This window comes from Mycolicibacterium sp. HS_4_1 (genome assembly GCF_054515875.1).
The window spans coordinates 2,742,598-2,799,555 of the sequence record NZ_CM137261.1 but is presented as its reverse complement, the minus strand read 5'-3'; the positions used below and the strand labels follow the sequence as shown (position 1 = coordinate 2,799,555).

The window sequence follows — 56,958 nt, the reverse complement described above, 5'->3', positions numbered from 1 at the left end:
TCGAGGACTGACATCCCCGACGACACTCAGGATCAGAAGCTCCGGCCTGACAGCGGACCGAGGCCGAGCCGCTCCAGAGCCGACTCGACACCCAGCGCGAATTTCCGTTGCGCCAGAGCACGTGCCGGCGCGGCCAGCTGCCGCCAACCCAGTGACGGTTCGACCAATTCCAATTCCAGCAGACGCGGGTCGCGGCGGTCACCGATGACGTCGACGCGCGCGTACAGGAACTCCGTCGCCTCGATGCCGAGGTGGGCGGCCGCCGCGGCCAGGGTCGCGTAGCCGACGTCCCACAATTCGAAGTCCGGGTCGGCCGGCTGCAGCTGTTCCTCGGCGTAGGTGCCGGACTCGTGCAACGCCACGCTGCCGCCCGGCGGCGGCAACATCGGCCCTTTGAGGAAGGCGTGCGACTGCTTGCCGGCCAGGAACACCAGCGCCGTCTCCCCCGCCTCGATGCGCTCGTCGTACGGCTGAATCAGCACCGTGCGGCCGTTGGCCTGTAGCGCGGCAGCATGCTCGGCGGCCGCTGCGGCATCGGTGAATCGTTGCGCACCAACCGAACCCGCACCGATCGCCGGCTTGACCACCACCTCGCCGCCGGGCACCGATACCGGCTCGCCGGGGGCGAAGAATGCACTGGACACCGTCGGCACCCCTGCCGCCGCCAAATCCGCCAGGTAGTGCTTGTCGCTGTTCCACGCGACCACCTCGGGAGCGTTCAGCAGATTGCGCACCTTCTTGGTCCATGCCAGGAACTCGTCGTGCCGCTCGGTGTAGTCCCACGTAGCCCGCAGGATCACGAGATCGGCCTGCAGCGTGGCCGGGTCATCCCAAGCCAGCCAGTGGGCATGCAAACCGCGGTCACGCAGCGCGCCGACCAATCCGTCGTCATCGCCGTCGCCTTCGACGAGAGCCTGACAACCTGCCAAAACGACACGGGGATGCCGGATATCGGGCCGAGCGAGTTTCACGTTGGAATGATAGGTGCCATGCATGCCATCGAAGTCGCCGAACTCGGCGGTCCGGAAGTCCTGTCATTGGTCGAACGTCCCGAGCCCACCCCAGGTCCGGGCGAGGTCCTCATCAAGGCTGAGGCCATCGGCGTCAATTTCATCGACACGTACTTCCGCTCCGGGCTGTATCCACGTCCGGTCCCGTACATCCCGGGGCAGGAAGTCTGCGGCACCATCACCGCGGTGGGCGACGACGTGGCTGCGCTGGCGGTCGGCGATCGGGTGGTCACCGCCGCGGCGGACGCCACCTACTCCGAATACTCTGTCGCGCCGGCCGATTACGTGGCCTACGTACCAGAGGGCGTCGACCCCGAGGTTGCCGCGGCGGCACTGCTCAAGGGCATGACGGCGCACTACCTGATCAAGTCCACCTATCCGGTGCAGCAGGGCGACACCGTGCTGCTGCACGCCGGCGCCGGCGGCGTCGGGCTGATCCTGACGCAGTGGGCCACCAGCATGGCCGTCCGCGTCATCACCACGGTCTCCAACCAGGACAAGGCCGAGTTGTCGCGGCAGGCCGGCGCTGTCGAGGTGCTGGACTACCCGGACGATCCCGCAGAGTTCGGCGCCAAGATCCGCGAGCTCACGGGCGGCAACGGCGTCGCCGCGGTGTACGACGGGGTTGGCGCATCCACGTTCGAAGCCAGCCTGGCCAGCCTCGCGGTGCGCGGCACCCTCGCATTGTTCGGCGCCTCCAGCGGGCCCGTGCCGCCGTTCGACCTGCAACGACTGAACAGCGCCGGTTCGCTCTTCGTCACTCGGCCGACCCTGGCGCACTACACCCGCACCGCCGACGAATTCTCTTGGCGCGCAGGCGAACTGTTGCAGGCCGTGGCCGACGGCACCATCAACGTCACGGTGAGCCAGCGTTATCCGCTGGCCGACGCCGCCCGCGCGCACGCCGACCTGCAGGCCCGCCTGACCGTCGGCTCGGTGGTACTGGTGCCCTAAACGGGCTGGGCAGTCGGGAACGTCCAGCTGCCGTCGAGGATTTCGGGCCGGGGGCGATAGAGCCGCACGGTGTAGTTCCAGCCCGGCGTGATCGGCAGCAGGTTGACTGCACCCGTGCCACCGAACTGGATGGTCGTCGAACCGTCAGCGTCCTTGACCGCGGTGATGTTGTTCAGCGAGTACGCGTTCTGTTCGTTGGCCGTGAAGAAGCCGTCCTTGTTGTAGACCGTCACCGACCAGAACCCGTCCACCGGAACGTCATTGATGGTGAGGCGGTGCACCGTGGTGTCGTCGTTCTGCGGCGGCATCACGGTCAGATACAAGGCGTCGCGCTGCGGGTTACCGCCCCACGCGTTGGCCGACCCGACCAGGTGCCGCACCGGATCCGTGTCCGCCGCAGTGCCGAACATCCGCTTGGTGTCCGACAGCGTGGTGGCAAGGGTGACGAGCGCGTCGCGCACGGTCTTCTGGCTGACAGGGTCCCAATCCGGGACGGAGAAGGTGCCCGGCGCGTCCTGCGCGACGGTGATGGCGTCCTGCAGGGCATGTACGGCGGCCAGATCGGCAGCGTCGTTGGGATCGACCAACGTCCGGACCGCCGCCGCGACGTACCGGGTGCCCACCTCGTCGTGCGTGAGTGTCACTGTGGCGGGCGCGTAGGCCACCTGGGTCGTGTAGTGATCCTCGCTGATGACTTGCAGCGACATGAACCGGCCGGCGCTGTCAGGCAGGGTGACGGTGACGGGTCCGGCGTCGAGGTCGAACACCGCGGCCGAGTAGAGGGTGTCGCGGTTCTGCCGGATGACGACCTGGTGGTCGATCGGGGTGAGCTCACGGATGTGATGGAACTTGCCGAAGCCGTTGTCGGTGACGATGCCGGAGAAATAGAGATCCGACTCGGCGCGGGCGAAATTGTCAGGGCTCACCAGTTGGGGCATGCCCCTAAGTTAGCGCCCGTATGGAGTAGGTCTGCTCAGTGGACCAGCATCGGCAGCGCGAGCGCCGAGTCGACCGCCAGCGCGCAGAACACGACTGCCAGGTAGTTGTTCGACTGCAGGAACAGGCGCAGCGGCTTGACCGGCTCACCGCGCTTCACACCCGAGTACAACTGGTGCGCCATGACCAGGAACCACACACCGGCCACGAGAGCGACGGCGGCGTACAGCCAGCCGGTCGCGAACGCCAGCGCCAGCGTCGTCACGACGGTCGCCCAGGTGTAGATGAGGATCTGCTTGGTGACCGCGCGCTCGGTAGCGACGACCGGCAGCATCGGCACCCCGGCTGCCTCGTAGTCCTCCTTGTAGCGCATGGCCAGAGCCCAGGTGTGCGGCGGCGTCCAGAAGAAGATGACCAGGAACATCACCAATGCCGGCCACGCAATGGTGCCCGTCACCGCGGACCAGCCGATCATCACCGGCATGCAGCCGGCAGCGCCGCCCCAGACCACATTCTGCGAGGTGCGGCGCTTCAGCAGCAGCGTGTAGACGAAGACATAGAAGGCGATGGTCGCCAGGGCCAGCAGACCCGACAGCAGATTCGAGGTGCGCCACAGCCACAGGAACGACGTGACCGTCAGCACCAGACCGAAGATCAGCGCGTGCCGGGTGGGCACCGTCGCGCGGGCCAATGGCCGGCGCGCCGTGCGCTTCATGACCTTGTCGATGTCGGCGTCGGCGACACAGTTCAGCGTGTTGGCACCGGCAGCCGCGAGCAGGCCGCCGAACAGGGTGTTCGCGATCAACAGCGGTTTGATCGGGCCTTGGCTGGCCACCACGTCAAAGCGGTGGGCAAGCAGCATCGCCGGAATCGTGGTCACCAACAGCAGTTCGATGACCCGCGGCTTGGTGAGGGCAATGTAGGCCAGCAACGTGTCCCGAACGCGGTGCGGCGACTTGGTCCCCGACACAGAGCCGGACTCGTCAGATGCCGCAGCTCCGGGGCCGAAACCGTGTGCCCCGTGGACGGAACGGCGCTCGCGAATGCTCACGCAGATATCTCCTCGGAAGTCACGGCCGCGCAGCCTCTACTACAGACGATGGTAGACCGCGCACCTGAGTGCTCCACACCGCAGGGTGCATTCAGATGAACGGAAACCCAATCACGGACAGGCCAAAGGTGAAGCGGTCTGCACCGCGCCCGCGGCGCGCACTAGGGTAGTCATGCAGCTCGCTTGCAATTTGCCGAGCCCGAGACGTCCCTCAGTAGGAGTGCGCCCGTGACCACAGTCGAAGAGATTTCCGAACTCACCCGCCCGCACCACCCGGACGACTGGACCGAGCTGGACTCGGCCGCCGTCGACACCGTACGAGTGCTGGCCGCGGATGCGGTTCAGAAGGTCGGAAACGGCCACCCCGGAACCGCGATGAGCCTGGCTCCGCTGGCCTACACCCTGTTCCAGCGCCAGATGCGCCATGACCCGTCCGACACCCACTGGATCGGCCGCGACCGCTTCGTCCTGTCCTGTGGGCACTCCAGCCTGACGCTGTACCTGCAGCTGTACATGGGCGGCTTCGGCCTCGAGCTGGCCGACATCGAGGCGCTGCGTACCTGGGGCTCGCTGACCCCGGGCCACCCCGAGTACGGCCACACCAAGGGTGTGGAGATCACCACCGGTCCCCTGGGCCAGGGCCTGGCCTCCTCGGTCGGCATGGCGATGGCAGCGCGCTACGAACGCGGCCTCTTCGATCCCGACGCCGCTCCGGGTGAGAGCCCGTTCGACCACTTCATCTACGTGATCGCCTCCGACGGCGACATCGAAGAAGGCGTGACCAGCGAGGCGTCGTCGCTCGCCGGCACCCAGCAGCTCGGCAATCTGATCGTGCTGTGGGACAACAACAAGATCTCCATCGAGCACGACACCAACATCGCGCTCTCCGAGGACACCTGCGCCCGCTACCGCGCCTACGGCTGGCATGTCCAGGAGGTCGAGGGCGGCGAGAACGTGGTGGCCATCGAAGAGGCGCTGGCGGCCGCACGCGCGGTGACCGACCGCCCGTCGTTCATCTCGGTGCGCACCATCATCGGCTACCCGGCGCCCACCAAGATGAACACCGGCGGGGTGCACGGCTCGGCGCTCGGCGCCGACGAGGTCGCCGCCACCAAGAAGGTGCTGGGCTTCGACCCGGACAAGAGCTTCGAGGTGAAGCCCGAGGTCATCGCCCACACCCGTGAGCTGGTCGCCCGCGGCAAGAAGGCGCACGACGAGTGGCAGGTCGCATTCGACGCCTGGGCCGCCAAGGAGCCCGAGCGCAAGAAGCTGCTGGACCGCCTGTACGCCGGTGAACTGCCCGAGGGCTGGGACGCCGACCTGACGTATTGGGAGCCCGGCAGCAAAGCCGTCGCCACCCGCGCCGCGTTCGGCAAGGTCCTCAACGACGTGGCCGGCAAGCTGCCCGAATTGTGGGGCGGTTCAGCCGATCTCGCGGGCAGCAACAACACCACCATCAACGGCGTGAAGTCGTTCGGTCCGCCGTCGATCTCGACCGAGGACTACACCGCCGACTGGTACGGCCGCGTGCTGCACTTCGGCATCCGCGAGCACGCCATGGGCTCGATCCTGAACGGCATCGTGCTGCACGGCCCGACGCGCCCGTTCGCGGGTACCTTCCTGCAGTTCGCCGACTACATGCGGCCGGCGGTGCGGTTGGCCGCGCTGATGAACATCGACCCGATCTACATCTGGACCCACGACTCCATCGGTCTGGGTGAGGACGGCCCGACGCACCAGCCCATCGAGCACCTCGCCGCGCTGCGCGCGATCCCGAACCTGTCGGTGGTCCGTCCCGCCGACCCGAACGAGACCGCCTACACCTGGCGCACCATCCTGCAGCGCACCCACGGCAACAACCCGACCGGTTTCATCCTGACCCGTCAAGGGGTACCCGTCCTGGAGGGCACCGACGCCGCGGGCGCGGCCCGGGGAGGTTACGTGCTCGGTGGCGGTAACCCGGCCGACGACGCCGACGTGATCATCATCGCGACCGGCTCCGAGGTGCAGCTGGCCGTGGATGCGCAGAAGTTGTTGGCGGACAAGGACATCGTCGCCTACGTGGTGTCGATGCCGTGTCTGGAGTGGTTCGAGGCGCAGCCCAAGGAGTACCGGGATGCGGTGCTGCCGCCGGATGTCTCGGCCCGAGTTGCGGTCGAGGCCGGCATCGCCCAGCCTTGGCACAAGCTCGTCGGTGACACCGGCGAGATCATCTCGATCGAGCACTACGGCGCATCGGCCGACGACAAGACCCTGTTCCGGGAGTTCGGATTCACCGCTGAAGCGGTGGTTGCCGCAGCGGAGCGCTCGCTTGACAACTGACGGCTCGGCCGTCGTGGACAACTGACGGCCCGCCGTCGCTGATAACTGATCCGCCGATCTAGGAGAGCATTCAGATGACTCAGAACCCGAACCTCGCGGCGCTGAGCGCCGCCGGTGTCTCCGTGTGGCTCGATGACCTGTCGCGTGAGCGGCTGCAATCGGGGAACCTCACCGAGCTGATCAATACCCGCAGCGTTGTGGGTGTCACCACCAACCCCTCGATCTTCCAGGCCGCTTTGTCGAAGGGCACGGCCTACGACGAGCAGGTGCACGAGCTGGCGTCCCGTGGCGCCGACGTGGACGCCACCATCCGGACCGTCACCACCGACGACGTCCGTAACGCCTGCGACGTGCTGGCCAAGGTGTACGAAGCCTCCGGCGGCGTCGACGGCCGGGTGTCCATCGAGGTCGACCCGCGGCTCGCGCACGACACCGACAAGACCATCCTGCAGGCCATCGAACTGTGGAAGATCGTCGATCGGCCGAACCTGCTGATCAAGATTCCGGCAACGCTGGCCGGCCTGCCGGCGATCACCGCGGTGATCGCCGAGGGCATCTCGGTCAACGTCACGCTGATCTTCTCGGTGGAGCGGCACCGCGCCGTGATGGACGCCTACCTGACCGGGCTCGAGAAGGCCCGCGAAGCGGGCCACGACCTGTCCCGAATCCATTCTGTCGCTTCGTTCTTCGTGTCCCGCGTGGACACCGAGATCGACGCGCGGCTGGAGAAGATCGGCGGCTCGGCGCTGGGCCTGCGTGGCAAGGCCGGCGTCGCCAACGCCCGGCTGGCGTACGCGGCCTACGAGCACGTCTTCGGCGGTCCGCAGTTCGAGAATCTCAAGACCGCGGGAGCCCGCGTGCAGCGTCCGCTGTGGGCTTCGACCGGTGTGAAGAACCCGGACTACCCCGACACGCTGTACGTCACCGAACTGGTCGCCGCCAACACCGTCAACACCATGCCCGAGAAGACCCTGGAAGCGGTCGCCGACCACGGTCAGGTCACCGGAGACACCATCTCCGGCACCGCCTCCGCGGCGCAGGCCGTCTTCGAGGAGCTGTCGGCGGTCGGCATCGACCTGGCCGACGTATTCAACGTCCTCGAGGTCGAAGGCGTGGAGAAGTTCGAGAAATCCTGGGGCGAACTGCTCGAGGCCACGCAGGGTCAACTCGACGCTTTGCGATGAGCGCTTGCGCGAAGAGCCGAGGACACAGGCAATGAGCGATAGCAGCGAGCGGCCGGCGGATTGGGTGAACCCCCTGCGGGACAAGCGCGACAAGCGCATGCCCCGCATCGCCGGCCCGTGCGCGGTGGTGATCTTCGGCGTCACGGGTGACCTGGCCCGCAAGAAGCTGATGCCGGCGATCTACGACCTCGCAAACCGCGGGCTGCTGCCGCCCTCGTTCGCCTTGGTCGGTTTCGCTCGGCGGGACTGGGCCGACGAAGACTTCGGTCAGGTCGTCCACGACGCCGTCAAACAGCATGCCCGGACACCGTTCCGGCAGGAGGTCTGGGACCGGCTCGCCGAGGGATTCCGGTTCGTGCAGGGCACGTTCGACGACGACTCGGCCTTCCAACGGCTCCGCGACACCTTGCACAAGCTCGACGAGGAACGCGGCACCGGCGGCAATCATGCGTTCTACCTGTCGATTCCGCCGAACGCGTTCCCGCAGGTGTGCGAGCAGCTGTCCACTTCTGGCCTGGCCAACAAGACCGACGGGTCGTGGAGCCGCGTGGTCATCGAGAAGCCGTTCGGGCACGACCTGGCCAGCGCCGAAGCGCTCAACGGGGTGGTCAACAGCGTGTTCCCGGAGTCGTCGGTGTTCCGCATCGACCACTACCTGGGCAAGGAAACCGTCCAGAACATCCTGGCGCTCCGGTTCGCCAACGAATTGTTCGAGCCGGTGTGGAACGCCCACTACGTCGACAGTGTGCAGATCACCATGGCCGAGGACATCGGCCTCGGCGGGCGCGGCGGCTACTACGACGGCGTCGGGGCGGCGCGAGACGTCATCCAGAATCACCTCCTGCAGCTGCTCGCGCTGACTGCACTGGAGGAGCCGGTCAACTTCTCGCCCCACGAACTGCAGGCCGAGAAGATCAAGGTGCTGTCGGCGACCCACCTGGCCGAGCCGCTGGAGGAGACCACGGCACGCGGTCAGTACGCCGGCGGTTGGCAGGGCGGGCAGAAGGTGGTCGGACTGCTCGATGAGGAAGGCTTCTCTAAGACGTCGACCACCGAGACCTTCGCGGCGATCACCGTCGAGGTGGACACCCGGCGCTGGGCCGGCGTGCCGTTCTACCTGCGGACCGGAAAGCGCTTGGGACGCAGGGTCACCGAGATTGCGTTGGTGTTCAAGCGGGCCCCGCACCTGCCATTCGATGCCACCATGACCGACGAACTCGGACAGAACGCTCTGGTGATCCGGGTGCAGCCCGACGAGGGGATCACGCTGCGGTTCGGTTCGAAGGTGCCGGGCCACCTCATGGAGGTCCGCGATGTCAGCATGGACTTCTCGTACGGTTCGGCGTTCGCCGAGGACTCCCCCGAAGCCTACGAACGGCTGATCCTCGACGTCCTGCTCGGCGAACCGTCACTGTTCCCGGTCAACGCCGAGGTCGAATTGTCCTGGAAGATACTCGATCCCGCGCTCGAACATTGGGCGGCGCAGGACCGCGCGGGCGGCCGGCCCGAGGCGTACGAGTCCGGTACCTGGGGCCCGGAGTCGGCGTTCGAGATGCTGCGGCGCAGCGGCCGCGAATGGAGGCGACCGTGATTCTCGATCTGCCCGACACCAACACCGGTGCGATCAACAAGAAGATCGTCTCCCTCCGCGAAGAGGGCGGCGCCATCACCCTCGGGCGAGTGTTGACCCTGGTGGTGGCACCGGACACCGAGGCCATCCTGGAAGAGGCCATCGACGCCGCGAACACCGCTAGTCGCGAACATCCGTGCCGCGTCATCGTGGTGATCCCGGGAGACCGTCTGGCCACCGAGGCCCGACTCGATGCCCAGCTCCGGGTGGGTCGCGACGCGGGCGCCAATGAGGTTGTGGTGCTGCGCCTCTCGGGGCCGCTGGCCAGCCACGCCAGCAGTGTCGTGACACCGTTCCTGCTCCCGGACACCCCGGTGGTCACCTGGTGGCCCGATGTGGCGCCGGCAGTGCCTGCGGCTGATCCGCTGGGCAAGCTGGCGATCCGCCGGATCACCGATGCCACCAATGGTGAAGACCCGCAGGTTTGCATCAAGAGCCGGCTGGCCGGATATACGTCGGGCGACACCGACCTGGCCTGGAGCCGCGTGACCTACTGGCGGGCGCTGCTCGCCGCCGCCCTGGACCAGGCACCGTATGAACCGATCACCGAAGCGCTGGTGTCGGGCCTGAAAGACGAACCGGCACTGGACATTTTGGCCGGTTGGTTGGCGGCCTGCATCGACGGGCCGGTGAAGCGGGCGGTCGGCGAGCTCAAAGTCGTCCTGACCAGGCCGACCGAGACCATCACGCTGAGCCGTCCGCAAACCGGTGTCACCGCTTCGCTCACGCGTACCGGCCGACCGGAGGCTCGTGTTCCGTTGGCACGCAGGGAAGCACGCGATTGTCTCGCCGAAGAGATGCGCCGGCTCGATGCCGACGAGATCTATCACCGCGCCCTGGTGGGCCTGGACAAGGTCGTATATGTCTGAGCAGATCATCGAAAGGTATTCCGACGCTGACGCTCTGGTGACCGCTGCGGGCGACCGACTCGTGGCGGCCATCAACGGCGCGATCGCAGCCCGCGGCGTGGCGTACGTCGTGCTGACCGGTGGCGGCACCGGCATCAAGCTGCTCAAGCATGTCGGCGGTCATCCCATCGACTGGACCAAGGTGCACCTGTTCTGGGGCGACGACCGGTTCGTCCCGGCCGACGACGCCGACCGGAACATCAAGCAGGCGCGGGAAGCACTGCTGAATTCCGTTGCCATTCCGGCGCAGAACGTGCACGCAATGGCCGCGAGCGACGGCGAGTTCGGCGACGATATCGACGCAGCGGCCGCCGCCTATGCACACGAGCTGGCCCGCGTGGCCGGGAACGGTTCGCCGACACCGGAATTCGACGTACACCTGCTGGGCATGGGCGGCGAGGGCCACATCAACTCGTTGTTCCCGCATACCGACGCGGTGCGCGAGACCGCGCGGTACGTCGTCGCGGTCACCGACTCCCCCAAACCGCCACCGCGGCGGATCACGCTGACACTCCCCGCAGTTCGACGTTCCCGGCAGGTGTGGCTGGTCGTCGCAGGCGCAGAGAAGGCCGACGCCGTGGCAGCCGCTGTCGGCGGCGCGCCAGCCGTTGATTTTCCGGCGGCGGGTGCGATCGGTTCCGAGGCGACCGTGTGGTTGCTCGATGCGGCCGCGGCGGCAAAACTGTAGGCATGGTCGACAAAGGCGATGGGCGGACCCGTCCGGTCGGCGGCCGCATCCGGACGCTCACCCAGGCGGCCCTCAACGCCGACGTGACCGTTTCCCAGGTCGATGCACTGTTGGTCGACATGGAAGGCACCCTCGCCACTCTCAGCACGCTGACGGGCGATCTCGACACCACGATGTCGCGGTTCAACGAGACCATCACCCAGATCGACGAGCTGGCGCCCCGCATTTTCGGCGTCGTCGATCGGATGGAGGCCATCGTGACGCGCGTCGAGGCCATCGTCGGAGTCGCCGAGACCGTCCTGTCGCCCATCACGGTCACCGAGAGCGCGGTACGTAGCGTGCTGAAGTCGGTTCGCGGCTTGATTCCGTAGCGCCGCCGCAGCGCGTCCAAAAAACTTTGGTCACTTTGTTTGCGCTGGTCACAGTAGGTAACTAGGACCACATCCGCCCCAGAGGATTGTCGGTGCATCGAACTAGTGTTCGAAGTATGGATATTGCCAGCAGCCTTGTCGAGGAGGCCTATGCCGACCTCGACGCGGTCCTGGCACGGGTCGCGTCCCTGGACTACGCCGGTCTGCCCATCGAAGTCTTGTTGGAGTTGCAGTCCCGCCGCGAAACCCTCAAATGCGCCGCCGAAGCGGTCGACCACCAGATCCTCGCCGCCGCCCAAACCCAGGCCACGGCCAAAGACATCGGCGCCAAAGACTGGCCCGAAGTCCTGCACATCCGGCACCGCATCAGCCGCGAGGAGGCCCGCCGGAGGGTCCGCGACGCCGACCATCTCGGGCCCCGGTCGGCGATCACCGGCGAACCCCTGGGCCCGGTGTGGGACCTGGTCGCCGCGGCCCAAGCCGACGGTGTCATCAACACCGAGCACATCGCGGTGATCACCGGATTCTTTGCGAAAGTTCCGTTGTGGGTGGACCCGGTCACGTTGGCGCAGTGCGAACGCGACCTGGTCGCCGCAGCCCGCTACAAAACCCCCGAGGAACTGCGCAAAGCCGCCGCCGACCTGCTGTACCGGCTCGACCAGGACGGCCCCGAACCTGACGACCACGAACCCGACCCCAAACGCTCCTTCGTCATGGGCAAACAGCAGCCCGATGGGCGCTCGGAAGTCAAGGCCAGCCTCGATCCGGAAGCCCGGGCCTACTGGGAGGCGTTGTTCGAAAAGTTGGCCGCGCCGGGGATGTGCAATCCCGACGATCCCGAACCGTGCATCTCGGGCACACCCACCCAAGCCCAAATCGACAACGACACCCGCACCGTGGCTCAGCGTCAGTACGACGCGTTCAAAGCGGTGGGCCGGATGATGCTGGCCTCCGGGCAGTTGGGCGAGCACAGCGGGCTCCCGGTGTCGGTGGTGGCGACCACGACGGTGCAGGAACTCGAACGCGGCGCCGGGGTCGCGGTCACCCACACGGGATCGAAACTGCCGGTGCGGGATTTGATCCGGATGGCCGGGCAAGGTGCCTACCATTATCTGGCGGTGTTCGATCAGCACACCAACATTGCGCTGTATTTGGGCCGGGCGCGTCGTACGGCATCCACCGGGCAGCGGATCATGTTGTTCGCGCGTGACCGTGGCTGCACCAAACCCAATTGCACCGCCCCGGCCTCGCGCTGCCAGGCCCACCACGTCAACACCGACTGGGGCGACGACGGCCCCACCGATATCACCAACCTCGCCCTGGCCTGCGGCTGCGACAACCGAGCCGCCCACGCTGGCGGCTGGAGCACCACCATGGGCCCCGACGGAAGAGCCCACTGGACCCCACCACCACTACTCGACATCGGCCAACCCCGCACCAACCAATACCACCACCCCACCCTCTACCCGCCCGAGAGCGAGGATGACGAGAGCGAGGACGCTGATGGTGAAAGCGACAGTCCCGCAAGCTAACCCGGCACCCCGCCACAGCACCTCGCGCCGCGACGGCAGTACCGCACGCGCCGCCGTTACCCGCTGTTGCGCAGTGCGGTGGCCAAGCCACTCATGGTCAGGAGGATGCCGCGTTGCACGAGTTCGTCGTCGTCGCCGGAGCGATAGCGGCGCAGCAGCTCGACCTGGAGATGGTTGAGCGGCTCCAGGTACGGGAACCGGTTGAACACCGACCGGGCGAGTGCGGGGTTGTCGGCGAGCAAATCCTCTTGTCCGGTGATCAAGGCGTGCATGCGGATGGTCCGCTCGTGTTCGGCGGCGATCTTGTCGAACACGCGGTGGCGCAACGCCTCGTCGTCCACGAGCTCCGAATAGCGCGCCGCCAAGCCGAGATCCGACTTGGCCAGGACCTGCGCCATGTTGGACAGCACAGTCCGGAAGAACGGCCATTTGGCGTACAGGTCCCGCAGTACCTCGAGGCCACCCTCGGTGTGCTCGATGAACTCCTCGAACGCCGTGCCGGTGCCGTACCAGCCGGGCAGCATCACCCGGGACTGGCTCCACGCCAGCACCCACGGGATGGCCCGCAGATCGGCGATCGAGGTGGTCGGCTTGCGTGACGTCGGGCGGCTGCCGATATTGAGCGCGCCGATTTCGCTGACGGGCGTCGACGCCTTGAAGTACTCGACGAATCCCGGTGTGTCGTGCACCAATTCGCTATAGGCCCGCTGGGCGCGGGCGGCGAGGTCGTCGAGCACGTCGTAGGCGGGGGCCGCCGCGTCGCCGAGCCCTTCGACGTCGAGCAGAGTCGACTCCAGGGTGGCGGCCAGCAGGGTCTCCAGATTGCGATGCGCCGCATGTGGTTCGGCGTACTTGGCGGCGATCACTTCGCCCTGCTCGGTGATACGCAGCGAGCCCCTGACCGCTCCTGGCGGCTGCGCGAGGATCGCGTCGTAGCTCGGGCCACCGCCGCGGCCGACGGTACCGCCGCGGCCATGGAACAACCGCAGCCGGATACCGGTCTTGCGGGCCGATTCCACGAGGTCGAGCTCGGCCCGGTACAGCGCCCAGTTGGCCGCCAGGTACCCGCCGTCCTTGTTGGAGTCGGAGTAACCGAGCATCACCTCCTGCTGCTCGCCCCGGGCGGTGACAATCGAGCGGTACAGCGGAATGGCAAGGGCCGCTTCCAGAATCGACGATCCGCGCTGCAGGTCGTCGATGGTCTCGAACAACGGGACGATGCCGACCGGGCTGTAGGGCTCGGGCCCCGCCGCGTCGAGCAGGCCCGCCTCCTTGAGCAACACCGCGGCCTCGAGCAGGTCGGACACCGACTGGCACATCGAAATGATGTAGTTCGGAATGGCCTGCGCCCCGAAGACCTCGACCGCCCGAGCGGCTGCCGCAACGATGTCGAGTTCCTTGCGGGCCAGTTCTGACAGCTGGGCATCGCGGCTCACCAGCGGCCGGCGGGTGGACAGCTCGGCGACCAGCACGGAAACGCGTTCGTCCTCCGGCAGCGATGCGTAATCGGGGTGCACACCCGCCCAGGCCAGCAGTTCGGCGACCACCTGCTCGTGCACTTCGGAGTTCTGCCGCATGTCGAGGCCGCACAGGTGAAAGCCGAAGACCCGCACAGACTCTCGGAGCCGGGCCAACCGGTCGTCGGCGACCACGCTGGAACCGCCGGCGCGGAGCGAGGCATCGATGACGTCCAGGTCAGCCAGCAGCTCGCCCGGTGTGGTGTAGCGCGGCAACCCAAGGTCCAGCTCGTGCTCGGGCTGCCGGTCGAGAATCTCGGCGGCGGTCGCGGTCAGGCGTCCGCGGAGCACGTGCAGCGCCTGGCGGTACGGTTCGTCGGCATGGGCCGGTTCAGGATGCTGGTCGGCCAGCACCTGCAACTCGTCACTGACGCGCACCAGCCGCGCCGACATCGACAGTTCGTGTTCCAGCGCAAGCAGTTCACCGAAGTAGCGGTCCAGCGCGGTGTAGGCCGCGCTGCCGCTCGCCAGCCGCACCACGTCACCGGTGACGTTGGGATTGCCGTCGCGGTCGCCGCCGATCCAGGATCCGGGCCGCAGGATCGGCGTCTCCAGCAGCGCGACACCTGGCCAGCGCGCCTGGAGCGCGGCGCGCACGTCGGCGTTGACCTGCGGGATGACGTCGAAGAACGCGGCCGGATAGTAGCGCAGACCGGTGGCGATCTCGTCTTGAATCTTCAACCGCGACAAGCGGATCAGCGCCGTCTGCCACAGGGTGAGAATGTGCCGCCGCAGCTCGGTCTCGATGTCGCGGTCGTCGCGCGTCAGCGAATGTCCGTGCAGTCGCAACCGCATCAGGTCGGTGATCCGGTTCTGGGTGTCGAAGATGGTGCGTCGCCGGGTTTCGGTGGGATGTGCGGTGATCACCGGTGAGACGAGCGCGCCGCGGAGCGCATCGGCGACCGCCGCCGCGTCCAATCCCCCAGCGCCATCGAGCTTGCGGTAGGTCGCGGCCAGGCTGCTGTTCTGCGGAGGCTCCCCGGCTGCCACGTGCACGGCACGCCGCCGTTCGCGGTGGATGTCTTCGGCAACGTTGGCCAGCAGCGCGAAGTGCGTGAACGCTCGGATCACCGGGATGGCCTGATGAATGTCGATGCCGGCGAAGAGCGCTGCCAGGTCGGCCCGGTCGATCTCCGACCGCCGCACCCGGAACGATTCCACTCGCGCTCGCTCGACGAGATCGAAGACCGCGTCGCCGTTCTGTTCGCGCACCGTGTCGCCGAGGATGGCACCGAGCAGTCGGATGTCTTCGCGCATCGGCTCGGTGGCCTCACGGCCCAGTTCGGTGCGCTGCACCGATCCGATCGGCAGCAGCGTGGTGTCGGGGGCGTTCGGAACCTCGGCCATCACATCAGTATCGATGGAGGACGCCCTTGCCGCAGGGCACGGCGGCCGAGCGGATCACGGTACCGGCAGCCCGACGGGCCCGGCCGGTGACGAAACCCTCGCGGATGAACGCGGTCGCGGCCATGTTGGGCACCGAGTCGACCGTCATCTGGATGAGCGAAACACCAAGGCGCCAGCCATCTTCGGTGTTGACGGCATGCCGGACGCCGGCGACCGGGAGTGGGTCGGCTCGAGCGGCACCGCCCGCGATGCCGAGCAGCGCCGGCACAGTACCCGCTGGACGCCTCCTGTAATGCTGCGAGAAGGCAAAAACAAACCGGCCACGCCTGGCAGGGCGTGGCCGGTTCGGAAAGCTGAGGCTGGGCGGCCGAATCTAGGCGCCGTACTTGATCTGCAGCGCGATGCCGATGATCGACACCAGCCAGATGCCGGTGATGAAGTACGTCAGGCGGTCCAGGTTCTTCTCCACCACGGTGGAGCCGGACAGGCTGGACTGCACACCGCCGCCGAACAGCGTCGACAGACCGCCACCCTTGGCCCGGTGGAGCAACACCAGCAACACAACCAACACGCTGGTGACGATCAACGTGATCTGCAGGGCCAAAATCATGACACACAGCTTACCGGGTGCCTGCGTGGTCTCACGGCAGCGGCCCACCTGCGGCGATCGCCGACAACATCGCGAACTGCTCGCCGTCGAGCGAGGCACCGCCGACGAGCGCACCGTCGACGTCGGGTTTCGCCACGAGTTCGCCGACGTTCTTGGCGTTGACCGAGCCGCCGTAGAGCACGCGCACGGTCGCGGCGATCTCCGGCGTGGCCATCTCGGCCAGGGTCGAGCGGATCGCGGCGCACACTTCCTGCGCGTCGGCGGCGCTGGCGACCCGGCCCGTGCCGATGGCCCAGACGGGTTCGTAGGCGATGACGACGTCGCCGATCTGTTCGGCAGAGAGCCCGGCCAGTGAGGCGGTGAGCTGACTGGTGCAGTGCTCGACGTGGTTCCCGGCCTCGCGGATGTCGAGCCCCTCGCCGATACACACGATCGGGGTCAGGCCGTGCTTGAGCGCGGCCTTGGCCTTGGCGGCGACCAGGGCGTCGTCCTCGTGGTGGTAGGTCCGGCGCTCGGAGTGCCCGACGACCACGAACGAGCAGCCCAGCTTGGCCAGGAACGCCCCGCTCACCTCACCGGTGTAGGCGCCGGAGTCGTGCTGGGACACGTCCTGTGCGCCGTAGGTGAGCAGGAGCTTGTCGCCATCGACCAGGGTCTGCACGCTGCGCAGGTCGGTGAACGGCGGCAGGACTGTGACGTCGACCTTCGCGAAGTACTTGTCCGGCAAGGCGAAGGCGATCTTCTGGACCAGGGCGATGGCCTCGAAATGATTGAGGTTCATCTTCCAGTTGCCGGCGATGAGCGGCTTGCGTGCCATGTTCTACGACTCCAACACGTCGATGCCGGGGAGGGGCTTGCCCTCGAGGTACTCCAGCGACGCCCCGCCACCGGTCGAGATGTGAGAGAAGCCATCCTCCGCGAGTTCGAGCTGGCGCACCGCGGCCGCCGAGTCGCCGCCGCCCACGACGCTGAACGCGCCCTTGGACGTCGCGGTGATGATGGCCTCGGCCACGCCCTTGGTCCCGTCGGCGAAGGCCGGGAACTCGAAGACGCCCATCGGGCCGTTCCAGAACACCGTCTTGGCGTTGGACAGCAGCGCGGTGAACCGTTTGACGGACTCGGGACCGATGTCCAGGCCCATCTTGCCTTCGGGGATGCGGTCGGAGGCCACGGTCTCCGGTTCGGCGTCCGCGGCGAACTTGTCGGCCACGACGATGTCGACGGGGAGGTGGATGACGTCGGCGTAGGTGTCCAGCAGGCGCTTGCAGGTGTCGATCATCTCCTCCTGCAGCAGCGAGGTGCCGACCGAAAGCCCTTGGGCCGCAAGGAAAGTGAAGCACATGCCGCCGCCGATGATGAGGCTGTCGGCCTTGGTGGCGAGGTTCTCGATGACCGCGAGCTTGTCGGAGACCTTGGACCCGCCGAGCACGACGGCATACGGCCGCTCGGTCGAGCTGGTCAGCTGCTCGAGCACCTTGACCTCGGCGTCCACCAGCGTGCCGGCGTAGTGCGGCAGGATGTTCGCGACGTCGTACACCGAAGCCTGCTTGCGGTGCACCACCCCGAAGCCGTCGGAGACGAACGCACCGGGCGAGCCGTCGGCGCCCTCGACCAGCGCCGCCAGCTCGCGGGCCAGGGCCGCACGCTCGGCGTCGTCCTTGCTGGTTTCGCGCGGGTCGAAGCGGATGTTCTCCAGCAACAGCACGTCACCATCGGTCAGGCCCTCGGCGCGGGCAAGCGCGTCGGTGCCGACGACGTCGCCGGCCAGCTGGACGTGCCGGCCCAGCTTCTCTCCGAGCGCTGCGGCGACCGGTGCGAGCGAGAACTTGGGGTCCGGGCCGCCCTTGGGCCGGCCCAGGTGGGCGGTGACGACGACCTTGGCTCCGGCGTCGGCCAGCGCGGCCAGCGTGGGGACGGAGGCGATGATCCGGCCCGGATCGGTGATGTTGCCGTTCTCGTCGAGTGGGACGTTCAGGTCGGAGCGGACCAAGACGCCCCGCCCCTCTACGCCTTCGCCCAACAGCTCATCGAGGGTCTTGATGCTCATACCTGTCTTTCTCTTACGTGCGATCTACAGCGATTTGCCGACCAGTGCGGCCAGGTCGGCGATGCGGTTGGAGTAGCCCCATTCGTTGTCGTACCACGAGACGACCTTGGCCTGGTGGTCGATGACCTTGGTCAACCCCGAATCGAACAGCGAACTGTGCGGGTCGGTGACGATATCGGACGACACGATGGGCGCGTCGTAGTACTTCAAAATCCCCTTCAGCGGCCCCTCAGCCGCCGCCTGCATCGCCGCGTTGATCTCCGCAGCCGTCGCCGACTTACCCAACTCCGCGGTCAGATCGGTCACCGAACCGGTGGGCACCGGCACCCGCAGCGCATACCCGTCGAGCTTGCCTTTGAGCTCAGGCAACACCAGACCGATGGCCTTGGCCGCACCGGTGGAGGTCGGCACGATATTGATCGCCGCCGCCCGCGCCCGCCGCAAATCCTTGTGCGGCCCGTCCTGCAGATTCTGATCCTGGGTGTAGGCGTGGATGGTCGTCATCAACCCGCGCACGATCCCGAACTCGTCATTGAGCACCTTCGCCAGCGGGCCCAGGCAGTTCGTGGTGCACGAGGCATTCGAGATGATGTTCTGGCTGCCGTCATACTTGTCGTCGTTGACACCCATCACGATCGTGATGTCCTCACCGGTGGCCGGCGCGGAGATGAGCACCTTCTTGGCCCCCGCATCCAAATGCCCCTTGGCCTTGGCCGCATCGGTGAAAATCCCCGTCGACTCCACCACGATATCCACACCGAGATCACCCCACGGCAACGCCGCCGGACCCTCCTTGACCGCCAACGCGCGAATTCGCGAGTTACCCACCACGATGTCGTCACCATCGAGGCTGACGTCATAGGGCAGCCGGCCGAGGATCGAGTCGAACTTGAGCAGATGTGCCAGTGACGCGTGGTCTGTCAGGTCGTTGACCGCCACGATTTCCAGATCGGTGTTGATGCCCGCCGCTTTTTGCGCGTCCAAGGCCCGGAAAAAGTTACGCCCGATGCGCCCGAAACCGTTGACGCCGATCCGAATAGTCACTGCTGTGCTCCTTCGCCGGTACTCCTGGACAGGTCATGCGGTGAATCCTCAGCCAGCCTAGTGCGGTGAGGAACCCCGCGTGCAGTACTCGACTCGCGCTCCGCGCGTCGGGTACGCCCCTGTCCGGTGACCACCGGCCGACGTGCGCTACGCGTCGTCGAGCAGGTCCGGGGTGACGGCCGACTCTGTGTCCGGAATCCCTTCCAGCTTGGCCTTGCGGTCGGCCATCGACAGCAGGCGCCGAATCCGTCCTGCCACAGCATCTTTCGTCATGGGCGGATCGGCGAGCCGGCCCAGTTCCTCGAGCGAGGCCTGCCGGTGCTCGACGCGCAACCGGCCGGCGGCCGACAGGTGATCAGGCACCGTGTCGCCGAGGATGTCGAGCGCCCGCTCGACCCGGGCCGCGGCCGCGACCGCCGCTCGGGCGGACCGGCGCAGGTTCGCGTCGTCGAAGTTGGCCAGCCGGTTGGCGGTGGCACGCACCTCGCGGCGCATCCGCCGCTCTTCCCAGTTGAGGCGAGTGTCCTGGGCGCCCATCCGGGTCAGCAGCGCGCCGATGGCCTCGCCGTCGCGCACCACCACCCGGTCGCTACCGCGGACCTCGCGGGCCTTGGCGCTCACCCCGAGCCGACGGGCCGCGCCCACCAACGCCAGTGCCGCCTCCGGTCCCGGGCAGCTGACCTCCAGCGCCGAAGACCGGCCGGGCTCGGTCAGCGAACCGTGCGCGAGGAACGCCCCGCGCCAGGCCGCCTCCGCGTCGCCGACGCTGCCGCCGACCACCTGGGCCGGCAAGCCGCGCACGGGCCGGCCGCGCAGATCGAGCAGCCCCGTCTGCCGTGCCAGTGCCTCGCCGTCCTGCGCAACGCGAACCACGTACCGCGTGCTCTTGCGGATGCCACTGGCCGACAGCACGTGCACGACAGCGTTGTACCCGTACAGGTCGTAGATGTCCTTGCGCAGCCGCCGGGCGATGCTGCCCAGGTCCACCTCGGCCTCGACGACGACGCGACCGGCCACGATGTGCAGGCCGCCGGCGAAGCGCAGCAGCGACGCCACCTCCGCCCGGCGTGCCGTCACCGAGTTGACGACAAGCCGGCTCAGCTCGTCCTTCACTTCCGACGTCATCGCCACGAATCGTCACCTCTTGGTCCTTCAGGGGTCGGCTGCTGACGGAATCCGTCGGCCGACCGTGCGGCGGGAGTGGATGGCTCGTATGCGGGCCGGGCCGGTGCGCTGCCATTGAGACGCACCCGCTCCAGCGCAGCCGCAAGTCGTGCCGGGTCATGTAAAGGTGTACCAGGTCGGGATACGTCAGCAAACTCGACCTGAGCCTCGAGAAACGCGGCCGCCCGGCGCAGTTGGTCGCGTTCGCGCTCACTGGGGACACTCGCCGCGTCGACGATGATGTCGTGCACCGTCAGGCCGGGGGCGTGCTGAGACAGCACGTGCACATGCCGTTCGGCCGAGAACCCGGCCGTCTCCCCCGGCTCGGCGGCGAGGTTGAGCACCAGTGCCCGCCGCGCCTCGGTCGCCTGCAACGCGGCCAGCAGTTGGGGTACCAGCACATGCGGGATCACGCTGCTGAACCACGAGCCCGGACCGAGCACCACGAGGTCTGCCGACATGATGGCGTCGACAGCCTGCCGGGTGGCGGGCGGATCGCCCGGCAGCAGCCGGACCCGGCGCACCTTGCCCGGTGTGGTGGCGACCGCGACCTGACCGCGGATCACGCGACTCATCCGCGGATCGGCCTCGAGCCCGGACACGTCGGCCTCGATCTGCAGCGCGATGGGACACATCGGCAGCACCCGGCCCTTGACCCCGAGGATCCGGCCGAGCTCGTCGAGCGCGGCGACCGGGTCGGCCAGCACCTCGTTGAGGCCGGCGAGCAGGAGGTTGCCGATCGGGTGACCGGCCAGCGCGCCGCTGCCGTTGAAACGGTGCTGGATGATGGTGGCCCACAACTGCCCGTGCGGACTGTCAGATGCCAAGGCCGCCAATGCCATTCGCAGGTCACCCGGCGGCACGATGTCCAGTTCGGAACGCAGCCGACCCGACGAACCGCCGTCATCGGCGACGGTCACGACGGCCGTCACGTGTGGCGTCAGCCGGCGCGCCGCCGACAGCGTCGCGTACAAACCATGTCCGCCGCCGAGCGCGACGATGCGCGCAGGTGCGCCGACCTCTTCACGAGCGGCCGTCATTCGCGCCCCAGATCCCGGTGCAACACCCGCACGGTCAGGTTGTCACCGCCACGCAGCCGGCCCGCCAGCGCTTCGGCGATCGCGACGCTGCGATGCTTGCCGCCGGTGCAGCCGATGGCCACGGTCATGTAGCGCTTCCCCTCCCTGCGATAGCCGTCGATCACAACCCCTAGCAGCCGATGGTAGGTGTCCACGAACTCGGCGGCGCCTTCTTGTCCCAGCACGTAGTCCCGAACCGCCGGATGCTGCCCGGTATGGGGCCGCAACTCGTCGACCCAATGCGGATTCGGCAGAAACCGGACATCCATGACGGTGTCGGCGTCCATCGGCAGACCATATTTATAGCCGAACGATTCGACCGTCACGCTCGTGCCGGTTGCCGCCTCCTCGCCGAAAGCCCGCTCGATGCTGGCGCGCAACGCCGGTACCGGCAGCGTAGAGGTGTCGATGACCAGATCGGCCGTCGCGCGAACCGACTCCAGCAATCTCCGTTCGGCAGCAATGCCTTCCGCGAGAGTCTGGTTGCCCTGGAGCGGGTGGCTGCGCCGGTTCTGCTCGTACCGGCGCACCAGGATGTCGTCGGACGCCTCCAGGAACAGCACCCGCGGGAAGACGCTGCGGGTCGCCAATTCGCGGCGAACGAAGTCCAGGTCTCCCGTGAAGCCACGGGACCGGACGTCCATGACCACGGCCAGCTTGGTGATGCGCGAACCGGCGGCCAGGCCCAACTCGACCATGCGGGTGATCAGCTCCGGTGGCAGGTTGTCGGCGACGTACCAGCCGAGGTCCTCGAGTACTTTGGCGGCGGTGCCGCGACCGGCACCGGACAGACCCGTGACCAGAACCACATCGATTTCACCGGCGGCGGCACCGGCCGCACCGTCCATCTGTTCGTCTGTCACGACCTCGTCCATCCCCCGCTGCTCATCTGCTGCGCGCTCACTCTGGTGTCCGATCATTGCCGATATCTGTCGGCGCCGCCCCCGAATCCGGCTGGGAATCAGCGATGCCGCCGGGGTCCGCCGACCGCAGAGCGTCGACCACCGCCTGAGCCGTGGCCGCACCGATGCCGGGGACCGCGGTCAATTCGTCGACGCCGGCCTCCTTGAGCCGCGCCACCGAACCGAAGTGGGTCACCAACGCTTTGCGCCGGTGCTCACCGAGGCCCGGGATCGCGTCGAGCACAGACGCCGTCATCCGCTTGGACCGCTTGCTGCGGTGATAGGTGATGGCGAACCGGTGGGCTTCATCACGGACCCGCTGCAGCAGATAGAGGCCTTCGCTGTTGCGCGGCATGATCAGCGGGTCCGGCTGTTCGGGAACCCACACCTCTTCCAGACGTTTCGCCAAACCGATGACCGCCACATCCGTAACGCCCAACTCGTCGAGCACAGTAGCCGCCGCATTCACCTGGGGCCCGCCGCCGTCGACCACGAACAGGTTGGGCGGGTACGCGAATCGCTTTGGCCGCGCCGGGGTTTCGGTGGTGTCGGCACCGTCGGTCTCGGCGCGGACCTGGGTGTCGGCCACGTGGCGTGCGAAGCGCCGGCGGGTCACCTCGGCAATGGACGCGACGTCGTCGGACCGGCCGTCGCCCGCGGCCTCACGAATGGCGTAGTGCCGGTAGTCGGATTTGCGGGGCAGTCCGTCCTCGAACACCACCAGCGAGGCCACCACATCGGTGCCCTGCACGTGGCTGATGTCGACGCACTCGATGCGCAGCGGCGCGTCATCGAGCTCCAGCGAATCCTGAATACTTTGCAGTGCTTCGGATCTGGCGTTGAAGTCGCCGGCCCGCTTGAGCTTGTGCTGCGCCAGCGCATCCTGCGCGTTGCGCTGCACGGTGTCGGCCAGGGCCCGCTTGTCGCCACGCTGCGCCACCCGCAGCTGCACCCGGGAGCCACGCAGACCGGACAACCAGTCGGCGAGTTCGTCCGCATTGTCCGGAAGTACCGGAACCAGAACCTCTTTGGGCACCGGGTTGGTGATCTCGTCGGTCGGCGCCGCGCCGCGCAGTTCGGCCTGATCGCCGTAGAACTGCGTGAGGAACTGACTCACCAGGTAGTCCTCACCCGATTCACCCGGCTCACCGGATTTCTCGATGACCCAGCCGCGCTGGCCACGGACCCGGCCGCCACGGACGTGGAACACCTGGACGGCGGCTTCGAGGTCGTCGTCAGCGAACGCCACCACGTCGGCGTCGGTGCCATCGCCGAGCACGACCGCCTGCTTCTCCAGCGCCCGTTTGAGCGCCGAGATGTTGTCCCGCAGCCGCGCCGCCCGCTCGAACTCCAATTCCTCGGCCGCCTCGGCCATCTGCTGTTCCATGTCCCGGGCCAGTCGGTCGGTCTTGCCGGCCAGGAAGTCGCAGAAATCCTCGACGATCTTACGGTGCTCAGCTGCGGTCACCCGGCCGACGCAGGGTGCCGAGCACTTGTCGATGTAGCCCAGCAAGCAGGGCCTGCCGATCTGGTTGTGCCGCTTGAACACTCCGTTCGAGCAGGTGCGCGCCGGGAAGACGCGGGTGAGCAGATCGAGCGTCTCGCGGATGGCCCAGGCGTGCGAGTATGGGCCGAAGTACCGGATGCCCTTACGTCGCGGCCCGCGGTACACGAACAACCGCGGGTACTCCTCATTGAGGGTCACCGCCAGGACCGGATACGACTTGTCGTCGCGGTACCGGATGTTGAACCGGGGATCGAATTCCTTGATCCAGTTGTATTCCAGTTGCAGCGCTTCGACTTCGGTCGTGACGACCGTCCATTCCACACTGCCGGCCGTGGTCACCATCTGGCGGGTGCGGGGCGCGAGCGCCGACAGGTCGGCGAAGTACGAGTTCAGCCGGTTGCGCAGGCTCTTGGCCTTGCCGACGTAAATGACCCGACCATGAGGATCCCGGAACCGGTATACCCCCGGTTCGAGCGGGATGGTTCCCGGCGCAGGCCGGTACGTCGATGGATCAGGCACTGTTACAGGTTAGTTCGGCTGGCTGACAGCATCGGAGACGCCGGTCTCGGCATCGATGAACTCGCAGAACGCCGCGGCCTTTGCCACGTAGTTGGCGAACAGGTCATAGCTGGCCGCGCCCGGCGACAGCAGCACGGCCGTCACGCCTGGTACCGCGGCCGCTGCCCGTACCGCCGCCCCCAGGCTGTCGACGGGGTGCACGGACTCCGGGCGTGCGGCGGCGAAGCGGCGCCCGATCGAGGTCCCGTTGGTCGGCCCCTGGATGAGGTGAACGTCACGCGCGCCGGAGAGCAGATAGTCGTCGATCTGGTCGTAGTCGAGCTGACGGTCCATGCCGCCGACGATGAGCGCCACCCGGTCGTCGGGGCGCATCGAGCGCAATGCGGCCACCACGCTCTCGCCCGTGGTGGCCAGGGTGTCGTCGATCCAGCGCACTCCCGGAGTGCGCCGCACCACCTGGAGCCGGTGCGGCAAGGCCTCGAATGTCGTTACCGCGCCGAGAAATTCGTCGTCGGTCACCGGCCGGCCCATCACCTCGGCGGCAGCAACAGCAGCCAGGGCGCCGTTGACGACGTTGTGCTCGTAGGCCATCACGTAATCGCCCGCCCCGAGACCAGCCTGGCTGCGCGCCGCCTCTTCCGCGTCGACGGTGCGCACCACCGGCGGCAGGGCGATGCCCAGACGATCGAGGACGCCGAGCACCTGCGGTGTGGTGACCAGAATCTCACCGCCGCAGGCGAAGATGTTGGCTTTCGCGCAGTGGTAGGCATCGATGTCGCCGTGCCAGTCCAGGTGATCCTCGAAGAGATTGGTGATCACCGAGATTCGCGGCGACGCGGTCACCAGGGCGCACTGTTGGCTGGACAGCTCGGCGACCACGACGGCGCCCGGCCCCGGTTCCAGGTCCGACAACGGCGTGCCGATGTTTCCCGCGACGACGGCGTCCGCGCCGAGCCGCCGCAGCAGGTGCGTCAGGAACGACGCTGTCGTGCTCTTGCCCTTGGTCCCGGTGACGCCGACGGTCTGGGTGGCGTACCGGCGCAGGTACCAGTCGGCGGCGCTGGACAACGTGCTGCCGGCAGCGCGGAGCTGGGTGAAAAACGGCTGATGCCACGGTATCCCAGGGCTGAGGAACACCACGTCGCACTCCGCGAGGCGGGCCAGGTGCTCGGCACCGCGCCACAGATTCAGATTGGCGATATCACCGGGCACGTCCAGGGTCCCCCGGCCCGCGTCGTCGACGGCGTCGATGCGCGCGGCACCCGCGGCGGCCGCGGTGCGGGCCAGCGACTGGCCCTCCTTGCCGAAACCCCAGATCCCGACCGCGGCACCGGCGAGGTCTGGACGCTGGGACGTCATCGACGGTCGTCCAGGGCGGCACGATAGCGCTCGGGCACGTACTGCACGGCGGGGCTGTCGTCGTGGTCGCCGGCGACGCGCTCCAAATCGGCTCGCGCGCTGCGGAACTCCTCGACCAGCGGCAGACCGGCCCACGATGCGTCGTCGAGAATGGTCAGCATCGACTCGGCGGCCTCGTAGTACTCCCCGACGCATTCGAACGGCTTGTGCGCACCGATGCCGAGGATGTCCTCGAATTCGGCGCGACTGTCGTTGTCCTCGAACAGGTTCCGCCCGAAGATCGCCTCCACCTCGGCGCGGCCCAGGCGCGGCGCCATCAGCACGAACACGAACTGGCACTTCGGGCAGTGGCCGCACCAGGTGGCACCACGCCGGCCGGCATCGAGCGCGAACGGCCGGTTACAGCTGATGAAAGCGCGGAAATACTGGGGGCTGGCGGCGAACCGATCAGCGATCTGCGACTCCGACAGACCGCGCAGCAGCGAGAAGTAGCGGTCCGGGTTCAGCCCGTACGCGGCGAGGGTGTCGCGCAGCAACGTCTCGTAGGTGACGCTCTTGGACCACTGATGGTTGATGTCCTGGCCCATCCATTCGACGTTGCCGACGTTGGACGAACGCTCGTTGGATAGCACCACGGGTCCCAGGCCGTTGGCGTCCGACACGATCAAACCGATGATGCTGTTGATCGCGGTGACCGGGATGTGTCCGTTGTAGGCGCCGGCCGCGTTGACGTCGATGAGGGTCCGGTCGATGGTCCGCATGACGCGCACGTGCGGCAACCCGCTGATCTCGATGCACCGGTCGATGGGGTCGAATTTGTTCACGTTGAACAGCACCGGCTGCAGCGGGGTGAGGGCTTCGATGGTCACCACCGAGTCCTTGCCGCCGCCGACCGGCACCAGCGGCGCCGCGTCGGGATTCCAGGTGTCGGGCTGCGGTTCGGGGATTTCCGGGGCGAGCGAAGCGACGGGAGAAGCATCGGCGCGGTCGCCGGTGATCTCCGGGCTCAGCGCGCCGGGCAGGTTGTTGCGGTAGGCGTATTCACCGAGGCCGCCGGCCAGCACCTGGCGCAGATAATCCCGTTCGAAATCATAAGTCGCGAAGGCGATTTCGATCTGTGGCGGCGCGGCGGCCTTGTAGTAGCTCAGCGAGCAGGTCAGCGTCAGCAGGCGCAGCAGCCGGTCGTCGGGCCGGCCACCGCCCAGGCTGTCCCGGAAATCGACGGTCTCGGCGAAGCTGACGTCGTCCGCGGAATCGGCCCCGCACATGGTGTAACGCCCGTGGAACACGCCGCCCTCGACGTCGAAGCCGTCGATGCGAAACGACTTGTAGGACTGGGGGACAAAAGGTTTGGTCACAGCTGCTCCAGGAACGGCGGGTAGGCGGAATCAACGGGGACGGTGCGGTCGCCGAGCCCGGCAACGGGCTGGATGCGGTACTGCGGCGAGATCCACCAGGCGTGACGCACCGCGTCGACGGGGACCTCATCTCGGCGCGCGACAGGACGCAGAACACCGCAGGTCTGCAGTTGATCGAGGATCGAGACGGGCTCGGGATTCTCGACACCGACCGGTTCGCCACCGACGTCGAGCACCAGAGCGCCGGCCACGGGCGGGGTGACGTCAGGACCGGATGCCATCGCGTCCGCGCAATCTTGTTCGGCCAGCCGGCGCTGCAGCAGGTCCACGGCGCCCAGGCTGGTCGTCCGGGCCGCCATCCGCAGCCACCGCTCGTCCGTCTCCGCCGGTGCGGTCCAGTCACTGACGCGCCGGCCGATGCGCACCGGACCGGGTGCGTAGACCTGGGAAGGCGTGCCCGTCACCGCGCACCGACCGCCGTCCATGATCGTGACCGTCGCGGCCACCAACTGCCCCGAGAAGTGAGCCACCGCGGCGCCGAGGTCAGCCTCGGACGGCATGGCCAGCCCGAAGTAGTCCGCGGGTTCGGCGAGGTACTGCCACAACCACGCCATGTCGACGGTCCGGCCCTGGTAGATCGGCACGGTCACCGTCGGGTAGGCACCAAGGCGGCCGACCAGTTCGGCGGGTGCGATCGCCACGACGTCCTGCGGCGGCGAAGGCATGCGAAAATCGGTCACTATCAGCAAATTCTATCCCATGAGAGGGCGCGGACAGGTGGGCCTGGTGATGGGACGGATATGACCGGAACAGGGGTGATCCGGCTCACCGAGGCCGACTGGCGGATGTTCGCCGCGCTACGGCTGCGCGCGCTGGCCGATTCCGCGGGGACCGACGACGCCGAATACCGCACCGAGCTGAGCTTCACCGGGACGCAATGGCGCCGGCGGCTGCGGGCCCACGCCCAGTTCGCCCTCGCCCAGGACAACCGCCTCGTGGGCCTGATCGCCGCACATCGGGCCAGCCCTGGGTCGGTGTACCTCTACTCGCTGTGGACCGATCCGGTCGCGCGCGGGCGTGGCGTGGCGCGCACCCTGCTGACCGCGGCGATCGACTGGGGACGTGAGCTGGGAGCGCACACCGTGACCCTGCGGGTGCACCGCGACAATGCGGCAGCGCTCGGGGTCTACCAGGACTTCGGGTTCGTCGCCACGGCCGAACCGGCCGAGGGCTCCCAAAATCCCGGTCCGGCAGACGAACTCACGATGTCTTTGACTCTGAACTGAGATCCGGGCGGTATTTCGCGACCAGTTCCCGTAGCTGGTCCATCGCGTCGACGGCCCGCACCTTGTCGACGGTCTGGATGGCCATGATCGGGACGTACTCGTCGTCGGGCAGGTCCACCCGGGCCCACCGCGCCCCCAGCGGGAACGAGACGCCGACGACGTCGGGCCAGGCAATGAGCTTGTCGCTCAGGACGTTACGGACGACGATGCCGGCCGGACCCACCCGTAGCCGGGACCGCGTCGGCAGCAGCACCGCACCGGCCAGGATGAGCCCGAGCAGTGCCATGGACACCTGGTCGGAGGTCTGGAAGATCACCCCGGTGGCGCCGAGTTTCAGCAGCGCACCCACAGTGATGTGCACGACGATGATGACGGCGGCCGCCGCGTACGCGACGTACTTCACCCGCTGCGGCCGGACCTCCAGGTCCCAGCTGCCGGCATCCTTGGTCATCGGCGCAGATCGCGCAGGGTGAGCGCGGTGGCCAGCGCCGCCGATGCGGCCTGCTCGCCCTTGTCTTCCGCCGAACCGGGCAAGCCGGCGCGGTCGATGGCCTGCTCTTCGGTGTTGACCGTCAGCACGCCGTTGGCGACCGGGGTCGACTCGTCGAGCGACACCCGGGTCAGGCCCTGCGTGACGGCGTCACACACGTAGTCGAAATGTGGTGTGCCACCCCGGATCACCACGCCGAGCGCGATCACCGCGTCGTGTGTCCTGGCCAATTCCTGTGCCACCACCGGGATTTCGATGGCACCGAGCACCCGGACCACGGTCGGTTCGGCAATGCCCGAGGCCGTGGCCACCCGGCGCGCGCCGTCCAGCAGTGCGTCACAGATGACGGTGTGCCAGGTGCTGGCCACGATGGCCAGCTTGACTCCGGACGCGTCGAGCGCCGGCATCTCCGGAACACCGGCACCACTCATTTACCTTCTCCGTCTGTTGCGTCACCGGCGAAATCGTCGAGTCCGATGAGGTCGTGTCCCATCCGGTCCCGCTTGGTCATGAGATACCGGATGTTGTCGGCGTTGGGGCCGATGGGCAGCGGCACCCGCTCGATGATGTGCAGGCCGTAGCCGTCCAGACCGACGCGCTTGGCCGGGTTGTTGGTCAGCAGCCGCATGGACCGGATACCGAGGTCGACCAGGATCTGGGCACCGATGCCGTAGTCCCGGGCATCGGCGGGCAGGCCGAGTTCCAGATTGGCGTCGACGGTGTCGGCGCCGGCATCCTGCAGCTGATAAGCCTGCAGCTTGTGCAGCAGGCCGATGCCGCGGCCTTCATGCCCACGCATGTACAGCACCACACCACGGCCCTCATTGGCCACCATCTCCATGGCGGCATCCAGCTGGGGGCCGCAGTCGCAGCGCCGCGAACCGAACACGTCACCGGTCAGGCACTCGGAGTGCACGCGCACCAGGACGTCGTCACCGTTCTCCGGGGAGACTTCGCCGCGCACCAGGGCCACGTGCTCGACGTCCTCGTACATGCTCGTGTAGCCGACGGCCCGGAACTCGCCGTGCCGGGTCGGAATCCGGGCCTCGGCCACCCGCTCGATGTGCTTCTCGTGCTTGCGGCGCCACTCGATGAGGTCGGCAATGGAGATCAGCGCCAGGTCGTGATCGTCGGCGAAGACGCGCAGCTCGTCGGTCTGGGCCATGGCGCCCTCGTCCTTCTGGCTGACGATCTCGCAGATCGCGCCGGCGGGCTGCAATCCGGCCAGGCGGGCCAGATCGACCGCGGCTTCGGTGTGACCGGGACGACGCAGCACGCCACCGTCCTTGGCGCGCAACGGAACTACGTGTCCAGGCTTGGTGAAGTCGTCCGCGACGGCGTCCGGATCGGACAGCGCCTGCATGGTCTTGGCCCGGTCCGAAGCCGAAATGCCGGTTCCCACACCCTTTTTCACGTCAACGGTGACGGTATAGGCGGTGCCGTGCTTGTCCTGGTTCACCGCGTACATCGGCAGCAGACCGAGGCGGTCGCAGATGGCGCCGTCGAGCGGCACACACAGGTAGCCCGAGGTGTAGCGGACCATGAAGGCCACCAGCTCCGGCGTCGCCTTCTCCGCGGCGAAGATCAGATCGCCTTCGTTCTCGCGATCTTCGTCGTCAATGACGACGACAGCCTTGCCCGCCGCGATATCGGCAATCGCCCGCTCGACGGAATCAAGCCTCGTCATCTCCACCACCCTTGCCGTGGCCACATCAGGGCCATGTTGATCACCTACCAGTATGAACCACTGGTACAGGCCGCTTGACTCCCGCCGGTCCGCTCAGCGGACACGGCATGACCGGGCGCTACTGCGCCGGGGTGAGCAGCCGCTCGACGTATTTCGCGATGACGTCGACTTCCAGGTTCACCGTGGTGCCCACCGGCGCACGGCCCAAAGTCGTCAGCTGCAACGTCGTTGGGATGAGAGAGATCTCGAACCAGTCGCCCTGCTCATCGCGGCCCAGGCCGGATACCGTCAGCGATACCCCGTCGACGGTGATCGAGCCCTTCTCGACCACATACCGGGCCAGCTGCGGCGGCAGCGCGATGCGCACGACCTCCCAGTGCTCCGAGGGTGTGCGCGCGAGGACCGTGCCGACCCCGTCCACATGGCCCTGCACGATGTGCCCGCCCAGGCGGCTGTTTATCGCCGCGGCGCGCTCGAGGTTCACCCGGCCGCCGACCTCTACGCCGGCCAGGCTGGACCGGTTGAGGGTCTCGGCCATCACGTCGGCGGAGAACGCACCGTCGGGCAGCACGTCGACGACGGTCAGGCAGACACCGTTGACCGCGATCGAATCACCGTGGCCGGCATCGGTGGTGACCAGCGGACCACGGATGACGAACCGGGCCGCGTCGGCCAGTTGATCCTTGCTGACGATCTCGCCGAGCTCTTCGACAATGCCGGTGAACATGCGCCCCAGCCTAGCTAGCCCCGCTCGCCCCGCTCGCCCCCGGAACATCCCCCGTCGCTCCGCTCGCCCCTGAAACATCCCCCGTCGCTTCGCTCGCCCTGCCAAGCTGCTTCTCGCCGAAGTAGTGCGCCACCGGGTTGCCGTTGAAATTCGGGATCGGCCGGTACCCCTCCGATTCGTACAACCGCTGGGCATATGGCTGCCGAGACCCCGTATCGAGCCGGGCAACCGTGTAACCGAGCCCGCGGGCGGCGTCCTCCAAGGCCCGCAACAGGAATCGGGCGAGGCCCTGCCCACGAGCCTCCGGCGCCACGTACATCCGCTTGATCTCGCACGCCCCGTCGGGCAGCCGCTTGAGCCCGCCTCCGCAGACCGGCCGCCCGTCGCGGTATCCGGCCAGGTAGACGCCATGCGGCGGGCCGAGCTCGGCCGGCCCGGCCTTGGGCATGTCCGGTGCGTTCAGATCGAGCCCGCCGCGGACGTCGGCATACAGTTCCGCCATCTCGGCCTCCATGGCCCCGACCAGCGCCGCGCCGTCACCGGCATCGATCGGAACCGCCCGGAATTCGACTTCAGCAACCATGCCTGTGGTTCTACCGGGCCATCGAGACAACTTGTTAGTCAGGCGCACCTATTACGATGCAGGACATGCAGACGCGCAAACGCTCCGCCATGCTTGTTTCCCTACTCTCCACCGTGATGGCCGGGGTGCTCCTGGTCTCCGGCTGCTCGAAGTCCGAGGCACCCTCGACCCCGCTGCCCGACGCGGCGACGCTGCTCAAGCAGTCCGCCGACACCACCCGCAGCCAGCAGAGCGTGCACCTGGTTCTGACCGTCAACGGCAAGATCGCCAAGATGACGGTGACCAAGCTCACCGGTGACATGACGCTGACCCCGGCCGTCGCCGGCCAGGGCAAGGCCAACCTGTCGGTGGGCGGCATGGGGGTCCAGGACGCCCCGTTCGTGGTCTACGACAACCACCTGTACGCCTCGTTGTCGGCCGGTGGTCCCCTGTCCGACTTCGGCCCCGCCGACGCCATCTACGACATCTCGGCGATCCTGCGCCCGGACACCGGTCTGGCCAACATCCTGGACAACTTCACCGACGCCAAAGCCGTCGGTCGCGAGGACATCAACGGCGTGAAGACCGTGAAGGTCACCGGCACCGTCAGTGCCGACGCGGTCAACAAGATCGCTCCGCAGCTGAAGGTCACCAACGCGCTGCCGGGCACCGCCTGGATCGACGAGGGCGGCAATCACCAGCTGGCACAGGCGCAGCTGGAGACCAGCCCGGGTAACAGCCTGCAGATGACGCTGACCGACTGGGGTAAGCCGGTCACCGTCAACAAGCCCGACGTTCAGTAATGGCCGGGGGCAACCAGTAATGGCCGGGGGCAACAACCGCCACGTCGCCATCGCCGCGGGCAGCCTTGCGGTCCTGCTCGGCGCGCTCGACACCTATGTCGTCGTGACGATCATGACCGACATGATGAAGGACCCGCCGGACGGGATCGGCATCCCGATCAACAAGATCCAGCAGGTCACGCCGGTGGTCACCTGGTACCTGCTGGGCTACATCGCGGCCATGCCGCTGCTGGGCCGGGCCTCGGACCGGTTCGGCCGCAAACTGGTGCTGCAAGCCAGCCTGGCGCTGTTCGCGGTGGGTTCGATCGTCACGGCAATGGCCGGCATGTTCGCCCCGGCGAACGACATGATCGAGCCGCTGATCCAGCTGATCATCGGCCGGACCATCCAGGGTGTCGCCAGCGGCGCGCTCCTGCCGGTGACGCTGGCACTGGCCGCCGATCTGTGGGCCGCGCGCAACCGCGCCGGGGTGCTCGGCGGTATCGGTGCCGCGCAGGAGCTGGGCAGCGTGCTCGGCCCGCTGTACGGCGTCGGCGTGGTGTGGCTGCTGAACGACTGGCGCGATGTCTTCTGGATCAACGTGCCGCTGACCATTGCGGCCATGGTGATGATCCACTTCAGCCTGCCCTCGCGCGCCGAGACCGAGACGCCGGAGAAGATCGACGTGCTCGGTGGCGTCCTGCTCGCCGTCGCGCTCGGTCTCGCGACCTGGGGTCTGTACAACCCCAACCCGGACGGCAAGCAGGTGTTGCCGGAAAACGGTCCGCCGTTGCTGATCGCCGCGGCAGTGGCCGCGGTCGCGTTCTTCGTCTGGGAGAAGATCGCCCGCACCAAGCTGATCGATCCGGTGGGCGTGCACTTCCGGCCGTTCCTCGCCGGTCTGGCATCGTCGCTGTGCGCGGGCGCGGCGCTGATGGTCACGCTGGTGAACGTCGAGCTGTTCAGCCGCGGCGTCCTCGGTATCGACCAGGCTCACGCGGTCTTCAAACTGGCGTGGTTCCTGGGTGCGCTGCCGGTCGGCGCCCTCGTCGGTGGGTGGATCGCCACCCGCGTGGGCGACCGCATCGTGGCGTTCGTCGGCCTTGTCATCGCGGCCGCCGCGTACCTGCTGGTGTCGCACTGGGACATGAACGTGCTGGAGGCCAGTCATGACCTCGCGATCATCACGCTGCCGAAGCTGCCGACCGACCTGATCATTGCCGGCCTGGGGCTGGGTCTGGTCATCGGTCCGCTGACCTCGGCGACACTGCGGGTGGTACCGACAGCACAGCACGGCATCGCCTCGGCCGCAGTCGTCGTGTCCCGCATGATCGGCATGCTGATCGGGATGGCGGCGCTGTCCGCGTGGGGTCTGTACAAGTTCAACCAGAACCTGGCGGCCTTGCCGCCGGCGAAGGGTGGCAGCCTTGCCGACGCGGCAGAACAGATCACGAAGAACGTCAGAATTGCCTACACCATGCAGTACAGCTCGATCTTCCTGATCACCGCCATCGTCTGCGTGGTGGGTGCGCTGGCGGGTCTGCTGATCGCCGGCCGCCACGAACTGGCCGACGAACCGGAGACCGCCCCGGAGGTGGATCCGGCGCCGGTGGCCTGATCCGTAAGAACAACGGAGCCGCAGAGTCCATCGACTCTGCGGCTCCATTGTTTCAGTCAGCAGGCCCGCGCACTCGACGCGGGCTCAGGTGTCCCGGCTCAGCACCGCTCCAGGCCCGGGCGCATCAGCACCACGTTGTCCGGGATGTACGCCGGGGTCGGCTCCTGGGCCGGCTGCGGCACGTTCGCATGCGCCGCCAGGCGTTCCAGCGCCACGTCCACTGCCTCGTCGAAGTCCTCGACGACACTCAGCACCGCCCGCAGGGGCCGTCGGAACATCATGTCTTTGATGCCGTCTTCAACCGGACGGAAGCTGAGCCAGTCCTGCAGTGCAGTCATGCTCGTATCCTTTGCTCGTGTTCACCTTCGCTCTAACGACATCGGTGAGCGCGATATTTCGGCCGGATCCAGGCGACCCGGTCTATGCCCCTAATTTTACGGCCGCGAAATCCCGGCCTCCTGCGCAGATGCCGAGGCGTTGATCTCGAACTGGTAACGATTAGCAAAACTAAAGATGGGCCGCGGTGAGGCCAATCACATTGTGCGCCACGGTGAATCGCACGTCTCATACGCTGCGGGAATCAATTCGGGTGATTCAGCATCGGCTCACCACCGTTCAGACCGCCGCGGGCGGCCTAAAAAGTTCGCTGGGATGCCCCCGAGCAATCAGTTCGGCACCAGGCTGAGGCGCACGTCGGCACCGACGGTGGCAACCCCGTCGAAACGCCAGCGGCGGGCCTGCGAGATGGTCGGCACACCGACATCGTCGATCGCCGTGATCGGTCCACCCAGCAGCGTCGGCGCCAGATAGGCCAGAATCCGGTCCACCAACCCCGCCCGGACGAACGCCCCGGCCAGCGTCGGGCCGCCCTCGAGGATCACGTCGGTCCGGTCCGACAGCGCCTGGAGCACCTCCAACGGGTCGTGCGTCCGGATCACCATGGTGCGGGAATCATCGTTGAGGACGTTCGATTCGGACGAGATTTCGCGTGCCCCGACCACCACTCGGAGCGGCTGACGCGCCGCCAGGGTGCCGTCGGGCAGGCGGGCGGTCAGCGACGGGTCGTCGGCCAGCACCGTGCCGGTCCCGACGACGATGGCGTCGGCCACCGCGCGGTGCCGGTGCACGTCGGCCCGGGCGGCCGGACCGGTGATCCACTGGCTCGTACCGTCGGCCGCGGCACTGCGGCCGTCGACGCTGGCCGCGAACTTCCACGTCACATGGGGCCGGCCGGTGCGCTGGCGGTGCAGCCACTCCCGCAACGGCCCGCCGGACACCTCGTCGGCGAGGACGCCCGAGGACACCGTCACCCCGGCATCGGTCAGTCGCTGAGCGCCGCCCGCGGCCACCGGATTCGGGTCGGCCACGGCGAACACCACGCCCGTCACCCCGGCGTCCAGCAACGCATCGACGCAGGGGCCGGTGCGGCCCTGGTGATTGCACGGCTCGAGCGTCACCACGGCAGTGCCGCCCGCAGCACGGGTCCCGGCCCGCCGCAGCGCCATCACCTCGGCGTGCGCCTCCCCCGCCGGCTGGGTCCCGCCGACGCCGGCCACGTCGCCGTCGCGGTCCAGGATCACCGCGCCGACCGGCGGGTTCGGGTAGGTGGTGCCTTTGACCGCATCGGCCTGGCCGATGGCCAGCCGCATCGCGTCGAGCACCGCGGCGTCGAGCGCCTTCGGCGTCACAGCACCAGGTGCGGTGAGGCAGCCGCGGCCTGACGCCGCAAGGCTTCCACCGCGGCACCCGGATCGGCCGTGTTGTAGACCGCAGAACCCGCGACGAAGCAGTCGACACCGGCCGCGGCGGCCGCCTCGATGGTTTCGTCGTTGATGCCGCCATCGATCTCGACGATCAGGGTCAGCTCACCGGAGTCGACCAGGCGGCGCGCCGCGGTGACCTTGGGCAGCACCTCGGCGATGAATTTCTGGCCGCCGAAGCCGGGCTCCACCGACATCACCAGCAGCGTGTCGAAGTCCCGCAGGATTTCCAGGTACGGCTCGATCGGGGTGCCGGGCTTGACGGACAGGCCCGCCTTCGCCCCGGCCGCGCGGATGTCGCGGGCGACGGCGATCGGGTCGTCGGTCGCCTCCGCGTGGAACGTCACGTTGTAGGCACCGGCCTCGGCATACGACGGAGCCCAGCGCTTCGGGTCCTCGATCATCAGATGGCAGTCCATCGGGATGTCGGTGACCTTCAGGAGGCTCTCGACCACCGGCAGACCCAGCGTCAGGTTCGGGACGAAATGGTTGTCCATGACGTCGACGTGCAGCCAGTCGGCGCCTGCCACCGCCGCGGTCTCGTCGGCGAGCCGGGCGAAGTCGGCCGAAAGGATGGACGGGGCGATCAGTGGGGCATGGGCGAGCGGAGCGACGGGAGATGGACCTGCCATGGCGGTCAGACTACTTTGAGCGCGGCCGCGAACATTGCATCGGTGCCATGCCGATGTGGCCATAACTGCACGTATGGTCCGGGCCCGAGCCGGTCCGCCGGTGCGAACAAGGGCCGGGTATCGATCGCCTCGACAGGCTGACGGCGCAGGGCGTCGGCGATCACGCCGACCGTCTCGGCCAGGTGTGGCGAGCAGGTCGCGTACAGCACAACCCCGCCGGGCCTGGTGAGTTTGATTGCCGCAGCGAGCAATTCACGCTGTAGCCGGGCCAGACCCGGCACGTCAGAGGGCTGCCGGCGCCACCGCGCCTCGGGACGACGGCGCAGTGCACCCAGACCGGTACAGGGCGCATCGACCAGAACCCGGTCGAACGAGCCGGGCTCCAGACCCGACTCGCGGCCGTCGACCCGCAGCACCTCGACACCCATACCGCTGGTGTTGCGTTCGACCAGATCCGCCCGGTGCGCTGCCGGTTCGACAGCGGTCACCTCGGCGCCGCACTGCGCGGCGATGGCGGCGAGCATCGCGGTCTTACCGCCGGGACCCGAACAAAGGTCCAGCCAGCGGGTGTCGTTGCCCTCCAGCGGCGCCTCGGTCAGCGCCCGGGCCACCAGCTGGCTGCCCTCGTCCTGCACCTGGGCGAGGCCGTCCCGGATCGGGTCCAGCTGGCCGGGGTCGCCGCCGGGCAGGTACACCGCGTACGGCGAGTACCGGCCGACGTCGCCGCCGACCGCCGCGGCCAGCTCGTCGGCGCTGATCTCGCCGGGCCGGGCCGCCAGGTGCACGACGGGGCGTTCGTCGTCGCTGGTGAGCATCGCGTCCAGCTCCCCCGCGTCGGCACCGAGTGCGTCGGCGAAGGCCTGGGCCACCCAGCGCGGATGGGCGTGGGTGAAGGCGGTGTGGCCGATCGGGTCGGCGGCGGCCGATGGCGAGAGCTCGGCCACCCAGGTGGCCTCATCCTTGCCCGCGATGGTGCGCAGCACGCCGTTGACGAAACCCGCACGCACCGAATCGAATTCGATGCCGGCCTGCTCGACGGTGGTGTCCACGGCCGCATGGGCGTCGACCCGGGTGCGGAGCAACTGGTAGGCGCCGAGCCGCAGCAGGTCCAGCAGCACCGGGTCGATCCGGTCGGTGGGCCGGCCGGCCGCACTCTCGATCACCGCGTCGAGCAGTCCTACGCAGCGGCAGGTGCCGTAGGTCAGCTCGGTGGCGAAGGCCGCGTCACGGCCCGTGATGTCACGTTCGCGCAGGATCGCCGGCAGCGCCAGGTTGGCGTAGGCGTCGCGCTCCGACACGGCACGCAGCACGTCGAAAGCGGCTTGGCGCGCCGGATCGAGCGGCTTGCGGCGCGGGCCGCGGGGGCCGCGCCGCTCGGCATCGGCCGGTCGGGACTGTGACTGGCCCGGCTGGCGGTCCTGACGATCCCGGCCACCCGAGCGGCCCTGGTTGTTCGGGCGGCCCTGCCGGCCCCGATCAGCGCCACTCTTACCGCGGTCGCGTCCGCCGCGTCCCTCGCCGCTCCGTTCGCTCACCGGGCCACCACACCTTCATCCAGCCGGGCGCCGCGCGCCCAGTCCGCCGCATTCATCAGTTTCTTCCCCGGCGGTTGCACCATGCCCAGGCGCACCGGAGAGCTCCCGGTGCCGATCAGCACGCCCGCCTTCTCCACGCGAATTGCGCCGGGCGCCAGCGGTTCTGCCTCGACCGGAACCACCGGGCCGAGTTTCACCCGCAGGTCGCCGATCTCGGTCCAGGCACCCGGGTTGGGCGTGACCGCGCGAATGCGGCGGTCGACCACGTGTGCGGGCAGGTCCCAACGCACGCGCGCGTCTTCGACAGTGACCTTGGGGGCGATCGTCACGCCGTCGGCGGGCTGCGGCACCGGGGTCAGTGCACCGTCCTCGACACCGTCGAGCGTCGTCTCGAGCAGACCGGCGCCGGCGTCGGCCAAGCGGGCCAGCAGGTCACCCGCGGTGTCGATGGGCCGTATTGCCTCGGTCAGCACGCCGTACACCGGGCCGGAGTCCAGTGCACGTTCGATCTGGAACGTCGTGGCGCCCGTCACCTCGTCGCCGGCGGCGATGGCAGCCTGCACCGGGGCGGCGCCGCGCCAGGCCGGCAGCACCGAGAAGTGCAGGTTTATCCAGCCCCGCCGCGGCACGGCCAGTAGTTCGTCACGCAGCAGAGCACCGTAGGCGACGACGGCGCAGCAGTCCGGTGCCAGCTCGGCGAGTTCGGCGACGAACTCCGGCTCGTTGGGTTTGGCCGGCCGCAGCACCGGAATGCCTTCTGCCAGAGCAAGTTCGGCCACCGGGGACGGCGCCGGCTTGCCCCGCCGACCGGAGGCCGCGTCGGGTCGGGTCAGCACCGCAACCACCTCGTGGCGGGGCGACGCGATGAGCCGGCGCAAGGACGGCAGCGCGGGTTCCGGTGTTCCGGCGAAGACGATACGCACGATCCACCAGGCTACTGCCTATTTCCCGTCGCTCCGCTCGCCCGGCTTTGTGATCTGACCGAACCCACTCATCCCTGTACTCAGCCAATGTGCAGCGGATCGATCTGCACGCGCACCGGCTCCTGATCGTGGCGGGCGCTGAGCACACCCGTCGCCCGCCGTAGGGCCGCCGCCAGCACCAGCCCCCGGTCTCGCGGGACCCGCACCAGCATCCGGTGTACCGGAGCACCCGAGTCCACACCGGGCGGACGGCGGGCGCCGAACGGCAGGTCGACCGGACCGAGCACCTCGGCATCGGGTGGCAACGCGGCGGCCTCCAGCAGCGCGTCGACCCCCTCAGCAATGCCGTCGACGGCCGCGAGGTGCACCGCAGGCGGCAGCCCGACCTCGGCGCGGCCGTCGAGCTCGGACTCGGCATGCCCGACCGGGTCCCAGCGCACCAGCGCCTGCACCGTCGGGATCGATGACTCCGCGACCACCGCCACCGTGCCGCCGGCAGCCCGATCGACCACCATGGCCGACGCTGACATCCACCGGCGCAGCGTGTCCTCGGCGGCCCGCAGATCCTGGCGGCCCAGCAGGGCCCACCCGTCCAGGAGCAGCGCCGCGCCGTAGCCACCGTCGGCGCGTGGTTCGGCGCCCGGGGTCGCCACCACGACCGCCGAGCGGGCGGGTACCTCGGTCACCACGGCGTCGCCGCCGGAGGTGACCACCGGGACACCGGGAAAGGCGCGGCCCAGCTCCTCCGCGGTGCGGCGGGCGCCGACCACCACGGCGCGCACGGCATCCGAGCCGCACCGGCCGCAGCGCAGCGCGCTGTCCTGGCGGCCGCACCAGCGGCAGACGGCGCCCACGGTGTCCCGGTCGGGCAGCGACAGCGGGCCGGTGCAGTGCCGGCACCGGGCAATGGTCCGGCATTTGCCACACGCCAGCGCGGGAACGTAGCCGCGGCGCGGCACCTGCACCAGCACCGGCCGCCCGGCGCTCAGCGCCGCCCGCGCGGCCCCCAGCGCCATCGACGGCAGCCGCGCGGTGCGGGCGGCGGCGTCGCGCTCGTGGGTGTGCGCATCGTCGTCGAGCGCGACGACCCGCGGGGCCCGCGCGCGCAGGACGGAGCGGCCGGCCACCAGGTCATGCGCCCAGTTACCGCGCACCAGCGCCTGTGCCTCCGCGGTACGGGAGAAGCCGCCGATCACTGCGCCGCAACGCAATTGGTGCGCCCGCAGCATCGCGACCTCCCGGGCGTGCGGGTACGGCGCGCGGGGTTCGGCGAGCGAGTCGTCACCGTCGTCCCACACAACGATCAGCCCGAGGTCGGAGACCGGGGCGAACACCGCACTGCGCGTGCCGATCACCAGCCGGGCGTGGCCACGCAGCACCGACAGCCACCGCCGGTACCGCTGCGACGGGCCGAGGCCCGCGGACAGCGCGACCACCCGGGACTCGTCGACGAGTGTCAGGGCCGCAGCGTGGACGGCGTCGACGTCGCGCTGGTCGGGGACGATCAGCAGCGCACCCCGCCCGGCGTTGACGACGACGGCCGCGGCCTCACACAGCCGCCTGGCCCAGTCCTCGCCCGGCAGCGCCTGCCACACGGCGCGGGCCGCCCGGCCCTCGCCGAGAGCCTCGAGGAACTGCTCACCGCGGCCGTAGTTCGCCCAGGCGCCGGCGTCGACCCGATGCGGGGTGAGCGGCGGGAGCTCCGGCGGCGCCTGCTTCTCTACGGTGGCGTGCCGGGGCGGAATGGCCAGCCGCAGCACGTCGGGACGGCTGCCCGCGTACCGGGCGGCCACCGCTTCGGCAAGGCGCTGCACCGCCGGGGTCAGCACCCGCTCGGCCGAGACCACGCGGTCCAGCCAACCGAGCTTGCCGGAATGGTCGGTGTCCGAGCGTCTTTCGAGAATGAAGGCGTCGACCAGCCGACCGTTGAACCGGACCTTGGCCCGCACGCCCGGCTGGGCGTCGTCGGACAGGTCGGCGGGCACCAGGTAGTCGAACTCGCGGTCCAGGTGCGGCACCGACAGCATCGGCAGCACCCGGGCCACGGGCTCGTGTTCGGCCTGCGCCCTGGTGACGGTCACGCAGCCGGTGTAGCAGACATGGCCGACGCGGCCGCCACCGTCCGGCCCGCGAAGAACCCGGCGGTGATCAGGAGCAACGATGCGGCGTAGGCCCACCAGATGGGTATTGCCAGCGTCTCGTCACCGAGGACGAACTTGCTGATCCCGATCATGCCGTCACTCACCGCGAAACACAGTGCACCGAGCGCGGTCCAACGGGTCGGCAGGTCGGCGAACAGCGCGGTGCACACCATGGCCACCAGGACCGCCATGTACACGGTGACGGGGATGGTCATCTTCTGCGCGACCAGGCTCGGCCAGAACCAGACGATCAGCCCGATACAGATGACCACCAAGGCCCCGGCGCCGGCGGTGGCGGCCGGGGTCCGCCGGGCGAGAGGCAGCAGGGCCGCCAGGAAACACAGATGCGCGATCAGGAACGAGCCCAGCCCGAACACGAATCCCAGCGGCCACCCGGGGATCGCCAGCAGGAAGTCGCCGCCTGCCGAGAACACCAGTGCGGCGATCAGCCAGCGACGTTCGCGGACGATGGCGTGTCCGGCCGCGGCCACCGCCAGCAGCAGCGCAGGCAGCGCCTTGATCTCGGGCTGCAGGGCGAACTGGCCGGTCAGGTCCGCACCCGACGGCAGCCGCAGCGCCGTCACGATGAGAAAGACGCCGTAGCCGGCGGCCACGACAGCGGCCGCCACCCACACCCGCCAGCGCGGTGCGTACGGTGAACTCATGTCGGACACTGTGCGTCCCCCGCTCGATCCCATTCTGGAAAAGGTACTGGAAGCGGTTCCGTTCCAATTGACCATGGACGGCGGCGTCGAGGCCGCCCGCGCGCGGTTCCGTGAGCTGCCCCGCAAGGCCGTGTTCCCCGAGGTCCGCGCCGAGGACCGCGCCATCGAAGGCGTGCCGGTCCGGATCTATTGGCCCGCGGACGTCGAACCATCGGCACCCGTGGTGCTGTTCTTCCACGGCGGCGGCTGGGTGGTCGGCGATCTCGACACCTACGACGGCACCGCCCGGCTGCACGCCGCCGGGACCGGCGCCGTCGTGATTTCGGTGGATTACCGCCTGGCCCCCGAGCACCCCTTCCCCGCCGCTGTGGACGACGTCTGGGCCGTCACCCAGTGGGTGGCCGCAAACGCCGGCGAGATCGGTGGTGACCCGAATCGTCTTGCGGTTGCCGGTGATTCGGCCGGCGGAAACCTCGCCGCCGTGGTCGCCCAACTGGCTCGTGACGCCGGTATCCCGCTGCGCGCCCAGCTGCTGTGGTACCCGGCGACGACCTGGGACACGACGCTGCCGTCGTTCACCGAGAACGCCGACGCGCCGGTGCTCGGCCGCGACGACGTCGGCGGTTTCTCGCTGCTATATGCCACGGGTGTCGACCTACGGAACCCACCGGCCGCCCTGGTGCCGGCGCGCGCCGAGTCCCTGGCCGGGCTGGCACCGGCGTACATCGCCGTCGCCGGCCACGACCCGCTGCGCGACGACGGCATCCGGTACGGCGAGATGCTCACCGCGGCAGGGGTTTCCGTCGAGGTCCACAATGCCGAGACCTTGGTGCACGGCTACCTGGGCTACCACGGTGTGGTGCCGGCGACGACGGAAGCGGCCGACCGCGCCATCGCCGCACTCCGAGTCGCGTTAGCCTGAGGCATGACTCTGGATGAGCGCGACGCTGTGACGTCCTCAGACCGCCCCGGTATCGACCCGATCCTCAAAGCTCTCCTGGACGCCGTGCCACTGGAGTTCACCATCGACGACGGCGTCGAGGTGGCCCGGGCCAAGCTCGCCGCGGTGCGGCCGCCCGCCGCGATGCTGCCGAACCTGCGGATCGAGGACCGCGTGCTCGATTGCGGTGATGCGGGCCAGATTCCGGCGCGGGTCTACTGGCCGCCCATCGACGGTGAGACGCGTCCGCTGCCGGTCGTGGTCTTCTACCACGGCGGCGGCTGGGCCATCGGTGATCTGGATTCCCACGACCATGTGGCCCGCGCCCACGCCGTCGGCGCCCGCGCGATCGTGGTGTCGGTCGAATACAGGTTGGCGCCCGAGCATCCATTCCCGGCCGGCATCGAGGATTCGTGGGCCGCACTGCAGTGGGTCGGCGCGAACGCCGCTGAACTCGGTGGTGACCCGACGCGCCTCGCGGTCGCCGGCGATTCGGCCGGCGGCAACATCTCTGCCGTGATGGCGCAGCGGGCGCGCGACGCCGCGGGCCCGGCCCTGGCGTTCCAGCTGCTCTGGTACCCGGCGACCACGGGTGACGTCACGCTGCCGTCGTTCACCGAGAACGCCGACGCCCCCATGCTGAACAGCAACGTGACCGCGGCCTTCCTGTCGTGGTACCTGCCCGGCATGGACCTCAGCGACGCGTCGACGCTGCCGACCGACCTGGCCCCGGCGAATGCCGATTCGCTGGAGGGGCTGCCGCCGGCGTACATCGGCACCGCCGAGCACGACCCGCTGCGCGACGACGGCGCGCATTACGCGAAACTGCTTGCCGCAGCCGGGGTTCCGGTCGAGTTGAGCAACGAACCGACCATGGTGCACGGCTTCGTCAGCCTCGCGCTGGCATCGCCGGTGGCGACCGAGGCCACCGACCGCGGCCTGGCTGCGCTGAAGGCTGCCCTGCACGCCTGACGGCTCCGCGAGCTGGGGGTACCTCCCGCTTGCGGTGGAACGTAAAACGGTCGTTTTTGCCGCAAAAGCGACAGTTTTACGCCCACTCGCGGAAAGATGACGACACATGACAACGCCTGATGTCCAGACCGTGATCGTCGGCGCCGGCTTCTCCGGGATCGGGGCCGGCATCCTGCTGGACCGGGCCGGGCTCGGTGACTACCAAATCCTCGAAGCCGGCTCCGGGCCCGGCGGGACCTGGTTCTGGAACACCTATCCCGGTGTCGCCGTAGATATCCCGTCGTTCTCCTACCAGTTCTCCTTCGAGCAGAGTGCGGACTGGTCCCGGACCTATGCCAAGGGCCACGAGCTCAAGGCCTACGCCGAGCATTGCGTCGACAAGTACGGGTTGCGGGACCGGATCCGCTTCGGCACCCACGTCACCGGTGCCGAGTACGACGACGCCGCCGACCTGTGGCGCGTGCAGACCGATTCCGGCACCATCACCGCACGGTTCCTGATCAACGGCAGCGGCGTGCTGACGGTGCCCAAGCCGCCGGACATCGAGGGCGTCGCCGATTTCGCGGGCATCACGATGCACACCGCGCGCTGGGACAGCAGCATCGACCTGAGTGGCAAGCGGGTCGCGATCATCGGCACCGGCGCCTCGGCGGTGCAGGTCATCCCGGAGATCGCGCCGATCGTGGACCACCTCACGGTGTTTCAGCGCACGCCCATCTGGTGCTTCCCCAAACTGGACGTGCCCCTGCCGGCCGCGGCCCGCTGGGCCATGCGCATCCCCGGCGGCAAGGCACTGCAGCGGCTGGCCAGCCAGGCCTACGTCGAGCTCACGTTCCCGCTGTCTGCGCAGTACTACAGCGTGTTCCCGTTGGCCGACGGCGCCGCCCGGATGGGCCGGTCGTTCCTGCGCCGCGAGGTGCATGATCCCGTCATCCGCAACAAGCTCACCCCGCGCTACGCGGTGGGTTGCAAGCGCCCCGGCTTCCACAACTCCTACCTCGCGACGTACAACCGCGAGAACGTCAGTCTGGTAACCGAAGCCATCGAACGGATCACACCGTCCGGGGTACGCACCGCCGACGGGCAGGAGCACGAGGTCGACGTGCTGATCCTGGCCACCGGGTTCAAGGTGATGGACGTCGACAGCGTGCCGACGTTTCCCGTCACCGGGGCCGGTGGCCACGCCCTCGGCGAGTTCTGGGAGACGCAGCGACTGCAGGCGTACGAGGGCGTCAGCATCCCCGGCTTCCCGAACTTCTTCACCGTCATGGGCCCGTACGGCTATGTGGGCTCGTCCTACTTCGCCCTGATCGAAGCCCAGGTGCACCACATCGTGCGGTGCCTGCAGCGCGCGGAAAGAGTTGGCGCCCGCCGGATCGAAGTGTCGCAGGAGGCCAACGACCGCTACTTCGCCGAGATGCTCCGCAAACGCCACCGCCAGGTGTTCTGGCAGGACAGCTGTCAGAGCGCCAACAGCTACTACTTCGACAAGAACGGCGACGTGCCCCTGCGGCCGGCCACCACTGTGGAGGCCTACGTCCGCAGCCGGCGGTTCGACCTCGACGACTACGAGTTCAGCGCTTGAGTGTTCGCGGCGGCCAGATATGAAAGTTCTTTGAACCCGGTAACTTTTCCGCACGCGTTGCCACCGCCCCGGCTATAGCCGCCGAAGCGTCGGTACAGTCGCGGACGTGACTTCCCGGCCGATCCGATGGCGGGCAGCGGCCGTGCTGCTCGTCACCGTGCTCGGTATCGGGTTGGGAATCCAGTTGAACGTCAAGCCCGTTGACGCATCGCATGCGCACGCGGCCTCCGAGATCGTCGCCCCCGGACACACGCTGCCGTCGGTGACCCCCGAACACCCGCACGTCCGGGACGGCTCGGCGCCGTCGGCCCCAGAACTGGTGACCGCCGCCGGACTCCCCCGCTCCGGCTCCACTCTCCTGGCTCTCGGTCTGGTGGTGACGCTCGGCGTCCTGGTGGTGCGCTGGCCCGCGATGGCGCTCGAGACCGGCCGGGGTCCGCCCCGGCGCGCGGCTGCGATTCACACCGGGCGGGTGGTCCTGACCCGGCTCTGCATCTCCCGACGCTGATCGGTCAGCGCAGATCGGCCACGCTCCGTGGTCGATCGGTGTTCGCTGTCCGATTCCGCTGCCGCACCGCGGCTCCAGCGAAAAGTGATGCACTCATGAACAATTCGTCCAACCTCACCCTGCCCAGAAAATCGCCTCGCCCGGCGGCCGGGCCGTGCCGGCTGGCCCGCTACGACCGGCCGGGCACCATGGTCGGCGGCACTCCGGTGCTGCGGATCTCTGCGCCGTTCACCACCGGGGACCGGGGGTTCTGGGCCAAGCTCGAAGGCGTCAACCCCGGCGGCATGAAGGATCGGCCCGCCATGTACATGGTCGAGCGCGGCCGGGCCCGCGGCGACCTGCTGCCCGGGGCACGGATCGTCGAATCCACCAGCGGCACACTGGGACTCGGACTTGCCCTGGCCGGCACCGTGTACAGCCATCCGGTCACACTGGTGACCGATCCGGGCATGGAACCGATGATGCTGCGGATGCTCGCGGCCTACGGCGCCGACATCGACCTGGTCACCGAGCCGCACCCGACGGGCGGCTGGCAGCAGGCCCGCCGGGACCGGGTGACCCAGATCCTGGCAGGTGACCCCACCGCCTGGTACCCCGACCAGTACAACAACCCCGACAACGTCGACGCTTACCGTGATCTCGCCCTCGAGTTGCAGTCACAGCTCGGCACCATCGACATCCTGGTGTGCTCGGTGGGCACCGGCGGGCATTCGGCCGGAGTGGCAAAAGTGTTGCGTGAGTTCAACCCTCACCTTGAGCTGATCGGCGTCGACACCATCGGTTCGACGATCTTCGGACAGCCCGCCCAGAGCCGGCTCATGCGCGGGCTGGGGTCGAGCATCTATCCGGAGAACGTCGATTACGGCGCGTTCGCCGAAGTGCACTGGGTGGCGCCCGCCGAAGCGGTGTGGGCATGCCGGGCGCTCGCCGCGACCAGTTACGCCAGCAGCGGTTGGAGTGGCGGTGCGGTGGCGCTGGTCGCCGGGTGGGCGGCCCGCCACCACGGGCCGGACACGACCATTGTCGCGATCTTTCCCGACGGCCCGCAACGGTATTTCGACACCGTCTACAACGACGACTACTGCCGAGAGCACAACCTGCTCGGGATCGACCCGCCGGCCGAACCCGCGGTGATCGCCGATCCCGCTGAGCACGTGGTCGATTCGTGGACCCGCTGCGCCACGGTGCGCAAGCCCGCTGCGGCGTCACGGTGAGGAAGGAACTCTGATGGCAGTGCTCACCCAGTTCCGCAGCTTCGGCTGGCCCAGCCGGATGCTGATGCTCAACCAGTTCGGCATCAACCTTGGCTTTTACATGTTGATGCCGTATCTGGCCGGGTATCTGGCCGGTCCACTCGGCCTGGCCGGCTGGGCCGTCGGGTTGGTGCTCGGGGTGCGGAACTTCTCGCAGCAGGGCATGTTCATCGTCGGTGGGACATTGGCAGACCGGCTCGGCTACAAACCGCTCATCGTGGCGGGTTGCTTGTTACGCACGGCGGCCTTCGGACTGCTGGCGGTCGCGCAGTCCTTGCCGACTCTGCTCATCGCTTCGGCGGCAACGGGTTTCGCGGGCGCGCTGTTCAACCCCGCGGTGCGGGCCTACCTGGCCGCGGACTCTGGCGAGCGCCGGGTGGCGGCGTTCACGGTGTTCAACGTGTTCTATCAGGGCGGCATCCTGGCCGGGCCGCTCGTAGGACTGGCGTTGCTGGCGCTGGACTTCCGGGTCACCGCAGGCATGGCAGCGGCGGTGTTCGCGGTGCTGACCATCGCGCAGTTGTTCGCCCTGCCGAAGGATCATGCCGGTCATGCTGTCACCGAACGTGCCCCGGTCCTGCATGACTGGCGTACGGTGCTGGCCAACCGGCCGTTCCTGCTGTTCGCCGCGGCGATGGTCGGCACCTACGTGGTGACATTCCAGGTGTACCTGGCACTGCCGCTGCACGCCGGGGTACTCGCGCCCCACCACGAATCAGCCATCGTGGCAGCGGTTTTCGCGGTGTCGGGCCTGGTCGCCATCGGCGGGCAGCTGCGCATCACGGCCTGGTTCACCGCACGCTACGGCCGCGCCCAGTCGCTGACCATCGGGGTGCTGGTGCTGGCCGCGGCGTTCGTCCCGCTGATCGTCGTGCCCGACGACCGATGGGGCGTTCCCGCCGCAGTCGCCGCGCTGCTGCTGACGGCGGCGCTGCTGGCGGTCGGGTCGGCGGCGGTCTACCCGTTCGAGATGGACACCGTGGTGTCGTTCGCCGGGGACCGGCTGGTCGCGACGTACTACGGCTTCTACAACACCATCGTCGGTATCGGCATCCTGGTGGGAAACCTGGCCACCGGTGCGCTGATGCAGACCGCACGTGAGGCCGGGCGGCCCGAACTCATCTGGGTGTCGCTGACGGCCATCAGCCTGCTGGTGGCACTGGCCCTACACCGGTTACACCGGACGAACCGGCTGGAGCCGGTACTAACAGCCCCAACGTAATGCACACCCCGAGTCTGGCATCTCCTGTCGACTGATACTGCCGACCACAAGCGAATGTCCCCGTACGCCATGGCGTACGGGGACATTCGCTTGTGCAGAAGAGGCTTAGACCGAGGCCTTCAGGTCGTCGACCTTGTCGAGCTGCTCCCACGGCAGTTCGATGTCGGTGCGGCCGAAGTGGCCGTACGCGGCGGTCGGCGCGTAGATCGGGCGCAGCAGGTCCAGGTCGCGGATGATGGCGCCGGGACGCAGGTCGAAGACCGAGGTGATGGCCTTCTCGATGCGGGCCACGTCGAAATGCTCGGTCCCGAAGGTCTCGACGAACAGACCAACCGGGGCGGCCTTGCCGATGGCGTAGGCCACCTGGACCTCCACGCGGTCCGCCAGGCCCGCAGCGACGACGTTCTTGGCCACCCAGCGCATCGCGTACGCCGCCGAGCGGTCCACCTTTGACGGGTCCTTGCCCGAGAATGCGCCGCCGCCGTGGCGGGCCCAGCCGCCGTAGGTGTCGACGATGATCTTGCGGCCGGTCAGACCGGCGTCACCCATCGGGCCACCGACGACGAAGTTTCCGGTCGGGTTGACCAGCAGCCGGAAGTCGGAGGTGTCCATGGTGTCGTGGCCCAGGTCGGCCAGCACCGTCTCGACCACGTGGCGACGGATGTCCGGGGCCAGCGTGCCGTCCAGGTCGACGCCCTCGGCGTGCTGGGTGGACAGCACCACGGTGTCCAGGCGGACCGGGACGTTGTCGCGGTACTCGATGGTGACCTGGGTCTTGCCGTCGGGACGCAGGTAGTCGACGGTGCCCGTCTTGCGGACCTCGGTGAGGCGCCGCGACAGCCGGTGCGCCAGCGCGATGGGCAGCGGCATCAGCTCGGGAGTGTCGTTGATGGCGTAGCCGAACATGAGGCCCTGGTCGCCGGCGCCCTGGGCGTCCAGCGGGTCACCGGCGCCCTCGACGCGCGCCTCGTGGGCGGTGTCGACGCCGGCGGCGATGTCCGGGGACTGCGCACCGATGCCGATGTTCACGCCGCAGGTGGCGTAATCGAAGCCCTTGTCGGAGTGGTCGTAGCCGATCTGGCGGATGCGGTCACGGACGATCAGCGGGATGTCGGCAAACGCTTCCTTGGCGCTGGTGGTCACCTCGCCGACGACGTGCACCTGACCCGTGGTCACCAGGGTCTCCACCGCGACCCGCGACTTGGGATCCTGCGCAAGCAGCGCGTCGAGCACCGAATCGCTGATGGCGTCGCAGATCTTGTCCGGATGTCCTTCGGTCACTGACTCGCTGGTAAACAGCCGACCTTCACTCACGTCGCAAATCCCTTCCAAAACTTTGGTCCGGCGCATAATATCCGCGCCCGGCTATCCACTGTCGTCTACCCCTGCGCAGCAAACCCGTTCCGCGACGCGGTCCAGGCGATGCTCATTCGTCCTTGCCGTGCAGGAAGGCCGTGATCGCATCGGCGATGCGACTCGCCATCAAGGTCTTGGACCCGTGCTCCAGCGCCGACTCGGCCCCGTCCGCAGCCAACATCCAGCCGTCGTTGACATCGACCTCGAAGGCCCTGCCATTGCCCACCGCGTTGACAACCAGCAGGTCACAGCCTTTGCGGTGCAGTTTCGCCCGTGCATGGAACAGCACGTCGCCGTTCGCGTCGCCGGTCTCGGCGGCGAATCCGACGATGGCCCGCAGGTTCGGTAGCTGACCGTCGGTGCGCGCCCGCACCGCGCCGGCCAGGATGTCGTCGGTCCGCGTCAGTTCGATGACGGGCGCGTCGTTCGTTTCCCCGGGACCGTGCGTCTTTTTGATTTTCGTGGTCGCTACCTCGGTAGGACGGAAATCGGCCACCGCGGCGGCCATCACGAGAACGTGCGCGTCGGGCGCGTACTTGAAGACCGCGTCTCGCAGCTGCGCCGCCGAGCTGATGTGCACGACGTCGACGCCGGCAGGGTCCGCCAGGCCGGCGGTATTGCCCGCGATCAGGGTGACCTCGGCGCCGCGCTGGACCATGACGCGAGCCACGGCGTAGCCCTGCTTGCCCGAACTGCGGTTGCCGATGAAGCGGACGGGGTCGATGGCCTCGCGGGTGCCTCCGGCCGTGACGACGACCTTGACCCCGGCCAGGTCTCGGGGCAGCGCGTCACCGCGCTCCAGGAGCAGCTGGGCGAACGTGGTGATCTCTTCGGCCTCGGGCAGCCGTCCGGCACCGCTGTCGGCGCCGGTGAGACGCCCGGACGCGGGTTCCAGAACCACGACGCCACGGCGCCGCAAGGTGGCGACGTTGTCGACGGTGGCCGGGTGCATCCACATCTCGGTGTGCATCGCCGGAGCGAACAGCACCGGACAGCGCGCTGTGAGCAGGGTGGCGGTCAGCAGATCATCGCCGCGGCCCGCCACCGCGCGCGCCATCAGATCGGCGGTGGCCGGTGCGACCACGACGAGGTCGGCCTGCTGACCGAACCGGACGTGGGGCACCTCGGAGACGTCCTCGAACACGCCCGTGTGCACGGGATTGCCGGACAGGGCTTCAAAGGTGGCGGCGCCGACGAACTTCAGCGCCGACTCGGTCGGCACCACGCGGACCGAATGACCGGCCTCGCTCAGCTGACGAACCAGGGTGCACGCCTTGTAGGCGGCGATACCTCCGGCGACTCCGACGACGATGCGTTTGCGGTCGGCCATGTCCGGCGCCTCGTGGCCCTACTCGGTGGCCTTACTCGCCCTCGGTGTGCTCGAGCAGGTCGCCGTGGATCTCGCGCATGGCGATCGACAGCGGCTTCTCCTGCAGACCCGGCTCGACCAGGGGGCCGACGTACTCGAGGATGCCGTCGCCGAGCTGGTTGTAGTAGTCGTTGATCTGGCGCGCACGCTTCGCGGCGTAGATCACCAGCGCGTACTTGCTCGACACCCGGTCCAGCAGCTCGTCGATGGGCGGGTTGGTGATACCCAGCGGCGTGTCGTAGGCGATGGCGGCGTCGGAGTCGATGCTCTCGACAGTGGTGCTCACGAAGGATTCTCCCGGCGTTCGGTGTAAAGATTGGCGTCGCTATCAGCGATATCTGTGCGGGTGTTGCGCAGACCGCTCAGCGGCCCACCAGCAAGGATACCAATTCTGCACAGGCGGATTCCAACTGACTGTTCACAACGGTCACATCGAAACTGTCCTGAGCGGCAAGTTCGGCCCGCGCGGTATCCAGGCGGCGGGCCTGCACCTCGGCACTCTCGGTACCGCGGCCGACGAGCCGGCTCTCCAGCGCTGCCCAGCTGGGCGGCGCGAGGAACACTGTCAACACCTCGGGCATGGATTCTTTGATGGCGCGGGCGCCGGCCAGATCGACCTCGATAAGCACCGGGTGACCAGCGGCGATGGCTTCTCGGACGGGCCGGGCCGGGGTGCCGGAGCGCTGCAGCCCGCCATGTATTTCGGCCCATTCGAGCAGCTCGCCCTCATCGATGAGGCGCTGGAACTCTTCGGCCGAGACGAACGTGTAGTCGACACCGTCGACCTCGCCCGGACGCGCTACGCGCGTCGTGGCGGAAACACTGAAATGCAGGTCGGGCACCCGCTCGCGCAGGCAACGCACGACCGTGGATTTACCCACGGCAGAGGGGCCGGACAACACAACAACACGGTTCATCGCCGTCCGGCCCCTACTGCTCGTCAGTCTTGCGTCAGATCAGGAAAAGTCGAACTTTTCCAGCAGGGCCTTGCGCTGACGGTCGCCCAGGCCGCGCAGACGGCGGGTCGGAGCGATCTCCAGCTCGGTCATGATCTCCTGCGCCTTGACCTTGCCGACCTTGGGCAGGGCTTCCAGCAGAGCGGAAACCTTCATCTTGCCGAGGACCTCATCGGTCTCGGCGTCCGTCAGGACCTGCTTGAGGTTGGTGCCGCCGCGCTTGAGCCGGTCTTTCAACTCGGCACGTGCTCGACGTGCGGCAGCAGCCTTCTCCAACGCTGCCGCGCGCTGTTCGTCGGTCAACTGGGGAAGGGCCACGGGGTTCCTCCGTATCTCCGTCAATAATTTCTTCTCACGGCTGGGTTAACCAGCCAGCGACGACGACCGTACCCACGCTTCCCGACAAGCGCTAACCCCACCCCCCGGGTAACGAAGCTAAAAGCCCAGCGTGTAGTGCGAACGGCGGCTTCGAGCGACCGCCCAGTGCAAGCTCTGCGAGCCCGGAAATTCGGCGTGTTCGCCACAAATATGCCTGCGTATCAAGGGTTTTGAGCACTCAGCAGGACGACGGCCATCCCGCCGGTACCGCGCCCGGCCGATTTTCAGGCCGTCATCCGGGGTCATTCAGGAAAATTTTCGCAGGTCACGGCGTGTCGGGCGTGTCGGTGCCGAGTGCGAGCGGGTCGGTGCACACCGGTGGCGCGCTGGCGGCCCGGCGACACCTATTTGGGCGGTTCGACCGCCCAAATCCACAGGTTGCGGTCGGTTCGACGACCTGTCGGGCATTACGCCGACGCGTCCGCCCGGCTCAGATGCGTGCCCTCGAGCGGACTCCGCAAACTCGTCCGTGCCGCGATCACCGACACCCCCGAACACGTCTGCCATCAGCCGCGATGTCTATTGTGACCAAACCGTTTCTCGCCCAACGTTTTCCCGCAAAGACACTCGTTCCACAGTCAATGGCCAGCGCACCGTGGCCAAACTGTTGCGGCACGCACAGCACACGCCTATCGACACCAAAGTGCGCACACATTAGGCAGTCCTAACTTTGGTTCCAGTGCGGCGGTATCACGCCCACGACATGAAGAGGACCCACGAAAAGTAGAGGACCGAGTGCAGCGATGAACTTCAAGCGAGCGTTGACCGCATCCACCCTGGCCGCCGGTATCGGTGTCGCCGGGCTGTTCGGCGTCGGCCTGGCCGGCGCCAACGCCGATCCGGGCCAGTGCCCGCCGAACGCGCCGTGCGGACAGCGCGATGACCACCGCGACAACCGCGGTCCCGGCAACCAGGGCCCTGGCGACAACCGCGGGCCGGCCGCTCCCGTCGGCCGCGACGACAACTGGCATGACAACCAGGGCCGCGACTGGCAGCACCGGGGCATCGACGATGCCCGCTTCGACCACCAGCCGTTCGACTACAACGGTCAGTGGGTGAACCCGGTATGGGACAACGGGCACAACGCGTGGGGCTTCTGGCTCGGCCCGATCTGGATCCCGCTGTGATCGACAACAGATAACCGCGCCAGGCAACAGAACGGCCCATCACGTCAAGTGATGGGCCGTTCTGTTGCCTTGGGCAAACCGTCCGTCAGTAGCACGCGGTGGTCGGTGAAGCGGCGGCGCCGACCTGATCAGGACCACAAAACCACCTTTCACCACACATATTCACAACCGGTGACCCTCCGAGCAGGCGATGCCGGGCATCACGGTCTGCGCGCCGTCATCGCGCACACAGCACACACCTAAGTTCAGCTAAGTGTGTGCCCATCGGACCGCCATATGGTCACCAGCGTGTGGCGACAACACCGCCCGCGACTAATGCAGAAGGCCACTTTGCTCAGAAATGGAGTCAGCTATGAAGGTGAAGAGGGCGCTAACCGCATCCACGCTCGCAGCCGGGATCGGGGCCGCCGGGCTGCTGGGCATCGGCCTGGCGACAGCCAGTGCCGATCCGTGGTGCGGGCCGGGAGCACCGTGCTGGGGTCCGCACAACGACCACCGCGGCGACGGTGACTGGGGGCGTGGCGACGGCGGCTGGCAGCGCGGCGTCGACTGGCACCAGGACCGGGACGGCTGGCGTGATGACCGCGGCCGTGACTGGTACCACCGCGGCATCGATGACGCCCGCTGGGATCACCAGCCGTTCGCCTACAACGGCCAGTGGGTGAACCCTGTGTTCGACCAGGGCTTCAACGCCTGGGGCTTCTGGTTGGGCCCGATCTGGATCCCGCTGTGACGGGTTATCCGGCCAGATAGGCCACCGCGTCGCGCAGCCGCTCCCCCGCTGCGCGCACGGCGGCGACGTCCGGTCCGGCACGGAGCACCTCGCGGGACACCGCAGGCAACAGCGTGCCGGGCCGGGCTCCTCCGAGTCCGGCGAGCGCGTCCGGGCGTCCGCCCTGGGCGCCGACGCCGGGCAGCAGCACCGGTCCGCCCAGCTGGGACAGATCGGGCACCTCCGTCAGCGTCGCACCGACGACGACGCCGACCGAACCGTCGCCGGCGGCATTGACCGCCGCAGCGTTGTTCACCGACGCGACGGAATCGACCATCGACTGCGCCACGGTGCGTCCACCGGCCACCGCGCACTGCACCGAAGCGCCCTCCGGGTTGGACGTGGCGGCCAGCACGAACACCCCGCGGCCGCCCGCGGCCGCGATGTCCAGCAGCGGCTGCAGCGAGCCGAAGCCGAGATACGGCGACGCTGTCACCGCATCGGCGGCCAGCGGTGAGTCGCCGGCCCACGCCTGGGCATAGGCGGCCATAGTGGAACCGATGTCGCCGCGTTTGGCGTCGGCCAGCACCAGCACCCCGGCCTCTCGCAATCCGGCGATGGTCCGCTCCAACACCGCGAAGCCCACCGATCCATAGGCCTCGAAGAACGCGACCTGCGGCTTGACGATCGCGAAGCCCGCGAACGCCTCGACGCAGATGTCACTGAACTTCGCCACGCCGTCCGCCGACACCGGCAGACCCCATGCCGTCAACAGCTCCGGGTGCGGGTCGATGCCAAGGCACAACGGACCCCGCTCAGCCATGGCGGCCCGAAGCCGCGAGCCGAAGCTCATCTGCGCTCCTCGCGTGCGCGGAAACTCACTTCTCGGCCAATTGGCTGTGCAGCTCCTGCAGTGACCGCACCCCGATGTCACCGCGAATGCCGGCTTCGATGCCCTGCACCGCTGCCGAGGCGCCCTGCACCGTCGTCACGCACGGAATGCTGGCCGACACGGCAGCCGAGCGAATCTCGTACCCGTCGATGCGCGGACCCGAGTTGCCGTACGGCGTGTTGATCACCATGTCGACCTCACCGGCCTTGATGGCGTCGACCGCCGACATCGCCGGGCGATCCGGGCTGGGCTCCTCGAAATTCTTTCGGACGACCTCGCACGGAATGCCGTTGCGGCGCAGCATCTCCGCGGTGCCCTCGGTGGCCAGCACCCGGAAGCCGAGGTCGGCCAGGCGCTTGACCGGGAACACCAGCGAGCGCTTGTCCCGGTTGGCCACCGACACGAACACGGTGCCGCCCGAGGGCAGCGAGCCGTAGGCCGCGGTCTGGCTCTTGGCGAAGGCGGTACCGAAATCGCTGTCGATACCCATGACCTCGCCGGTCGACTTCATCTCCGGCCCGAGCAGCGAATCCACCTGCGAGCCATCGGCTTTGCGGAACCGGTGGAACGGCAGCACGGCTTCCTTCACCGCGATGGGCGCGTTGGGCGCGACGGTGGCACCGTCGCCCTCGGCGGCCAGAATGCCTTCGGCACGCAGCTCGGCGATGGAGGCGCCCAACATGATCCGGGCGCAGGCTTTTGCAAGTGGCACTGCCGTCGCCTTGGAGACGAAGGGCACCGTGCGGCTGGCGCGGGGGTTCGCTTCGAGCACGTACAGCACGTCGTCCTTGAGCGCGTACTGCACATTGAGCAGGCCGACCACGCCGATGCCGTGGGCGATGGCCTCGGTGGCCTTGCGCACGGCGGCGATGTCGGTGCGGCCCAGCGTGACCGGCGGCAGCGCGCACGCGGAGTCTCCGGAGTGGATGCCGGCTTCCTCGATGTGCTCCATCACGCCGCCGATGTACACCTCGGTGCCGTCGCACAGGGCGTCGACGTCGATCTCGATGGCGTCTTCGAGGAACCGGTCGACCAGCACCGGGTGCTCGGGCGAGAGCTCGGTGGCGCGCTCGATGTAGCCCTGGAGGGTCTGCTCGTCGTAGACGATCTCCATGCCGCGGCCGCCCAGCACATACGACGGGCGCACCAGCACGGGGTAGCCGATGTCGGAGGCGATGCGGCGGGCCTGCTCGAAACTCGTTGCGGTGCCGAAGCGCGGCGCCGGCAGCCCGGCGGCGCGCAGCACCTCACCGAACTCACCGCGGTCCTCGGCCAGGTCGATGGCCTTGGGGCTGGTCCCGACGACGGGCACCCCGGCCTTCTCGAGCCGTTCGGCCAGGCCCAGCGGCGTCTGGCCACCGAGCTGCACGATCACGCCGACCACGCCCGGACCACCGGCCCCGGAAGCCTGCTCGGCGTGGTACACCTCGAGCACGTCCTCGAAGGTGAGCGGCTCGAAGTACAGCCGGTCAGCGGTGTCGTAGTCCGTCGAGACGGTCTCCGGGTTGCAGTTGATCATGACGGTCTCAAAGCCGGCCTGGCTCAATGTGGTTGCCGCATGCACGCAGCTGTAGTCGAACTCGATGCCCTGGCCGATGCGGTTCGGGCCCGAGCCCAGGATCAGCACCTTGGGCTTCTCGGTCTGCGGCGCCACCTCGGTCTCGGCCGCGGGGTCCAGTTCGTAGCTGCTGTAGTGGTACGGCGTCTTGGCGTCGAACTCGGCGGCGCAGGTGTCGACGGTCTTGTACACCGGCCGGATGCCGAGCCGCTCGCGCAGCGTCCGCACGCCGGCCTCGCCCGCCAATTCCGGCCGCAGCGCGGCGATCTGGCGGTCGGACAGG

The 56,958-nt window shown here is 68.3% G+C and carries 55 protein-coding genes (2 of these 55 cut by a window edge); 20 read left to right on the top strand and 35 right to left on the bottom strand.

The features are described 5' to 3' along the window. On the top strand, window positions 1-11 hold the final stretch of the coding sequence (locus ACX12F_RS13390) for an ABC transporter ATP-binding protein (RefSeq protein WP_459370005.1). It extends 1,045 nt beyond the left edge of the window; 11 of the gene's 1,056 nt are visible here — the last part of the coding sequence; its start codon lies beyond the left edge, outside the window; its stop codon occupies window positions 9-11. Between the two features lie 21 nt (window positions 12-32). On the opposite strand, the gene ACX12F_RS13385 is transcribed toward ACX12F_RS13390, so the two are convergent. Next, window positions 33-971 carry an ATP-grasp domain-containing protein gene (locus ACX12F_RS13385; protein ID WP_459370004.1) on the bottom strand — a complete coding sequence of 313 codons (939 nt, stop codon included), beginning with the start codon at window positions 969-971 and terminating at the stop codon, window positions 33-35. A gap of 18 nt (window positions 972-989) precedes the next feature. Here ACX12F_RS13385 and ACX12F_RS13380 point away from each other — a divergent pair, with 18 nt between their 5' ends. After that, window positions 990-1,964, top strand: coding sequence for a quinone oxidoreductase family protein (locus tag ACX12F_RS13380; RefSeq protein WP_459370003.1), 975 nt, complete (start codon window positions 990-992; stop codon window positions 1,962-1,964). Here ACX12F_RS13380 and ACX12F_RS13375 read toward each other — a convergent pair. Together ACX12F_RS13375 and ACX12F_RS13370 are read right to left on the bottom strand one after the other, a co-directional pair. Further along, window positions 1,961-2,890, bottom strand: coding sequence for a DUF1254 domain-containing protein (locus ACX12F_RS13375; RefSeq protein ID WP_459370340.1), 930 nt, complete (start codon window positions 2,888-2,890; stop codon window positions 1,961-1,963). The two genes, ACX12F_RS13380 and ACX12F_RS13375, sit on opposite strands and share 4 nt — an antisense overlap. Window positions 2,891-2,937: 47 nt before the next feature. Further along, window positions 2,938-3,870: a heme o synthase gene (locus ACX12F_RS13370; protein ID WP_459370339.1), complete on the bottom strand. Its 933-nt coding sequence runs from the start codon at window positions 3,868-3,870 to the stop codon at window positions 2,938-2,940. Window positions 3,871-4,179: 309 nt separating this feature from the next. Between ACX12F_RS13370 and tkt the strand changes: the two genes are divergently transcribed. The 7 genes from tkt (at window position 4,180) to ACX12F_RS13335 (ending at window position 12,586) form a co-directional block, all read left to right on the top strand. Continuing rightward, complete coding sequence (gene tkt, locus ACX12F_RS13365) at window positions 4,180-6,273, top strand: transketolase (RefSeq protein ID WP_459370002.1); 2,094 nt, start codon at window positions 4,180-4,182, stop codon at window positions 6,271-6,273. Between the two features lie 74 nt (window positions 6,274-6,347). Then, window positions 6,348-7,457, top strand: coding sequence for a transaldolase (gene tal, locus ACX12F_RS13360; RefSeq protein WP_459370001.1), 1,110 nt, complete (start codon window positions 6,348-6,350; stop codon window positions 7,455-7,457). 31 nt (window positions 7,458-7,488) lie between these two features. Next, window positions 7,489-9,048 carry a glucose-6-phosphate dehydrogenase gene (gene zwf / locus ACX12F_RS13355; protein ID WP_459370000.1) on the top strand — a complete coding sequence of 520 codons (1,560 nt, stop codon included), beginning with the start codon at window positions 7,489-7,491 and terminating at the stop codon, window positions 9,046-9,048. After that, window positions 9,045-9,956, top strand: a complete 912-nt coding sequence (opcA, locus tag ACX12F_RS13350; RefSeq protein WP_459369999.1) for a glucose-6-phosphate dehydrogenase assembly protein OpcA — start codon at window positions 9,045-9,047, stop codon at window positions 9,954-9,956. The genes zwf and opcA overlap by 4 nt, the downstream gene beginning before the upstream one ends. Further along, window positions 9,949-10,683, top strand: a complete 735-nt coding sequence (gene pgl / locus ACX12F_RS13345) for a 6-phosphogluconolactonase (RefSeq protein ID WP_459369998.1) — start codon at window positions 9,949-9,951, stop codon at window positions 10,681-10,683. Before opcA ends, pgl begins: the two co-directional genes overlap by 8 nt. A gap of 2 nt (window positions 10,684-10,685) precedes the next feature. Continuing rightward, on the top strand, window positions 10,686-11,054 hold the full coding sequence (locus ACX12F_RS13340) for an ATPase (protein WP_459369997.1): 369 nt from the start codon (window positions 10,686-10,688) through the stop codon (window positions 11,052-11,054). Window positions 11,055-11,170: 116 nt separating this feature from the next. Then, the gene (locus tag ACX12F_RS13335; RefSeq protein WP_459369996.1) at window positions 11,171-12,586 is read left to right on the top strand and encodes an HNH endonuclease signature motif containing protein; all 1,416 of its coding nucleotides are present in this window, start codon (window positions 11,171-11,173) and stop codon (window positions 12,584-12,586) included. A gap of 56 nt (window positions 12,587-12,642) precedes the next feature. Here ACX12F_RS13335 and ppc read toward each other — a convergent pair whose 3' ends face one another. The 13 genes from ppc to ACX12F_RS13270 form a co-directional block, all read right to left on the bottom strand. Further along, complete coding sequence (ppc, locus tag ACX12F_RS13330; RefSeq protein ID WP_459369995.1) at window positions 12,643-15,450, bottom strand: phosphoenolpyruvate carboxylase; 2,808 nt, start codon at window positions 15,448-15,450, stop codon at window positions 12,643-12,645. 4 nt (window positions 15,451-15,454) lie between these two features. Beyond that, window positions 15,455-15,718 carry an MspA family porin gene (locus ACX12F_RS13325; protein ID WP_459369994.1) on the bottom strand — a complete coding sequence of 88 codons (264 nt, stop codon included), beginning with the start codon at window positions 15,716-15,718 and terminating at the stop codon, window positions 15,455-15,457. Window positions 15,719-15,823: 105 nt separating this feature from the next. Next, entirely contained in the window at window positions 15,824-16,060 is a 237-nt protein-coding gene (secG, locus tag ACX12F_RS13320) for a preprotein translocase subunit SecG (RefSeq protein ID WP_267317321.1), read from the bottom strand. A gap of 31 nt (window positions 16,061-16,091) precedes the next feature. Continuing rightward, entirely contained in the window at window positions 16,092-16,877 is a 786-nt protein-coding gene (gene tpiA / locus ACX12F_RS13315) for a triose-phosphate isomerase (RefSeq protein ID WP_459369993.1), read from the bottom strand. 3 nt (window positions 16,878-16,880) lie between these two features. Further along, entirely contained in the window at window positions 16,881-18,107 is a 1,227-nt protein-coding gene (locus ACX12F_RS13310; protein ID WP_459369992.1) for a phosphoglycerate kinase, read from the bottom strand. 24 nt (window positions 18,108-18,131) lie between these two features. After that, entirely contained in the window at window positions 18,132-19,151 is a 1,020-nt protein-coding gene (gene gap, locus ACX12F_RS13305; RefSeq protein ID WP_459369991.1) for a type I glyceraldehyde-3-phosphate dehydrogenase, read from the bottom strand. A 147-nt stretch (window positions 19,152-19,298) separates the two neighbouring features. After that, complete coding sequence (gene whiA, locus ACX12F_RS13300; protein WP_029105256.1) at window positions 19,299-20,276, bottom strand: DNA-binding protein WhiA; 978 nt, start codon at window positions 20,274-20,276, stop codon at window positions 19,299-19,301. Further along, window positions 20,273-21,355, bottom strand: a complete 1,083-nt coding sequence (locus ACX12F_RS13295) for a gluconeogenesis factor YvcK family protein (protein WP_459369990.1) — start codon at window positions 21,353-21,355, stop codon at window positions 20,273-20,275. Before ACX12F_RS13295 ends, whiA begins: the two co-directional genes overlap by 4 nt. After that, window positions 21,352-22,269 carry an RNase adapter RapZ gene (rapZ, locus tag ACX12F_RS13290; protein WP_459369989.1) on the bottom strand — a complete coding sequence of 306 codons (918 nt, stop codon included), beginning with the start codon at window positions 22,267-22,269 and terminating at the stop codon, window positions 21,352-21,354. The genes ACX12F_RS13295 and rapZ overlap by 4 nt, the downstream gene beginning before the upstream one ends. A gap of 25 nt (window positions 22,270-22,294) precedes the next feature. Beyond that, complete coding sequence (gene uvrC / locus ACX12F_RS13285; protein WP_459369988.1) at window positions 22,295-24,322, bottom strand: excinuclease ABC subunit UvrC; 2,028 nt, start codon at window positions 24,320-24,322, stop codon at window positions 22,295-22,297. A gap of 9 nt (window positions 24,323-24,331) precedes the next feature. After that, complete coding sequence (murD, locus tag ACX12F_RS13280; protein ID WP_459369987.1) at window positions 24,332-25,681, bottom strand: UDP-N-acetylmuramoyl-L-alanine--D-glutamate ligase; 1,350 nt, start codon at window positions 25,679-25,681, stop codon at window positions 24,332-24,334. Next, window positions 25,678-27,039 (bottom strand): MurL-like N-terminal domain-containing, encoded by a 1,362-nt coding sequence (locus ACX12F_RS13275; protein ID WP_459369986.1) that lies wholly within the window; start codon window positions 27,037-27,039, stop codon window positions 25,678-25,680. The genes murD and ACX12F_RS13275 overlap by 4 nt, the downstream gene beginning before the upstream one ends. After that, window positions 27,036-27,779 (bottom strand): hypothetical protein, encoded by a 744-nt coding sequence (locus ACX12F_RS13270; protein WP_459369985.1) that lies wholly within the window; start codon window positions 27,777-27,779, stop codon window positions 27,036-27,038. The genes ACX12F_RS13275 and ACX12F_RS13270 overlap by 4 nt, the downstream gene beginning before the upstream one ends. Window positions 27,780-27,839: 60 nt before the next feature. On the opposite strand from ACX12F_RS13270, the gene ACX12F_RS13265 reads away from it, so the two are divergent. Further along, the gene (locus ACX12F_RS13265; protein ID WP_459369984.1) at window positions 27,840-28,325 is read left to right on the top strand and encodes a GNAT family N-acetyltransferase; all 486 of its coding nucleotides are present in this window, start codon (window positions 27,840-27,842) and stop codon (window positions 28,323-28,325) included. Here the strand turns inward: ACX12F_RS13265 and ACX12F_RS13260 are convergent. From ACX12F_RS13260 to ACX12F_RS13240, 5 genes are all read right to left on the bottom strand, one after another. After that, complete coding sequence (locus tag ACX12F_RS13260; RefSeq protein ID WP_459369983.1) at window positions 28,300-28,776, bottom strand: PH domain-containing protein; 477 nt, start codon at window positions 28,774-28,776, stop codon at window positions 28,300-28,302. The genes ACX12F_RS13265 and ACX12F_RS13260 overlap by 26 nt on opposite strands. After that, window positions 28,773-29,246, bottom strand: coding sequence for a 6,7-dimethyl-8-ribityllumazine synthase (gene ribH, locus ACX12F_RS13255; RefSeq protein WP_459369982.1), 474 nt, complete (start codon window positions 29,244-29,246; stop codon window positions 28,773-28,775). Before ribH ends, ACX12F_RS13260 begins: the two co-directional genes overlap by 4 nt. Then, entirely contained in the window at window positions 29,243-30,502 is a 1,260-nt protein-coding gene (locus tag ACX12F_RS13250; protein WP_459369981.1) for a bifunctional 3,4-dihydroxy-2-butanone-4-phosphate synthase/GTP cyclohydrolase II, read from the bottom strand. Before ACX12F_RS13250 ends, ribH begins: the two co-directional genes overlap by 4 nt. Window positions 30,503-30,620: 118 nt before the next feature. Then, complete coding sequence (locus ACX12F_RS13245; protein WP_138230544.1) at window positions 30,621-31,229, bottom strand: riboflavin synthase; 609 nt, start codon at window positions 31,227-31,229, stop codon at window positions 30,621-30,623. Window positions 31,230-31,239: 10 nt separating this feature from the next. Further along, a complete protein-coding gene (locus ACX12F_RS13240; RefSeq protein WP_459369980.1) occupies window positions 31,240-31,812 on the bottom strand; it encodes a GNAT family N-acetyltransferase in 573 nt (190 codons plus the stop codon). A 65-nt stretch (window positions 31,813-31,877) separates the two neighbouring features. Between ACX12F_RS13240 and ACX12F_RS13235 the strand changes: the two genes are divergently transcribed. Together ACX12F_RS13235 and ACX12F_RS13230 are read left to right on the top strand one after the other, a co-directional pair. Then, window positions 31,878-32,594, top strand: a complete 717-nt coding sequence (locus ACX12F_RS13235) for an LppX_LprAFG lipoprotein (RefSeq protein WP_459369979.1) — start codon at window positions 31,878-31,880, stop codon at window positions 32,592-32,594. Window positions 32,595-32,613: 19 nt separating this feature from the next. Then, window positions 32,614-34,191 carry an MFS transporter gene (locus ACX12F_RS13230; RefSeq protein WP_459369978.1) on the top strand — a complete coding sequence of 526 codons (1,578 nt, stop codon included), beginning with the start codon at window positions 32,614-32,616 and terminating at the stop codon, window positions 34,189-34,191. 98 nt (window positions 34,192-34,289) lie between these two features. On the opposite strand, the gene ACX12F_RS13225 is transcribed toward ACX12F_RS13230, so the two are convergent. The 7 genes from ACX12F_RS13225 to ACX12F_RS13195 all read right to left on the bottom strand — a co-directional run bounded on the left by ACX12F_RS13225 (window position 34,290) and on the right by ACX12F_RS13195 (window position 41,847). Further along, window positions 34,290-34,529 carry a hypothetical protein gene (locus tag ACX12F_RS13225; protein ID WP_459369977.1) on the bottom strand — a complete coding sequence of 80 codons (240 nt, stop codon included), beginning with the start codon at window positions 34,527-34,529 and terminating at the stop codon, window positions 34,290-34,292. A 327-nt stretch (window positions 34,530-34,856) separates the two neighbouring features. Beyond that, window positions 34,857-35,840, bottom strand: a complete 984-nt coding sequence (gene ribD, locus ACX12F_RS13220; protein ID WP_459370338.1) for a bifunctional diaminohydroxyphosphoribosylaminopyrimidine deaminase/5-amino-6-(5-phosphoribosylamino)uracil reductase RibD — start codon at window positions 35,838-35,840, stop codon at window positions 34,857-34,859. A gap of 35 nt (window positions 35,841-35,875) precedes the next feature. After that, window positions 35,876-36,583 carry a ribulose-phosphate 3-epimerase gene (gene rpe, locus ACX12F_RS13215; protein ID WP_459369976.1) on the bottom strand — a complete coding sequence of 236 codons (708 nt, stop codon included), beginning with the start codon at window positions 36,581-36,583 and terminating at the stop codon, window positions 35,876-35,878. 5 nt (window positions 36,584-36,588) lie between these two features. After that, a complete protein-coding gene (locus tag ACX12F_RS13210; RefSeq protein ID WP_459369975.1) occupies window positions 36,589-38,118 on the bottom strand; it encodes an RsmB/NOP family class I SAM-dependent RNA methyltransferase in 1,530 nt (509 codons plus the stop codon). Then, complete coding sequence (fmt, locus tag ACX12F_RS13205; protein ID WP_459369974.1) at window positions 38,115-39,041, bottom strand: methionyl-tRNA formyltransferase; 927 nt, start codon at window positions 39,039-39,041, stop codon at window positions 38,115-38,117. Before fmt ends, ACX12F_RS13210 begins: the two co-directional genes overlap by 4 nt. An 80-nt stretch (window positions 39,042-39,121) precedes the next feature. Then, a complete protein-coding gene (locus tag ACX12F_RS13200) occupies window positions 39,122-41,068 on the bottom strand; it encodes a primosomal protein N' (protein WP_459370337.1) in 1,947 nt (648 codons plus the stop codon). Between the two features lie 50 nt (window positions 41,069-41,118). Next, window positions 41,119-41,847 carry a lysoplasmalogenase gene (locus tag ACX12F_RS13195; protein WP_459369973.1) on the bottom strand — a complete coding sequence of 243 codons (729 nt, stop codon included), beginning with the start codon at window positions 41,845-41,847 and terminating at the stop codon, window positions 41,119-41,121. On the opposite strand from ACX12F_RS13195, the gene ACX12F_RS13190 reads away from it, so the two are divergent. From ACX12F_RS13190 to ACX12F_RS13165, 6 genes are all read left to right on the top strand, one after another. Further along, the gene (locus ACX12F_RS13190) at window positions 41,846-42,769 is read left to right on the top strand and encodes an alpha/beta hydrolase (protein ID WP_459369972.1); all 924 of its coding nucleotides are present in this window, start codon (window positions 41,846-41,848) and stop codon (window positions 42,767-42,769) included. The two genes, ACX12F_RS13195 and ACX12F_RS13190, sit on opposite strands and share 2 nt — an antisense overlap. A 3-nt stretch (window positions 42,770-42,772) precedes the next feature. Next, window positions 42,773-43,759 carry an alpha/beta hydrolase gene (locus tag ACX12F_RS13185; protein ID WP_459369971.1) on the top strand — a complete coding sequence of 329 codons (987 nt, stop codon included), beginning with the start codon at window positions 42,773-42,775 and terminating at the stop codon, window positions 43,757-43,759. Between the two features lie 106 nt (window positions 43,760-43,865). Further along, window positions 43,866-45,344, top strand: a complete 1,479-nt coding sequence (locus tag ACX12F_RS13180; protein ID WP_459369970.1) for a flavin-containing monooxygenase — start codon at window positions 43,866-43,868, stop codon at window positions 45,342-45,344. Window positions 45,345-45,450: 106 nt separating this feature from the next. Then, window positions 45,451-45,852, top strand: a complete 402-nt coding sequence (gene lpqS / locus ACX12F_RS13175) for a putative copper homeostasis (lipo)protein LpqS (RefSeq protein WP_459369969.1) — start codon at window positions 45,451-45,453, stop codon at window positions 45,850-45,852. A 95-nt stretch (window positions 45,853-45,947) separates the two neighbouring features. Next, on the top strand, window positions 45,948-47,066 hold the full coding sequence (locus ACX12F_RS13170; RefSeq protein ID WP_459369968.1) for a PLP-dependent cysteine synthase family protein: 1,119 nt from the start codon (window positions 45,948-45,950) through the stop codon (window positions 47,064-47,066). Window positions 47,067-47,079: 13 nt separating this feature from the next. Continuing rightward, a complete protein-coding gene (locus ACX12F_RS13165) occupies window positions 47,080-48,327 on the top strand; it encodes an MFS transporter (protein ID WP_459369967.1) in 1,248 nt (415 codons plus the stop codon). Window positions 48,328-48,432: 105 nt separating this feature from the next. Here ACX12F_RS13165 and metK read toward each other — a convergent pair whose 3' ends face one another. The 5 genes from metK to mihF all read right to left on the bottom strand — a co-directional run bounded on the left by metK (window position 48,433) and on the right by mihF (window position 52,326). Then, complete coding sequence (gene metK / locus ACX12F_RS13160) at window positions 48,433-49,641, bottom strand: methionine adenosyltransferase (RefSeq protein ID WP_459369966.1); 1,209 nt, start codon at window positions 49,639-49,641, stop codon at window positions 48,433-48,435. Between the two features lie 112 nt (window positions 49,642-49,753). Further along, the gene (gene coaBC / locus ACX12F_RS13155; RefSeq protein WP_459369965.1) at window positions 49,754-51,013 is read right to left on the bottom strand and encodes a bifunctional phosphopantothenoylcysteine decarboxylase/phosphopantothenate--cysteine ligase CoaBC; all 1,260 of its coding nucleotides are present in this window, start codon (window positions 51,011-51,013) and stop codon (window positions 49,754-49,756) included. Window positions 51,014-51,044: 31 nt separating this feature from the next. Next, on the bottom strand, window positions 51,045-51,338 hold the full coding sequence (rpoZ, locus tag ACX12F_RS13150; protein WP_020101623.1) for a DNA-directed RNA polymerase subunit omega: 294 nt from the start codon (window positions 51,336-51,338) through the stop codon (window positions 51,045-51,047). A 76-nt stretch (window positions 51,339-51,414) separates the two neighbouring features. Further along, entirely contained in the window at window positions 51,415-51,969 is a 555-nt protein-coding gene (gmk, locus tag ACX12F_RS13145) for a guanylate kinase (protein ID WP_459369964.1), read from the bottom strand. Window positions 51,970-52,008: 39 nt separating this feature from the next. Then, window positions 52,009-52,326, bottom strand: a complete 318-nt coding sequence (gene mihF / locus ACX12F_RS13140) for an integration host factor, actinobacterial type (RefSeq protein WP_011894593.1) — start codon at window positions 52,324-52,326, stop codon at window positions 52,009-52,011. An 803-nt stretch (window positions 52,327-53,129) separates the two neighbouring features. Between mihF and ACX12F_RS13135 the strand changes: the two genes are divergently transcribed. Both ACX12F_RS13135 and ACX12F_RS13130 read left to right on the top strand, forming a co-directional pair. After that, complete coding sequence (locus tag ACX12F_RS13135) at window positions 53,130-53,513, top strand: hypothetical protein (RefSeq protein ID WP_459369963.1); 384 nt, start codon at window positions 53,130-53,132, stop codon at window positions 53,511-53,513. A 352-nt stretch (window positions 53,514-53,865) separates the two neighbouring features. Further along, the gene (locus ACX12F_RS13130) at window positions 53,866-54,246 is read left to right on the top strand and encodes a hypothetical protein (protein WP_459369962.1); all 381 of its coding nucleotides are present in this window, start codon (window positions 53,866-53,868) and stop codon (window positions 54,244-54,246) included. A gap of 4 nt (window positions 54,247-54,250) precedes the next feature. On the opposite strand, the gene pyrF is transcribed toward ACX12F_RS13130, so the two are convergent. Both pyrF and carB read right to left on the bottom strand, forming a co-directional pair. Beyond that, window positions 54,251-55,078: an orotidine-5'-phosphate decarboxylase gene (pyrF, locus tag ACX12F_RS13125; protein ID WP_459369961.1), complete on the bottom strand. Its 828-nt coding sequence runs from the start codon at window positions 55,076-55,078 to the stop codon at window positions 54,251-54,253. Window positions 55,079-55,103: 25 nt separating this feature from the next. Continuing rightward, window positions 55,104-56,958, bottom strand: partial view of a carbamoyl-phosphate synthase large subunit gene (carB, locus tag ACX12F_RS13120; RefSeq protein WP_459369960.1) — the 3' portion only. Its footprint extends 1,487 nt past the window's final position; the window shows 1,855 of its 3,342 coding nt (coding positions 1,488-3,342); its start codon lies off the right edge, out of view; its stop codon occupies window positions 55,104-55,106.

Bases quoted from the DNA above. Each gene is read 5' to 3' on its own strand.
- ribD (WP_459370338.1), bottom strand. From the start codon at position 35,840: ATGCGGCTGGCCATCGGCCAGGCCGATGCGGTCAAAGGCACCACCTAC.
- ACX12F_RS13310 (WP_459369992.1), bottom strand. From the start codon at position 18,107: ATGAGCATCAAGACCCTCGATGAGCTGTTGGGCGAAGGCGTAGAGGGG.
- ACX12F_RS13250 (WP_459369981.1), bottom strand. From the start codon at position 30,502: ATGACGAGGCTTGATTCCGTCGAGCGGGCGATTGCCGATATCGCGGCG.
- ACX12F_RS13230 (WP_459369978.1), top strand. From the start codon at position 32,614: ATGGCCGGGGGCAACAACCGCCACGTCGCCATCGCCGCGGGCAGCCTT.
- ACX12F_RS13185 (WP_459369971.1), top strand. From the start codon at position 42,773: ATGACTCTGGATGAGCGCGACGCTGTGACGTCCTCAGACCGCCCCGGT.
- pgl (WP_459369998.1), top strand. From the start codon at position 9,949: ATGTCTGAGCAGATCATCGAAAGGTATTCCGACGCTGACGCTCTGGTG.
- ACX12F_RS13265 (WP_459369984.1), top strand. From the start codon at position 27,840: ATGACCGGAACAGGGGTGATCCGGCTCACCGAGGCCGACTGGCGGATG.
- ACX12F_RS13240 (WP_459369980.1), bottom strand. From the start codon at position 31,812: ATGGTTGCTGAAGTCGAATTCCGGGCGGTTCCGATCGATGCCGGTGAC.
- ACX12F_RS13295 (WP_459369990.1), bottom strand. From the start codon at position 21,355: ATGACGGCCGCTCGTGAAGAGGTCGGCGCACCTGCGCGCATCGTCGCG.
- whiA (WP_029105256.1), bottom strand. From the start codon at position 20,276: ATGACGTCGGAAGTGAAGGACGAGCTGAGCCGGCTTGTCGTCAACTCG.
- ACX12F_RS13195 (WP_459369973.1), bottom strand. From the start codon at position 41,847: ATGAGTTCACCGTACGCACCGCGCTGGCGGGTGTGGGTGGCGGCCGCT.
- pyrF (WP_459369961.1), bottom strand. From the start codon at position 55,078: ATGAGCTTCGGCTCGCGGCTTCGGGCCGCCATGGCTGAGCGGGGTCCG.
- ACX12F_RS13335 (WP_459369996.1), top strand. From the start codon at position 11,171: ATGGATATTGCCAGCAGCCTTGTCGAGGAGGCCTATGCCGACCTCGAC.
- rapZ (WP_459369989.1), bottom strand. From the start codon at position 22,269: ATGGACGAGGTCGTGACAGACGAACAGATGGACGGTGCGGCCGGTGCC.
- ACX12F_RS13225 (WP_459369977.1), bottom strand. From the start codon at position 34,529: ATGACTGCACTGCAGGACTGGCTCAGCTTCCGTCCGGTTGAAGACGGC.
- ACX12F_RS13165 (WP_459369967.1), top strand. From the start codon at position 47,080: ATGGCAGTGCTCACCCAGTTCCGCAGCTTCGGCTGGCCCAGCCGGATG.
- coaBC (WP_459369965.1), bottom strand. From the start codon at position 51,013: ATGGCCGACCGCAAACGCATCGTCGTCGGAGTCGCCGGAGGTATCGCC.
- tpiA (WP_459369993.1), bottom strand. From the start codon at position 16,877: ATGGCACGCAAGCCGCTCATCGCCGGCAACTGGAAGATGAACCTCAAT.
- ACX12F_RS13380 (WP_459370003.1), top strand. From the start codon at position 990: ATGCATGCCATCGAAGTCGCCGAACTCGGCGGTCCGGAAGTCCTGTCA.
- gmk (WP_459369964.1), bottom strand. From the start codon at position 51,969: ATGAACCGTGTTGTTGTGTTGTCCGGCCCCTCTGCCGTGGGTAAATCC.
- tal (WP_459370001.1), top strand. From the start codon at position 6,348: ATGACTCAGAACCCGAACCTCGCGGCGCTGAGCGCCGCCGGTGTCTCC.
- ribH (WP_459369982.1), bottom strand. From the start codon at position 29,246: ATGAGTGGTGCCGGTGTTCCGGAGATGCCGGCGCTCGACGCGTCCGGA.
- ACX12F_RS13200 (WP_459370337.1), bottom strand. From the start codon at position 41,068: ATGCTGTCGGTGCCGCACCTGGACCGCGAGTTCGACTACCTGGTGCCC.
- rpe (WP_459369976.1), bottom strand. From the start codon at position 36,583: ATGGCAGGTCCATCTCCCGTCGCTCCGCTCGCCCATGCCCCACTGATC.
- zwf (WP_459370000.1), top strand. From the start codon at position 7,489: ATGAGCGATAGCAGCGAGCGGCCGGCGGATTGGGTGAACCCCCTGCGG.
- ACX12F_RS13190 (WP_459369972.1), top strand. From the start codon at position 41,846: ATGTCGGACACTGTGCGTCCCCCGCTCGATCCCATTCTGGAAAAGGTA.
- ACX12F_RS13340 (WP_459369997.1), top strand. From the start codon at position 10,686: ATGGTCGACAAAGGCGATGGGCGGACCCGTCCGGTCGGCGGCCGCATC.
- ACX12F_RS13245 (WP_138230544.1), bottom strand. From the start codon at position 31,229: ATGTTCACCGGCATTGTCGAAGAGCTCGGCGAGATCGTCAGCAAGGAT.
- murD (WP_459369987.1), bottom strand. From the start codon at position 25,681: ATGACGTCCCAGCGTCCAGACCTCGCCGGTGCCGCGGTCGGGATCTGG.
- secG (WP_267317321.1), bottom strand. From the start codon at position 16,060: ATGATTTTGGCCCTGCAGATCACGTTGATCGTCACCAGCGTGTTGGTT.
- ACX12F_RS13130 (WP_459369962.1), top strand. From the start codon at position 53,866: ATGAAGGTGAAGAGGGCGCTAACCGCATCCACGCTCGCAGCCGGGATC.
- ACX12F_RS13180 (WP_459369970.1), top strand. From the start codon at position 43,866: ATGACAACGCCTGATGTCCAGACCGTGATCGTCGGCGCCGGCTTCTCC.
- ACX12F_RS13135 (WP_459369963.1), top strand. From the start codon at position 53,130: ATGAACTTCAAGCGAGCGTTGACCGCATCCACCCTGGCCGCCGGTATC.
- ACX12F_RS13170 (WP_459369968.1), top strand. From the start codon at position 45,948: ATGAACAATTCGTCCAACCTCACCCTGCCCAGAAAATCGCCTCGCCCG.
- ACX12F_RS13235 (WP_459369979.1), top strand. From the start codon at position 31,878: ATGCAGACGCGCAAACGCTCCGCCATGCTTGTTTCCCTACTCTCCACC.
- ppc (WP_459369995.1), bottom strand. From the start codon at position 15,450: ATGGCCGAGGTTCCGAACGCCCCCGACACCACGCTGCTGCCGATCGGA.
- ACX12F_RS13260 (WP_459369983.1), bottom strand. From the start codon at position 28,776: ATGACCAAGGATGCCGGCAGCTGGGACCTGGAGGTCCGGCCGCAGCGG.